We start from the raw sequence: 55719 nt of genomic DNA, 5'->3' as shown, positions 1-55719 counted from the left end.
CGCAGGGCATCCTCACCCTCCAGCCCGTCGGAGGCCTCCGCGAACATCCGGATGGTGTCCTCCACACAGCGTTCGGCCGCCGCGAGGAAGATCGCCTTCTTGCCCGGGAAGAGCCGGAAGAGATACGGCTGCGAGACACCGACCCGCTTGGCGATGGCCTCGGTCGACGTCCCGTAGTAGCCACCGCGGGCGAACTCGGTCATCGCCGCACGGACGACGCTCTCACGCCGTTCTTCTGCGCTCATCCTGGCCATGGAATCTAAGTTAGTACTCAATCACTAACCAGGCAAGCGGGGATGGCCGGAGAATGCGTAAGGGGCGCCCACCAGGGAGGACGCCCCTTGCATCACGACACACGCGTGCCGTTCACGCCAGCTGCACGACCGCCCGGGACATCCCGAGCACCTTCTGCTCGGCGCTCTTCACGGTCAGGTCCACGCGGACCTTGTTGTCGTCGAGCTTGACCGCGACCTTGCCGCTGACCTCGATCGTGGCGCCCTGGTCGTCGTTCGGCACGACGACGGGCTTGGTGAAGCGGACGCCGTACTCGACGACCGCGCCGGGGTCGCCGGTCCAGTCGGTCACGACACGGATCGCCTCGGCCATCGTGAACATGCCGTGCGCGATGACGTCCGGCAGCCCGACCTCCTTAGCGAACTTCTCGTTCCAGTGGATCGGGTTGAAGTCACCCGAGGCGCCCGCGTACTGGACGAGCGTGGCGCGGGTCACGGGGAAGCTCTGGGGCGGCAGTTCGGTGCCGACCTCGACATCGCCGTACGCGATCTTCGCCGTCATGGGTCTCAGCCCTCCCCTTCTTCGGCGTCCGCGCCACGAGCCACGAGCTTGGTCCAGGCGGTCACGACGTGCTCCCCCGCCTCGTCGTGGACCTCGCCGCGGATGTCCAGGATCTCGTTGCCCGCCATGGACTTGATGGCTTCGATGGTCGACGTGACGGCCAGCCGGTCACCGGCGCGCACCGGGCGCGTGTAGGAGAACTTCTGGTCGCCGTGCACGACGCGGCTGTAGTCCAGGCCCAGCTGCGGGTCCTTGAGGACCTGGCCGGCGGCCTTGAAGGTGATCGAGAACACGAAGGTCGGCGGGGCGATCACATCGGGGTGGCCGAGCGCCTTGGCGGCATCCGGGTCCGTGTACGCCGGGTTGGCGTCCCCCACCGCCTCCGCGAACTCACGGATCTTCTCCCGGCCCACCTCGTAGGGCTCGGTGGGCGGGTAACTCCGCCCCACGAAGGACTGGTCGAGCGCCATGGCTCGGCACCTCCTGCTGTCTGCTGCCGTTGACCTGCTGGTTCACCGGGATCGGTCGAACCGACCGGTAACCGGGGCGGAAACGACGCGAGGCCGCCCCCACGATCGGGGGCGGCCTCGCGTACGAGCCTGATTTATCGCGTCTCGCGGTGCGCGGTGTGCGCATTGCAACGCGGGCAGTGCTTCTTCATCTCAAGTCGGTCCGGGTTGTTACGCCGGTTCTTCTTGGTGATGTAGTTCCGCTCCTTGCACTCCACGCAGGCCAGCGTGATCTTCGGGCGGACGTCGGTGGCAGCCACGTGAGTGCTCCTTGACGAACGGATGGGATGGTTTAACGCATAAAAGAGTAGCCGATCGAAGGACCGACCCCGCAATCGGCTACTGTCAGTAGCGGTGACCGGACTTGAACCGGTGACACAGCGATTATGAGCCGCTTGCTCTACCGACTGAGCTACACCGCTGTGATGCGATCGGTTCCCGTCTCGCGACGGAAACCTCACACACCAGAGCCCCAATACGGAATCGAACCGTAGACCTTCTCCTTACCATGGAGACGCTCTACCGACTGAGCTATTGGGGCGAGCGATGAAGACATTACACGCTCAGCGGCCGTTCACCCAAATCCGTTTCGCGGCACCTGCCGGGGGCCGAACGGAGCACCGCGCAGGCGTCTCACGGGCCACTGCGGCACCGCGTGGGAGGGCTCCGTTCGGCCGACCACACCGGTACGACTATTGCGCTCCTGCGCGCCCGGGCCGTATCGCCACCCTAGGCTCGACTCACTCTGCGTGATCTTGCGGGCCCGGCGCACCCCCCGGCACCGTGCCCGCGGCCCGATGCGCAGCCCGAGTCTCTGGAGCGCGATGCCCGACAGTCATCCCCAGCCGCCGCACTCGTCGTCCTCGTCGGGCTCGTCCGGACCGGCCGACCCGGGTGCTCTGCTGCTGTGCGGGGCGCGGCTCACCGACGGCCGGACAGTGGACGTACGGCTGGGCGGCGGGCGCATCGAGGCGGTCGGCACGGCGGGGAGCCTGGCGGGGGACGGCACGTACGCGTGCGGCGCGCGTGTGGACCTCGGCGGCTACCTGCTTCTGCCGGCCCCGGCCGAACCGCACGCCCACGGCGACACCGCACTCTCGGCCGACGAGGGCGGACCCGTCTCCTACGAGCCCCAGGACGTCCAGCGCCGCGCCACCGAGGCCGCCCTGCTCCAACTCGGGCACGGGGCGACCGCGCTGCGGGCACATGTGCGCGTGGGCGACGTGCAAGGGCTGGGTGCGCTGGAGGCGGTCCTGCAAGCACGGCGTTCCCTGCGCGGGCTCACCGAGTTGACGACGGTGGCGATGCCACGGCTGCTGACCGGAGTGGCCGGGGCCGAGGGGCTCGCGATGCTGCGGGACGCGCTGAAGATGGGCGCGTCCGTGGTCGGCGGCTGCCCCGACCTGGACCCGGATCCGACGGGCTACGTGGAGGCGGTCCTCGAGGTCGCCTCCGAGCACGGCTGCCCCGTCGATCTGCACACCGACGCCACCGACCCGGCACGCCTGGCCCGGCTCGCCGCGATGGCCGGAGGACTGCGCCCCGGCGTGACCCTCGGTCCCTGCGGCGGCCTGGGCCGCCTGCCCGCCCAGGTGGCTTCCCGCACCGCGGACCAGCTCGCGGCGGCCGGGGTGACGGTGGTGTGCCTGCCGCAGGGCGGCTGCGGGGGCGCCGAACGACGGAGCACGGCGCCCGTACGACTGCTGCGCGCCGCGGGCGTACGCGTCGCCGCGGGGAGCGGCGCCATGAGGGATGTGTCGAACCCGGTGGGACGCGGGGACCCACTCGAGGCCGCCTACCTGCTGTCCTCACGTCACGGGCTGCGCCCCGAGGACGCGTACGACGCCGTGAGTGGGTCGGCGCGTGCGGTGCTGGGTCTGCCCGAGGTGCGGGTGGAGGCGGGCTTCCCGGCCGAGTTGCTGGCGGTGCGCGGGGACCGACTGGCGGGGGCGCTTTCGCTGGCGTACAGCCGCATCGTGGTGCACCGGGGGCGCGTGGTGGCACGGACGAGCGCGGTGCGGGAGTACTGCAACTCAGCCGTGGCCGCGGAGTTGGGGCTGCCGCGGCAGGGGCGGGGCGAGGTGTCGTGAGGGATATGGGTGCTCGCCCGGGAGTGCGCGAGCAGCTCGTGCACCGGCGCCCGCGCGTGAGGCGTGCGCCCGGCGTGGGGATGTGAGCCGTGTGCCCGTGGTGACGTGAGACGTGGCTGAAGTCGTGCGGCGAACGGGGCTGTCCGGGCGTACGGTCGAAGACATGCGCATTGTCATCGCTGGTGGTCATGGTCAGATCGCGCTGCGGCTGGAGCGCCTGCTCGCCGCGCGTGGGAACGAGGTCGCGGGGATCATCCGCAAGGCCGAACAGGGCGACGATCTGCGGGAGGCCGGCGCCGAACCCGTCGTGCTGGACCTGGAGTCGGCCTCGGTCGAGGAGGTCGCGGCACACCTACGAGGCGCGGACGCGGCGGTGTTCGCCGCCGGCGCGGGGCCGGGCAGCGGGACGAGCCGCAAGGACACGGTGGACAAGGGTGCGGCGGTCCTGTTCGCGGACGCGGCGGTCCAGGCGGGCGTACGGCGCTTCGTGGTCGTGTCGTCCATGGGCGCGGACCCGGGGCACCAGGGCGACGAGATCTTCGACGTCTACCTGCGCGCCAAGGGCGCGGCCGACGAGTACGTCCGCGGTCTGGACGCCCTGGACTGGACGATCCTGCGCCCCGGCGCCCTGACGAACGACGCCGGAACCGGCCTGGTCCGCCTGGAGGCCCACACCGGCCGCGGCCCGATCCCGCGCGACGACGTGGCCGCCGCACTCGCGGAGTTGCTCGACACCCCGGCCACGGCCGGCCTGACCCTCGAACTCATCAGCGGCTCGGCCCCGGTGTCGGTGGCGGTGAAGTCGGTGGCGGGGAACTGAAGATGGGCTCGGAGGGGGCGGAAGTTCGGGCTCCCTCCGGGCACCCGGCACGTCATGGACGGAGCGCCGGCCGCACGGCTGCGAGGCTGCGAGGCGGTACGCACGTACTGGGCGCGGCAGTTCGCGGCTGCGCATCCACTCGTGGGGAAGCTGGATCGCGCGCGGCGAGGTCGCGCACGGCTCCATCGCGTACGGCTGATTCACGCATGGTTGGTGCGCCTACGGTTGGATCGGCTGCGGCGGGACGCGGGCGGCGAGTCGGTTGATACGGGTGCGCGGACAGGCGTCCAGCATCCGCCGGCGAAGTGACGCTTGGGGCCGGTGCGGCGGAGCCGTGTGAGGCTCGGAGCAGGGCGCGCCGGTGCGGTGTGGCGCTCTACGCAGGGCACGCCGGAACCTTCGATGAGATCTGGGGGCCATCGACGGGTGCTCAGAACAGCGGAAGCTGGCCGGGGAAATCGGGCACGACATACCCGTCCAATGCGGGCTGCGCGGCACCGAGTTGCGTCGCCCGCCGCGATCCGGGGCACGACACGAGCTCCCCGTGCTCCCGCGCACCGGGTGGATCATGCCGCGCGAACCGACCGGCGACGACAGCGATCTCACGACGACACTCGGGGCAGCTTCTGCGGGGCGTGGCCATGGGGTCAGTGTGCCCCGGCCGTGACTCAGGAACGCGAAAACCCCTCCGCTCTACGTTTCCGCAGATCGGAGGGGTTTCCCCAGTGTGGCGGCGCCAGGATTCGAACCTGGGAAGGCTGAGCCGGCAGATTTACAGTCTGCTCCCTTTGGCCGCTCGGGCACACCGCCGGGGTTTGCTGCCTTTCGAACCGCTTTTCGGCGGTGCTCGCTGGCAACGACGTAAACAATACCCGATGCGGAGGGGTGCTTCGCCACCCGATTGATCGCCTCCCGGGGGACACGGGGTGGCTAGGCTTGTCCGGATGCGGTCCCGGGTTGCCCCGGGCTCGGCGGCCACCCCCACGCCCGCCGATACGCACCCCATACGCACCTCGATACAAGGAGCCACAGGACATGGCCGACTCCAGTTTCGACATCGTCTCGAAGGTCGAGCGGCAGGAGGTCGACAACGCCCTCAACCAGGCCGCCAAGGAGATCTCGCAGCGCTACGACTTCAAGGGCGTGGGTGCCTCGATCTCGTGGTCCGGTGAAAAGATCCTGCTGGAGGCGAACTCCGAGGACCGGGTGAAGGCCGTCCTCGACGTCTTCCAGTCCAAGCTGATCAAGCGCGGGATCTCGCTGAAGGCTCTGGACGCGGGCGAGCCCCAGCTCTCGGGCAAGGAGTACAAGATCTTCGCATCGATCGAGGAGGGCATCTCCCAGGAAAACGCGAAGAAGGTCGCGAAGATCATTCGCGACGAGGGTCCGAAGGGCATCAAGGCCCAGGTGCAGGGCGACGAGCTGCGAGTCAGCTCCAAGAGCCGGGACGACCTGCAGACCGTGATCGCCCTGCTGAAGGGCAAGGACTTCGACTTCGCGCTGCAGTTCGTGAACTACCGGTGAGCAACTGATCCGATGCCGACATCAGCTCGGCACCGGTGCCGGCACCGGCACCGGCACCGGCTACGGCTACGGCTACGGCTACGGCTGGGACCTCGACGCCGTACGAGGAAGGGTGGGCACCTCAGGTGCCCACCCTTCTCGCCTGCTGGCCGCGGTCCGGGGTGTGCTCGCCTCGCTCAGTTGCGAGAGTGGCCGAACAGGAGGCGGTAGGCGACCAGGAGCACCAGGGAGCCGCCGATCGCGGAGGCCCAGGTCGCGCCGTCGTAGAAGTCCTTGCTGATCGGGTGGTCCAGCCAGCGGGCCGAGATCCAGCCACCGATGAACGCGCCCGCGACGCCGATGAGCGTCGTGCCGATGAAGCCGCCCGGGTCACGGCCCGGCAGCAGAACCTTGGCGATGGCCCCGGCCAACAGCCCCAGAATGATCCAGCTGATGATCGTCATGCCGTGAACCTGCCCTTCCGCGCTGTGCCTGCACTTTCCGGGCACTGTGATTTCGGGCGCGCTTGTTCGTGCTCTGTTGATGAGCAGGACGTCACGGTGGCGCCCCTCGGTTGCAAGCGATCAGTAGGGTTCGGGCCATGACAGCGTCCAGCTCCCCGTCCCCTGAGCTGCGGCGCACCCTTGGTGTCGGCGACGCCGTCGTCATCGGACTCGGCTCGATGGTCGGGGCCGGGATCTTCGCCGCCCTCGCGCCGGCGGCACGCGCGGCCGGGTCCGGACTGCTGCTCGGGCTTGCGCTCGCGGCCGGGGTCGCCTACTGCAACGCCACGTCGTCGGCGCGACTGGCCGCCCTGTATCCGGCCTCGGGCGGCACGTATGTATACGGGCGCGAGCGGCTCGGGGAGTTCTGGGGATATCTCGCGGGCTGGTCGTTCGTGGTCGGCAAGACGGCCTCCTGTGCGGCGATGGCGCTCACCGTGGGCGCGTACGTCTGGCCGGGCCAGGCGCATGCGGTGGCGGTCGCGGCCGTGGTGGCGCTGACCGCGGTGAACTACGGCGGTGTCCAGAAGTCCGCCTGGCTGACGCGGGCGATCGTGGCAGTGGTCCTGGCTGTCCTCGCTTGTGTGGTGGTCGTGTGTCTGGGGTCCGGGCAGTCCGACGCCGGTCGCCTGGCCGTCGGAGCCTCGGGCGGTGTGGGCGGAGTGCTCCAGGCGGCGGGACTGCTGTTCTTCGCATTCGCCGGGTACGCGCGGATCGCGACCCTCGGCGAGGAGGTGCGTGACCCGGCGCGCACGATCCCCCGGGCGATTCCACTGGCCCTGGGCATCGCTCTGGCGGTGTACGTGTGTGTGTCGGTGGCTGTCCTTTCCGTGCTGGGGTCGGAGGCTCTCGGGCAGGCCGGCGCGCCGCTGGCCGATGCGGTGAGGGCAGCCGGGGTGCCGGGGCTGGTGCCTGTGGTGCGGGTGGGCGCGGCCGTCGCCGCGCTGGGCTCGCTGCTGGCTCTGATCCTGGGTGTCTCGCGGACGACGCTGGCCATGGCCCGCGACCGGCATCTGCCCGGCGTCCTGGCCGTCGTGCATCCGCGCTTCCAGGTGCCGCACCGTGCCGAACTGGCCGTGGGCGCGGTGGTCGCTGTCCTGGCCGCCACGGTGGACGTCCGAGGCGCGATCGGGTTCTCCTCCTTCGGCGTGCTGGCGTATTACGCGGTGGCCAATGCCTCGGCCTGGACTCTCGACTCGGCGGCGGCTTCGCGAGTCGTCCCGGTGGTGGGGCTCGTCGGGTGCGTGGCCCTGGCGTTCTCCCTTCCGTGGGTCTCGGTTGGTGTCGGTGCGGGTGTGCTGGCGGTGGGTGTGGTCGCGTACGGGGGCCGACGGTGGTGGGCACGGCGGTGGGGTGGCCAGGGGCGGTAGGCCGACGGTTGCGCGGCCGCTGGTTGGGGGGCGGGACTTGCGGGGCCGACGTGTGGGCGAGGGGCTACCGAACCGCGTGGCGTGACCGGTCTCTGCCAGGCGGGGGTGTTGACCGATCGCAGCCGCAGCAGACGCCGGGGCGGCAGGTCGCCGGGGCGCCTTGGCCTGCCACCTCAGTGACCGGAGACTGCCACCACGTGGCGGTGCGCGCGGCCCTTCGGTCCGCTCGGGGCTGACGTCACTCCTCTCGGTGAGAACGGCCTACTCAGCACCCTCGGAGTGCGCGCCGACCATCGCTCCACTCCACCGGTCGAGCCACTCCACCGACCGTCCGGTCCACCAGGGGACCGCCGATCCGCGTCTCCTCAGGACGCCCCGGCCGTAGCCGTGCGTATGCGGAAATCGGTCCAAGGGGCCAGCTCCAGCTCCTCGTTCATCTCCTCGTACCAGCCCGTGCCGTCGACCCAGGCGCGCAGCCAGTCCGTGAGGCTAGGGGCGTCCACGTACCAGGCTCCGTCGGCGTCGTCGGCGTTGGGTTCGAAGAGGAGGACGGTGGCCTGTGGGCTGTGGCAGTCCACGCACGCGTACATCGCGCAGCCCCAGTGGGATATCGGCAGGACACCCTCGGGCCATGGCCAGTCGGGGTCCTTACGGCCGCTCTCGCGGTTGGCGAGGTATTGGATGACGGCGGCGGGTTCTCCGGCCGGAGAGCTGTCGAGCAGGGGCAACAGGCCGTACTCCGGACCGAATCCACCGTCTCCTATACGTAGGTAGAGGTCGGCGAGCAGCGGGTGCAGGTCGAAGCCGAGAGCGGCCTCGGCACGTGCCACGGTGGCCGCGTCCACGGGCTCGGGGAGCGAAGTCCAGCCCCACGGTCGGGTGTTGCGAGCCTTGTCCGCCACCCTCGTCAGCAACTGCTCGTTCTCGGTCATGCGTTCATGATGCAAGCCGCCACTGACAATCGAGCGGGCCTGTGGATAACTCCGAGGTTGTGGAAAACCCGTGGCTATCGCTCGGCGCGGTTCGCCCGCCCCCGGCACGGTTCGCGCGCCCCCTCTCGGTTCGCCCCCCAACTCGCCCTACCCGCTGTGAGCCGCTACCAGCCCTGAGCGAACGGCTGGTCTGACGGCACGATTTCGCGGCCCAGCGGGAACAGCGACACCGGGATCAGCTTGAAGTTGGCGATGCCGAACGGGATACCGATGATCGTGATGCACAGCACGAGGCCGGTGGCGATGTGGCCGAGGGCCAGCCACCAGCCCGCGAGGACCAGCCACAGGACGTTGCCGACGCACGAGGGGGCTCCGGCGTCGCGGCGTTCGATCGTCGTGTATCCGAACGGCCACAGCGCGTAGACGCCGATGCGGAAGGCCGCGATGCCGAACGGGATACCGATGATGGTGATGCACAGCAGCAGGCCCGCGGCCAGGTAGGCGATGAACAGCCAGAAGCCGCTCAGGACGAGCCAGATGACGTTCAGGATGGTCTTCATCGGGGTCCTGCCATCTTTTGGAGTCGGGCGATACGGTCCGCCATGGGTGGGTGGGTGGAGAACATCTTGGAGAACCCCTGACCTGGGCGGAAGGGGTTTGCGATCATCATGTGACTGGCCGTCTCGATGCGGGGCTCGGGGGGCAGCGGGAGCTGCTTGGTGCCGAGTTCGAGCTTGTGCAGGGCGCTGGCGAGGGCGAGCGGGTCGCCCGTGAGCTGGGCGCCGGACGCATCCGCCTCGTACTCCCTGGAGCGGCTGATGGCCAGTTGGATGAGCGTGGCGGCGAGCGGGCCGAGGATCATGATCAGCAGGATGCCGAGGATGCCGGGGCCGTCGTCGTCATCGGAGCGGCCGATCGGGATCAGCCAGGCGAAGTTGACCAGGAACATGATCACCGAGGCCAGGGCGCCGGCGACCGACGAGATCAGGATGTCCCGGTTGTAGACGTGGCTGAGCTCGTGGCCGATGACGCCCCGCAGTTCGCGCTCGTCGAGGAGGCGAAGGATTCCTTCGGTGCAGCACACGGCCGCGTTGCGCGGGTTGCGGCCCGTCGCGAACGCGTTCGGCGCCTCTGTCGGGGAGATGTAGAGGCGGGGCATGGGCTGGCGGGCCTGGGTGGAGAGCTCGCGGACCATGCGGTACAGGGCCGGGGCCTCGAACTCGCTGACCGGGCGGGCGCGCATCGCGCGCAGCGCCAGCTTGTCGCTGTTCCAGTACGCGTACGCGTTCGTGGCCAGCGCGATCAGGACCGCAATGACGAGCCCCATCCGGCCGAAGAAACTGCCGATGACGATGATGACTGCGGACAGTCCCCCGAGGAGGACTGCGGTCCTGAGCCCGTTGTGCCGGCGGTGCACGGTACGCCCTCCAAGTGGTGCGGCAGGGGAACCCTTTGCTGGTCGATCTCCGATGCCACTGGTGCCGTGGTCTCACGTCCAGTGGACCCTTCTGTACTGGTCAACGCCAGGCGAGGGCCACGGGTTCCCTTGTGCGCAGGGCGGCGGGCGTGGGCCGTCCGGGTGAAGGCGCCGGCGCACGGCTACGCGCGCGTGGGGGTCGAGTGATCGACACGCGCGTACAGGAGGTGAGCCAGAGGCTCAGAAGAGCCCGGTGTCGGCAAAGCGCAGGATCAGCTGAGGGGCTCCGGACAGGGCGATGCCGACGACACCGGTGAGGGCCATCGCGGCCGTGAGCGGCGCAGGGAGGATGTGCCTCCCTGCCTCCCCCTCGGGCGCACGGAACAGCAGGGCCGTCCACTGGAGGTAGTAGAACAGCGCGATCACCACATTGACGGCCATGACCACGGCCAGCCAGCCCAGGCCCGCGTCGACGGCGGCGGAGAAGACCGTGACCTTGGCGAAGAGACCGATGATGCCCGGCGGGAGCCCGGCCAGGCAGAGCAGGAAGAAGGCCAGGATCAGGGCGGTCAGGGGGTTGTGGGCGTACAGGCCGCGGTAGTCGCTGATGCGGTTCAGGGACTTCGTACGGCCGACCAGGGCGGCCACTGCGAAGGCGCCGAGGTTCACGGCGGCGTACATGAGGGCGTAGGCGACGGTGGAGCCGATGGCGCGCTCGCCGTCGTCGGAGTACGCGGCGGCGGCGATCGGCACCAGGAGGTAGCCGGCCTGGCCGACGGAGGACCAGGCGAGCAGGCGTACCGCGCTGTACGCGCGCGTGGCCTGCTGGCGGAGGGCTCCGACGTTGCCGACGGTCATGGTGAGGGCGGCCAGTGCCGCGAGGGCCGGGCCCCAGACGTCGGCGTATGACGGCAGGGCGATGACCGTGACGAGGATCAGGCCGGTGAAGCCGACCGCCTTGCCGACGACCGAGAGGTAGGCGGCCACCGGTAGGGGCGCCCCTACGTAGGTGTCCGGGACCCAGAAGTGGAAGGGGACAGCGGCCGTCTTGAAGGCGAAGCCGACCAGGGTGAGGACGACTCCCGTCCGGACCAGGGTCTCGAGCTGTCCGTCGACGTTCTGGATCCGGTCGGCGATCTGCGTGAGGTAGAGGGTGCCGGTAGAGGCGTACACGAAGCTGATGCCCATGAGGCTGACCGCGGTCGCGGTGACCGAGGACAGGAAGAACTTCAGGGCCGCTTCGGAGGACTTGCGGTCACCGAAGCGGAGGCCGACCAGCGCGAAGGCCGGAAGCGAGGCGACTTCGAGCGCGACGATGAGGGTCGCCAGGTCCCGGGAGGCGGGCAGCAGGGCGGCGCCGGCGGCGGAGGAGAGCAGCAGGAACCAGTACTCCCCTTCGGGGAGTTCCTTGTCGGCGTCCTTGAGAGCGGTCACCGACAGGAGCGCCGCGAGGAGGGCGCCGCCGAGAACCAGGAACTGGATCACGAGAGTGAAGCGGTCGGCCGTATAGCTGCAAACCGCGGCGTCGCGGGTCAGGCAGAAGGTGGAGCGGTCGCCGTCCATAAGGGGCAGCAGCAGGACGATGGAGCCGGCCAAGCCTGCCACGGATGTCCAGCCGAGCAGGGCCTTCTTGTTCTCCGCAACGAACAGGTCGGCCACGAGGACCACGAGTCCGACGACCGCCGCGACGGTGGGCGGCGCGATGGCGAGCCAGTCGACTGACTGGACCACCGACTCGGCCAGGGGCTGGGCCAGGGAGCTCATCGGGTGCCTCCTGCGAGGAGCTGCTGCACGGCCGGGTCGGTCAGGCCGAGGAGGGTCTTCGGCCACAGTCCGGCGACGACGGTGAGGACGACGAGCGGGGCCCAGGCCGCGAACTCGTAACTCTGGACGTCGGCGAGCTTCGGGGCTTCCTGCGACGCGGCACCCATGCAGACGCGGCGGACCACGACAAGCAGGTACGCGGCGGTCAGCAGGGTGCCGAAGGCGCCGATCGCCATGAAGGTCAGGAAGGCCGGTCGGCTGAGCTGGGCCGCGGGCTCGAACGCGCCGAACAGCGCGAGCATCTCGCCCCAGAACCCGGCGAGGCCCGGCAGCCCGAGCGAGGCGACCGCGGCGAAGGCCAGGAGGCCGCCGAGGCGGGGCGTCTTGGCGTAGAGGGCCGCGCCGGTCTTGTCGGCGAGGGTGTCGAGGTCGGTGGTCCCCGTACGGTCCTTCAGCGCGCCGACCAGGAAGAAGAGGAGGCCGGTGATGAGGCCGTGGGCGATGTTGGCGAACAGGGCGCCGTTCACGCCGGTCGGGGTCATCGTGGCGATGCCGAGCAGGACGAAGCCCATGTGGCCGACGGAGGAGTAGGCGATCAGGCGCTTCAGGTCGCCCTTCGCGCCCCGCTTGGCCAGGGCGAGGCAGGCCAGGGACCCGTAGATGATCCCGACGACGGCGAACGCGGCGAGGTAGGGCGCGAAGTCGGCGAAGCCGTCGGGGGTGATCGGCAGGAGAATCCGGACGAACCCGTACGTTCCCATCTTCAGCAGGACGCCGGCCAGCAGAACCGAGCCGACGGTCGGGGCGGCGGTGTGGGCGTCGGGCAGCCAGCTGTGCAGGGGCCACATCGGCGTCTTGACCGCGAGCCCGATACCGATCGACAAAACGGCGATGACCTGCACGGATGCAGTCAGGGACCGGCCGTTGTCAGTGGCGAGTGCCACCATGTCGAATGTGCCCGCCTGGATTCCGATCAGGAGCAGGCCGAGCAGCATGACCACGGAGCCGAGCAGCGTGTAGAGGATGAACTTCCAGGCGGCCGCGGTCCGGCCCTCGCCGCCCCAGCGGGCGATGAGGAAGTACATCGGGATCAGGACCATCTCGAAGGCGAGGAAGAAGAGCAGCAGGTCGAGGACGGCGAAGGTGGCGAGGGTGCCGGACTCCAGGACGAGCACCAGTGCGACGAAGGCCTTCGGGGTCGGGCCCGCAGGCATCTTGAAGTACGAGTAGAGCGCGCAGAGGAAGGTCAGCAGCGCGGTCAGTACCAGAAGGGGGAGGGAGATGCCGTCGATGCCGAGGTGGATGCGCACGTCGAGTGCGGGGATCCAGCTGATGTCCGTGCTGGCCTGCATCTTCGACGGACGGTCGTGGTCGAAGCCGAGGACCAGGACGATGGCGGCGATGAGGACCACGCCGGTGACGGTGACACCGTGCCGGAGCACGGCCTGCTCGGGTGACTTCCCTTTCAGCCCGGGCGGGGCGGGCAGAAGAGCCGCGGCGGCGCCGAGGAGCGGGCCGACGACGACGAACGCCAGAAGGACCTGCATCACGGACTCGTTGATATCGATCACGCCTGCTCACGCTCCCGTGGCGACGAGGACGGCGGCGACCGCCAGGACGACGGTGCCGGCGAGCAGCGCGCTCACATAGGTCTGCACATTGCCGGTCTGGGCACGCCGTACGGCGATGCCGAGCCAGCGGGGTAGAGCACCCGCACCACGCACGTAGGTGTCGACGACCTCGCGGTCGAGGAAGCGGACGAGACTCGCGCCGCCCTGGACCGGGCGGACGAACAGGGTCCGGTACACCGCGTCGAGGTGGAAGCCGACGGCGGCATGCCGGTGCAGCGGGCCGAGCAGCAGCCGGCCCGGGTCCGCCGGGTCGGGCGCGTAGGCCACACCCCCGTACACGGGCGCGTGGCTGGCGATGGCCTCGGCCTCGACCTGGGCGGCGTCGCCCTCGGGGTGGGCCGCGACCGCACCCAGCGGGACGCGTGCCGCCACGGCCGCGAGGTGGCGCCAGGCCGCGTAGGTGACGATGCCGCCGACGAGGGCCACGCCCGTGCCGAGGACAGAGGTGGTGAGGGTCGGGGCGAGGTCGCGGCCGTCGAACCAGTCGGGGAGCACGCGGTAGGCGAGGGCGCCGACGGCGAGGGACGGGACGGCGAGCACCCACAGCACGACGGTCATCGTCAGGGGCTGCCTGCCGTGGTCGGGGGCCTCGGCGCCGTGGCCGTGGAAGGCCAGCAGCCACAGGCGCATCGCGTAGGCGGCGGTGAGCAGGGCCGTGAGCAGGGCGGTGACGAGGACGATCCAGCCCGCGGCACCGGGGGCGTGCTCGGTGTGGCCGGTGGCGACGTGCTCGGCGGCACCGAGGACGGACTCCTTGGAGAAGAACCCGCTGAACGGTGGGATCGCGGCGAGCGCCAGGAGCGCCACGGTCATCGTCCAGAAGGCGTCCGGGACGCGGTTGCGCAGGTGGGTCATGCGTGACATGGCGGCCAGCGAGTTGGTGCCGGCGGCGTGGATGATCACGCCGGCCGCGAGGAACAGCAGCGCCTTGAAAGCACCGTGGGACAGGAGGTGGAAGACGGCCGCACCGCGGTCGGCGACGGCGAGGGCGCCGGTCATGTAGCCGAGTTGACCGATCGTCGAGTAGGCGAGGACGCGCTTGATGTCGTCCTGGGCGAGCGCGGCGATACCCGAGCCGACCATCGTGACGGCGGCCATGACGGCGAGGACGATCATCGCGGCCTGGGAGGCCTCGAAGACCGGGAGGAGACGCGCGATGAAGTAGACACCGGCGGCGACCATCGTCGCGGCGTGGATCAGCGCGGAGACGGGCGTCGGACCCGCCATCGCGTCGGGGAGCCAGGTGTGCAGCGGGAACTGCGCCGACTTGCCCGCCACGCCCGCGAGGAGCAGCAGGGCGATCAGCGTCGGGTGGTCGAGTCCGCCGCTCGCGACGGTGCCGAGGATCTTCGTGATGCGGAAGGACCCGGCGTCGGTGGCCAGCGCGAACAGGCCGATGAGGAAGGGGACGTCACCGAGCTTGGTCACCAGGAACGCCTTGATGGAGGCGGCGCGTGCCTCCGGGGTCTCCCAGTAGTGGCCGACCAGGAAGTACGAGCAGATGCCCATGATCTCCCAGCCGACCAGCATCACCATCAGGTCGCCGGAGTAGACGACGAGCAGCATCGCTGAGGTGAACAGGGAGACGAGAGCGGCGTACGAGGGGTAGCGCGGGTCCTCGCGCAGGTAACCCGTGGAGTAGATCTGCACACAGGTGGCGACGACGCCGACGAGTACGGCGACGAGGGCGGCGAAGCCGTCGATGTACAGGGCGAGGTCGATCGGGACCGAGCCGGTGGGTGTCAGCTCGGTGGCGGCGTTGATCGCCTGGTCTCCGCCCTGGCGCACCGCGACCACCGCGGCGAGGACGAGGGACGTCAGCGTCGGCAGGACTGCGAGCGGGCGGACGAAGCCGGGAGCGGTGCGGCCCAGGAGCAGGCCGGCCGCGGCGCCGAGGAAGGGAAGGAGGGGGACGAGGACGGCGAGGGTGGTCGTGGTCACGCGGTGGCCTCGGCCTTCTCGGCCTGCGGGGCCGTGGAGGCGTCGCAGTCGGGGCCGTCGGTGTCGTGGCTCTCGGCGGTGTCGCGGAGCTTGTCGATGTCCGCGGTGCCGCGATTGCGGTGGACGGCGAGGACGATCGCCAGGCCGATGCCGATCTCGGCGGCGGCGATGGTGATGGTGAACAGGGTCAGCGCCTGGCCGGAGTGCAGGGTCTCCTCGGCGGTCTTGCTGAGCCAGACGTCGAAGGCGACCAGGTTGAGGTTGACGGCGTTGAGCATCAGCTCGACCGACATCAGGACCAGGATCGCGTTGCGTCGGGCGAGCACGCCGTACAGGCCGGTGCAGAAGAGGAGGGCGGAGAGTACGGCGGGATAGGCGAGGTGCATCAGCGGGCGCCTTCCTGCTCGGCCGGATCGGTTCCCTTGACCGGCTTGTTTCGCCCGGTCGGGTGATTACGGGAATCCGGGACGGATGGGGAACCACCGGTCACGGCGCGGGAGTTCACAGAGGGAGACCCCGACTCGGTCTTCGCCTTGCGGGACAGGACGATCGCGCCGACCAGGGCGGCGAGGAGGAGGACGGAGAGAGCCTCGAAGGGGAGGACCCAGTTTTGGAAGAGGCTCTCGCCGGTGGCCTTGGTGGAGCCTGCGGCAGGGCCGTCGAGGTCGATCCAGGTAGCGCGGAAGGCGTCCACGACCACCCAGATCAGGGTGGCCGCGGAGGCGACGGCCACGGTGAGGGCGGCCCAGCGGTTGCCGGAGTCGGCGTCCGGGGAGCGGCCGATGGGGGCCCTGGTGAGCATCAGACCGAACAGGAGGAGGACGACGACGGAACCGACATAGATGAGGACCTGCACCCAGGCGATGAATTCGGCGGTGAGCAGGAGGTACTCGATGGCGAGGCCGCCGAGCGTGACCACCAGCCACAGGGCGGCGTGCACCAGTTGCCGCGTGGTGACGGTGACCAGCGCGGCGCCGAAGGTGACCAGCCCCACCAGGAGGAAAACGATCTCGACGCCGGTCGGGGAGAGGAAGCCGTGGGTGTCGGCGGCCAGGTTCAGCGCGGTGGAGGTGGGGGTCACGACTCACCCTCCTGCGGCTCGGTCGCCTCGGTCGGCGCGGCCTCCGCAGCCTGCGTGGCCGCCAGCTTCTCGGCGGTCTTGCGAGCTGCGGCGATCTCCTTGGGCTCCTCCGCGCCGGGGTCGAGGGCGGGCGGGGCCGGCACGGTCCACATCCACTCACGGAGTTTGTCGCGCTCGTGGGTGAGCTCGCGGATGTCGGTCTCGGCGTACTCGAACTCCGGGGACCAGAACAGGGCGTCGAAAGGACAGACCTCAATGCAGATACCGCAGTACATGCACAGGGAGAAGTCGATGGCGAAGCGGTCGAGGACGTTGCGGCTGCGTTCGCGGCCGCCAGGGGCCGCCGCAGGGACCGTCTCCTTGTGGGAGTCGATGTAGATGCACCAGTCCGGGCACTCGCGGGCGCAGAGCATGCAGACCGTGCAGTTCTCCTCGAACAGGCCGATCACGCCACGGGTGCGGGGCGGGAGGTCGGGCTGGGTGTCCGGGTACTGCGCGGTGACGGACTTCTTCGTCATCGTGCGGAGGGTGACGGCCAGGCCCTTGGCCAGGCCACTGCCAGGAATCGATCGGCGGGGCCGCCCGGAGGGCGTCGTTGAGTGGTGGTGGTCGGGTGACGGGCGGGACATGGTTACTGGATCACCACCTTGACGATGCCGGTGAGGGCGATCTGGGCGAGGGAGAGGGGGACGAGGAGGGTCCAGGAGAGCTTCTGGAGCTGGTCCTCGCGCAGGCGGGGGTAGGTGACGCGGAGCCAGATCACGATGAAGGCGAGGAGTGCCGTCTTCAGCAGGGTCCAGACCCAGCCGAGGCCGTCGGCGCCCCAGGGTCCGTGCCAGCCGCCCAGGAAGAGAACGGTGGTCAGGCCGCACAGGACGACGATTCCGGCGTACTCGGCGAGGAGGAAGAGAGCGAAACGGAGACCGGTGTACTCGGTGTAGGCGCCGAAGATGATCTCCGAGTCGGCGACGGGCATGTCGAAGGGGGGTCGCTGCAACTCGGCCAGGCCGGCGATGAAGAAGACGATCGCGCCGACGATCTGCCAGGGCAGCCACCACCACTCGAAGGCGTCGAGGATGCCGGGGAGGGAGACGGTTCCGGCAGCCATCGCCACGGAGGCGGCGGTGAGCAGCATCGGGAGTTCGTAGGCGAGGAGCTGAGCGGCGGTGCGGAGGCCGCCGAGGAGGGAGAACTTGTTGGCGGAGGCCCAGCCGGCCATGAGTGAGCCGAGGACGCCGACGCCCATGACCGCCAGGACGAAGAAGATGCCCGCGTCGATGACCTCGCCGACCGCGCCCTCGCTGGGGCCGATGGGGATGGCGAGGAGGACGAGCAGGTACGGGAGGAGGGCAACCGCGGGGGCGAGCTGGAAGATGCGGCGGTCCGCGCCCGCCGGGACGACGTCTTCCTTCTGCGCGAACTTCACGCCGTCGGCGACGAGTTGGGCCCAGCCGTGGAAGCCGCCGGCGTACATCGGGCCGAGACGGCCCTGCATGTGGGCCATCACCTTGTGCTCGGTCTGGCCGATGAGCAGGGGGAAGGTGAGGAACACGACGAAGACGATCAGGAGTCGCAGGGTGACGTCGAGCGCGTCGTTCACTGCGGGCCTCCTGAGGGGTCTGTGCGGTTCGGGTGGTGCGGGTGGTTCGGGTTCTCGTCGGCGGCGTCTTCGGCGTCTTCGGGCGTGACTGCGGGGTCGGATGGGCCTGGCTTCGCCGGGGTCTCCGACGGTGCCTCGGCCTCGGGCTGGACCCCGGCTTCGGCCTGGGCCTCGGCTTCGGCCTGCGGCTCGGTCTGGGTCTGGGTCTGCTCCTCGGCCACGCTCTTCGGCTCGGGCTCGGGCTCGGGCTCGGGCTCGGGCCCGGGTCCGGGTCCGGGTCCGGGTCCGGTCTGCGGCTCGGCTCCGGGCCGTGGCTCGGCTGCCGGTTCGTCGAAGGCCGGGCGGGCGTGGTGCCAGGGGGCGTCCGAGCTGCGGGGGGCCGAGAGGGGCTTGGGGGTGGCCGACGGGGTGGAGGGTGTGGTGGCTTCGTCGGCCGGGTCAGCCGACGCCCCATCCGTTGCAGCCGCCTTGGACGCAGCCGCACCGGAAGCAGCTGCATCCGACGCCGCCTCGCGGGATGCCCCCATCTCGGAAGGGGTCCGCTGGCTTGCCGAGCCCTCGCCCGCGCTCCGCGTGCGGCGCGATGTGGTCGACGTGCCGGACGTGGTCGCCGGCGTCCCGGTGTCCGCCGGAGACCCGTCGGCCTCCGGCGAGTTCTCGGAATCCGTAGCGGCCGCCTCGCCGGCCGACGCCTCGGCTCCCGAAGCCGTCTCCTGCTGAGCCGTAGTGGGCGTCTCCCTGCTCGCATCCTGCTGACTGACCGACCCTTCGGCTGCCGTGCGCGCACGCCGCGCCGGACCCGTCGCGGGCGCTGCACCAGCCGAGGGTTCCGTCTGGCTGGCCGAGCCCTCCGCGGCCGTACGGGAACGCCGCGCTGCAGGAGCCCCACCCGCAGCCGGGGCCGCCGCCTGGCTGGCCGAACCCTCCGCCGCCGTACGCGACCGCCGCGCCGCACCCGCAGCAGGAGCGCCCGTCGGAGTCTCACCCGCAGCCGGCGTCTCCGCCTGGCTCGCCGAGCCCTCCGCCGCCGTGCGTGCGCGTCGGACCGGTCGCTCGCCCGCTGCGCGGGTCGGCCGTTCTCCGGGTGTGCGTGCGGCGCCGCGGGCCGGGCGGGCCGGGGCAGGGGGGAGTTGGCCCTTCAGGGGGCCCCATTCGTTCGGGTCGGGGACGCCTGGGGGCAGCATTTGGCGGCGTTTGGGGCCGCCGTGTTCGGACTCGCCGGGTTCCTTGGCGCCGGGCCAGGCCTTGGCGACGCGGGCGGCCAGGACGAAGTCCTTGCGGAGGGGGTGGCCCTCGAAGTTCTCCGGGAGGAGCAGGTGGTCGAGGGCGGGGTGGTCGGTGAACGCGACGCCGAACATTTCGTGCGTCTCACGCTCGTGCCAGGCCGCGCCCGCGTAGACGCCGATCGCGGAGGGCAGGGTCGGTGCCTCGTGCGGGACTGTCGTGCGGACCAGCAGGCGCCGTACCGGAGAGAGGGCGGCGACGTGAGCGGCGACGCGGAAGCCCGTGCCGGGTTCGTCGACGGCGCTCAGCCAGTCGAAGTAGGTGCAGCCCAGCTCGTCGCGGGCCGCTTCGAGTGCCGGGATCCAGGATGTCGGGGGGACGTCGACCGTCAGGACCTCGTAGGACTCCTCGGCCGTGGCCTCCGGGCCGAAGAGGTCCTCGACGGGGGCGGGCAGCCAGCCGATCGTCGTCATCGGTCGGCCTCCCCCGTGCCGTCGGCACCCGTTCCGCCGCCGGGCGCCCCCGGCCCGCGCACCAGCCCACTCTGCAACGCCGCCGTGGACGGCCGGGCCGTGCCGGCGCCGTACCGCTCCCCCAGCGACTCCCGCGCGATCTTCTCCTGGAGCTTCAGGATGCCCTGGAGCAGTGCCTCGGGGCGCGGCGGGCAGCCGGGGACGTACACGTCCACCGGGATGATCTGGTCCACGCCCTTGGTGACGGAGTAGGAGTCCCAGTACGGGCCGCCGCAGTTCGAGCAGGCGCCGAAGGAGATGACGTACTTCGGCTCGGGCATCTGTTCGTACAGGCGCTTCACGGCCGGGGCCATCTTGTCCGTGACCGTGCCCGAGACGACCATGAGGTCGGCCTGCCGGGGGCCGGGCGCGAAGGGGATCACGCCGAGGCGGATGAAGTCGTGGCGGGCCATCGACGCGGCGATGAACTCGATCGCACAGCAGGCGAGCCCGAAGTTGAAGACCCAGAGCGAGTAGCGGCGGCCCCAGTTCAGGATCACCTTCATCGGCTCGGGGGCGAGGCGGGCCAAGGCGCCCAGCCGCTTCGGCTCCGGGAGCAGAACGGGCTCCGGCGAATCCACTTCCGCGCGCTCCGGCGAGTTCACTTCTGGCGTCACGTCCATGCCAGGACGCCCTTCTTGTATGCGTAGAGCAGGCCCACGGCCAGGAAGCCGAGGAAGATGAACATCTCGACGAGGGTGGTCGCGCCGTAGCCCGGGTCGGCGAACACCGTCGCCCAGGGGAACAGGAAGATCGAGTCGATGGCGAAGATCACGTAGAGGAAGGCGTAGACGTAGTAGCGGACCTGGGTGTGGGCCCAGCCCTCGCCGACGGGGTCGACGCCGCACTCGTACGTCAGGAGCTTCTCGGGCGTGGGGACCACGGGGCGCAGCAGTCGGCCCGCCCCGAAGGCGACGGCGACGAACAGCACGCCGATGACGGCAAGCAGTCCGACGACCGAGTAGGACTGGAAGTAGTCCGCCGAGACGACGACGTAATGCACATCCGCCGCGACGACGACGGTCTGTTCCGACACGTCCGCCCCTCGCTCCCTGACCTCGTTGCCTACCAGTGTCCTGCGACCTGTGTTCTCGTGAACACCGCTGTTCGACGATCTGTACGCACGGGAGTCTAGGCCCTGCTAAAGACAGCGTAAGCAGCCCGTCACACGTTGAGATCTCGTCGAGACTCGCCCCAGGACGCCGCACGTCCGCCGTCGGGATACGGCGGCCGATCCCCGGCCGGTCGCGAGGTTCGGGGCGGGGGTGGGGATTTCCCCCGGAACACCGCGGCGGTCCGCCTCATGGCGCGGCGGCGCACCGCGCGGCACGCTAGCCCATATGACCGAAAGCCCCAGCCCTTCGTGGGACGCCTCCCGGCGTTCCGAGGGTGACCAGCCGCCGCTGCCGCCCGCCCGTTTCGCCTACGACCGGCACACCTGGAAGGAGATCGCGCACCTCCTGGCGAACCTTCCGATGTCGCTGCTCGGCTTCGTCTACGTCGTGACAGTGCTGTTCACCGGCGCCTTGCTGACGCTGACGGTGATCGGGTTCCCGCTGCTCGCCGCCGGCCTGCTGGGCGCGCGGCAGTTGGGCAAGCTGGAGCGCTCCCGCGCGCGTGCGTTGCTCGGGTTGCAGGTGGACGAGCCGAGTCGGCTGCCGTTGCGCGGCGGCAAGGACGGCTTCTTCCCACAGCTGTGGCTGGCGCTGAAGGACCCCGTCGGCTGGCGCACGATCCTGTACGACTTCATCCGCCTGCCCTGGGGCGTCCTCACCTTCGCCATCACGCTGACCTCACTGTTCGTGCTGTGGCCGGTGCTGCCGTTCATCGCGCGGGGCCTGGCGAACGCGGACCGGGCGATGGTGCGCAGCCTGCTGTCGCCCTCCGACGAGCTGGAGCGCCGTATCGCCGAACTGGAGTCGGACCGGGGGGTCGTGGTGGACACGGCCGCGGCCGATCTGCGGCGCATCGAGCGCGACCTGCACGACGGCGCGCAGGCCCGTCTGGTCAACCTGGCCATGGGGCTGGGGCTGGCCAAGGAGAAGCTGCTGGAGGATCCCGACGGGGCGGCCTCGATGGTCGCGGAGGCGCACGGCGAGGTGAAACTGGCGCTTCAGGAGCTACGGGATCTCGCCCGCGGCATCCATCCGGCCGTCCTCACCGACCGCGGCCTGGATGCCGCCCTTTCGGCGGTCGCGTCGCGCTGCACGGTGCCGGTGAAGGTGACCGTCGACCTGCTGTCCAGACCGGCCGCGGCCATCGAGGGCATCGCTTACTTCACCGTCTCCGAACTGCTGCAGAACGTCAGCAAGCACAGCGGCGCGAAGTCGGCGTCGGTCGAGGTGTGGCGTTCGGACGAGCGGCTGCTCATCCAGGTGGGGGACGACGGCCGCGGGGGCGCCCGCCTCGACGGCGGCACGGGCATGCGCGGTCTCGCCGACCGGCTGGACGCCGTGGACGGCCTGTTCGTCATCGAGTCACCCCGGGGCGGCCCTACGACCGTGACGGCTGAGCTGCCCTGGCGCGACCGCGTTCCCGGGCAGGAGTAGCGCAGGGGTAGGGAAAACCCCCCGTTCAAGACGCCGACGGCCTCCATGGTCCGTGGACCTGCGGCGCAGCAGGGTTGGAGATACGACGGCACAGCCCCGGGGCGGGGCTGACGGGACGAGGAGAACGGACGACGCCGATGGCCACGGAGTACGGACAGGGCTACGGGCACGGGCTCGGTTACCCCGAGCACGGCCTTCCCGAGCAGGGTGGCGAGCGACGGCACCGGCTGCCGGCCGGGCTGCGGGCGCCGTTCGAGGCACGCAGCTGGCGCGAGTTCGGGTACGTGCTGCTGAGCCTGCCGATCAGCATCCTGCTGTTCGTGTACGCGATCACGATGGTGTCGCTGGGAGCGGGCCTGCTGGTGACGTTCCTCGGCATCCCCGTGCTGGCGGCGGGGCTCGCCGGCTGCCGGGCCTTCGGGGCGCTGGAGCGGGCACGCGCGCGTGCGTTGCTGCACCTGGAGGTGGCCGACCCGGAGCCGCTGCGGATGCGCCGGCGCGGGTTCATGGCGTGGATGGGCGCCGTACTGAAGAGCGGGACGTCGTGGCGGAGCGTGCTGTACGCCGTGCTGCACTTCCCGTGGGCGGTGTTCTCCTTCGTCGTCGCCGTGAACGTCTGGGCGTACGGCTGGGCGCTGCTGACGTATCCGCTGTGGTTCTGGGTGTTCCCGATGTGGGCCGGCCAGGACGGCCTTCAGGTGTACGGCGACGAGACGCACCAGTTCTACCTCGACAACCCCTTCGAGATCACGGTCACCGCGCTGGTGGGCCTGCTGTTCACACTGGCCACGCCGTGGATCGTGCGGGCGCTGACGCAGGTGGACCGGCTGCTGGTGCACGGCCTGCTCGGCCCGTCGCGGCTGGCCACGCGCGTGGTGGAGCTGGAGTCGGACCGCGGCGTCGTCGTCGATACGGCCGCTGCGGACCTGCGGCGCATCGAGCGCGACCTGCACGACGGCGCCCAGGCCCGCCTGGTGGCTCTGGCCATGGATCTGGGTCTGGCGAAGGAGAAGCTGACGGAGGACCCGCAGGCGGCGGCGCGGATGGTCGACGAGGCGCACGGCGAGGTGAAGACGGCGCTTCAGGAGCTGCGGGATCTGGCCCGCGGGATCCATCCGGCGGTCCTGACCGACCGGGGGCTGGACGCGGCCCTGTCGGCGGTGGCCTCGCGGTGCACGGTGCCGGTGGAGGTCCAGGTGGATCTGGAGGAGCGGCCGGTGCCGGCGATCGAGGGGATCGCCTACTTCACGGTGTCGGAGCTGCTGCAGAACATCAGCAAGCATGCGCGGGCCACATGGGCGGCCGTGGATGTGTGGCGGGTGGAGAACCGGCTGATGCTGCAGGTCGTGGACAACGGGATCGGCGGCGCCGACATATCCGCGGGATCGGGGCTCGCCGGGCTGGCGGAGCGGCTTGACGCGGTGGACGGGATTCTGGTGGTGGACTCGCCGGTCGGTGGGCCTACGCGGGTCACGGCGGAGCTTCCCTGGCGGACCGTGTAGCCGCATCTGTAAGCCCACTGTGTAGTTCGACGTAAGCCCACTGTGTTAGTTCGACAAATGTCATCGGCCTGGAGCGGACCTCGTCCGCCTCCAGGCCATCGTCACGCCCCCACGGCCCTTCTTCGGCCCCGGCTCTTCGGCCCCCGGCTCTCCGTCTCTTGCAGGCGAGCGCTCCCCGAGCACGCGCCCCCAAAGACGCCTCCTTTGTCCTCAAGCGATCCCAACCGGCTCGGGCAGGTTATCCACAGGCCCGGTGACGGAGAGCAGATCGCGGGATACTGAGGTCGCGAGGACGACAGGGCCGGGGCACGCTCGGCCGAATGCCGAGGCACGGGGGGCCGGGGATCGTGGAGGACAGGGTGCGGGTGGTCATCGCCGAGGATTCGGTGCTGCTCAGGGAGGGGCTGACCCGGCTGTTGACCGACCGGGGGCACGAGGTCGTGGCCGGCGTCGGGGACGGCGAAGCGTTGATCAAGACCATCACGGAGCTGGACACACAGGGCGAGCTGCCGGACGTGGTGGTGGCGGACGTCAGAATGCCGCCGACGCACACCGACGAAGGCGTGCGGGCGGCCGTGCAGCTGCGCAGGACGCACCCCGGACTCGGGGTACTCGTACTGTCGCAGTACGTGGAGGAGCGGTACGCCACGGAACTGCTGGCCGGTTCCAGCCGTGGAGTCGGCTATCTGCTCAAGGACCGCGTGGCGGAGGTTCGGGAGTTCGTGGACGCCGTCGTGCGGGTGGCCCAAGGGGGTACGGCCCTCGACCCGGAGGTCGTCGCCCAGCTGCTGGGCCGCAGTCGTAAGCAGGACGTGCTGGCGGGGCTCACCCCGCGGGAGCGGGAGGTCCTGGGGCTGATGGCGGAGGGGCGGACCAACTCCGCGATCGCCCGGCAGCTGGTGGTGAGCGACGGCGCCGTCGAGAAGCACGTCAGCAACATCTTCCTCAAGCTCGGGCTGAACCAGAGTGACGGAGATCACCGACGCGTTCTCGCGGTCCTCACCTATCTGAACTCCTGACGGACTGACACCGTGTCAGTCAAATAGGCAACCTCTCGCGCGGCACCCACCGAACAGACCGGCCGACAAGCACGGAAGCGGCAACCGAACGAAGAACGGGGAGCGTCTTCAAAAGAAGCGCCGGGGGGCGCGTAAATCATGACAAGTCAGGGTGGCGAACCAGCGCAAACCGACGTCCGTCATGCGAATGGCCCAGGGAGGGCGACCTTTGCGGACGTAGGGTTGATCCTGGGAAGGCTTGCGGGAAGGCCAGCGCAGACAGCCGCCTCGAAGGAGGTCCAGTTCAGTGACCAGCCAGGTCAGTAGCCCAGCGGAGCAGGCCGACGAAGCCGTCGTGGGAGAGCAGCGCAAACCGGCAGGGACGAAGGACGTCCGCCGGCTGGACCGGGTGATCATTCGTTTCGCGGGGGACTCGGGCGACGGTATGCAGCTCACCGGCGACCGTTTCACCTCGGAAACGGCGTCCTTCGGCAACGACCTGTCGACGTTGCCGAACTTCCCGGCCGAGATCCGCGCTCCCGCCGGCACTCTGCCGGGCGTGTCCTCCTTTCAGCTGCACTTCGCCGACCACGACATCCTGACCCCGGGCGACGCGCCGAACGTGCTGGTCGCGATGAACCCGGCGGCCCTGAAGGCCAACATCGGCGATCTTCCGCGGGGCGCGGAGATCATCGTCAACACGGACGAGTTCACCAAGCGGGCGATGCAGAAGGTGGGCTATGACACCAGCCCCCTGGAGGACGGCTCGCTCGACGGTTACAGCCTCCATCCGGTGCCGCTGACCACGCTGACGGTCGAGGCGCTCAAGGAGTTCGACCTCACCCGCAAGGAGGCCGAGCGCAGCAAGAACATGTTCGCGTTGGGCCTGCTGAGCTGGATGTACCACCGGCCGACGGAGGGCACCGAGAAGTTCCTGACGTCGAAGTTCGCCAAGAAGCCACACATCGCGGCGGCGAACATCGCGGCCTTCCACGCGGGCTGGAACTTCGGGGAGACGACCGAGGACTTCGCCGTCTCCTACGAGATCGCGCCGGCGACGACGGCCTTCCCGGTCGGCACCTACCGCAACATCTCGGGGAACCTCGCCCTGTCCTACGGGCTGATCGCCGCGTCCCGCCAGGCGGATCTTCCGCTCTACCTGGGCTCGTATCCGATCACCCCGGCCTCGGACATCCTGCACGAGCTGAGCCGGCACAAGAACTTCGGTGTGCGTACCTTCCAGGCCGAGGACGAGATCGCGGGCATCGGTGCGGCGCTGGGTGCGGCCTTCGGCGGTTCGCTGGCGGTGACCACGACGTCCGGCCCCGGTGTGGCGCTGAAGTCGGAGACGATCGGGCTGGCGGTGTCGCTGGAGCTGCCGCTGCTGGTGATCGACATCCAGCGCGGCGGGCCCTCGACGGGGCTGCCGACCAAGACCGAGCAGGCGGACCTACTGCAGGCGATGTTCGGCCGCAACGGCGAGGCACCGATCCCGATCGTCGCCCCGTGCACCCCGGCCGACTGCTTCGACGCGGCCCTGGAGGCGGCGCGGATCGCGTTGACGTACCGCACTCCGGTGATGCTGCTGTCGGACGGCTATCTCGCCAACGGCTCGGAGCCCTGGCGGATCCCGGAGCTGGAGGAGCTGCCGGATCTGACCGTGCAGTTCGCGCAGGGCCCGAACCACACCCTGGAGGACGGCAGCGAGGTCTTCTGGCCGTACAAACGCGACCCGCAGACCCTCGCCCGGCCGTGGGCGATCCCGGGCACGCCGGGCCTGGAGCACCGGATCGGCGGCATCGAGAAGGAAGACGGCACGGGCAACATCTCCTACGCCCCGGCCAACCACGAGTTCATGGTCCGCACCCGCCAGGCCAAGATCGACGGCATCGAGGTGCCCGACCTGGAGGTCGACGACCCGCACGAGGCGAAGACGCTGGTGCTGGGCTGGGGATCGACGTACGGCCCGATCACGGCCGCGGTCCGCCGGCTGCGCACCGCCGGTGAGTCGATCGCACAGGCTCATCTGCGCCATCTGAACCCGTTCCCGCGCAACCTGGGCGTGGTACTCGGACGCTACGAGAAGGTGGTGATCCCCGAGATGAACCTCGGCCAGCTCGCCACTCTGGTCCGGGCGAGGTACCTGGTGGATGCCCACTCGTACAACCAGGTCAACGGCATGCCGTTCAAGGCGGAACAGCTCGCCAAGGCTCTCAAGGAGGCCATCGATGCCTGAGACGTCCACGGAAGGCACGGGCACGATCGAGGCACTTTCGCTGATCCCCAAGGCCGAGGCCCGCCAGTCCATGAAGGACTTCAAGTCCGATCAGGAAGTGCGCTGGTGCCCCGGTTGCGGTGACTACGCGATCCTCGCCGCGGTCCAGGGCTTCATGCCGGAGCTGGGTCTGGCCAAGGAAAACATCGTCTTCGTGTCGGGCATCGGCTGTTCGTCGCGCTTCCCGTACTACATGAACACGTACGGCATGCACTCCATCCACGGCCGCGCCCCCGCGATCGCGACCGGGCTGGCCACGTCGCGCCGGGACCTGAGCGTGTGGGTGGTGACGGGCGACGGTGACGCGCTGTCGATCGGCGGCAACCATCTGATCCACGCCCTGCGCCGCAACGTCAACCTCAAGATCCTGCTGTTCAACAACCGGATCTACGGTTTGACGAAGGGCCAGTACTCCCCGACCTCCGAGGTCGGCAAGATCACCAAGTCGACGCCGATGGGCTCGCTGGACGCGCCCTTCAATCCGGTGTCCCTGGCCATCGGCGCGGAGGCGTCCTTCGTGGCGCGGACGGTCGACTCCGACCGCAAGCACCTCACCCAGGTGCTGCGCGAGGCGGCCGCCCACCGGGGTACGGCGCTGATCGAGATCTACCAGAACTGCAACATCTTCAACGACGGCGCCTTCGAGGTCCTCAAGGACAAGCAGCAGGCCGAGGAGGCCGTGATCCGGCTGGAGCACGGGCAGCCGATCCGCTTCGGCACCGATGGCGCCCGCGGCGTCGTCCGGGACCCGCAGACAGGCGACCTGAAGGTCGTCACCGTGACCGCGGAGAACGAGTCGCAGGTCCTGATCCACGACGCCCACTGCGCATCCCCGACCACGGCCTTCGCCCTGTCCCGCCTGGCCGACCCGGACACCCTGCACCACACCCCGATCGGCGTGCTGCGCTCGGTGGAGCGTCCGGTGTACGACACGCAGATGGCGGACCAGCTGGACACGGCGATCGAGCAGAACGGCAAGGGGGATCTGGCCGCGCTGCTGGCGGGTGGGGACACCTGGACGGTGGTGGGCTGACCGGTCCGGCACGTTCGAGGAGAGTCGAGGGCCTGGATGTCGTACGGCATCCGGGCCCTCGGTCGTTCCGGCCGGGTCCTGCCGGGGCCCGGGTCCTGCCGACTCCTGGGTCCTGCCGTTCAGAAGCCGCTCCAGGCGCCCGCTCAAGGAGCCTCTAGGAGCCGCTCTTACGCGCGTCGTACGCGTCCCGCGCCTTCTCCACGTCTTCCATCCGGTCCTTGGTCCACAGCGCCAGTCCGCGCACTTGTTCCGCCGCCTCGCGGCCCAGGTCGGTCAGGGAGTAGTCGACCCGCGGAGGGATCACCGGCTGGGCGTCCCGATTGACCAGGCCGTCCCGTTCCAGGGTCTGGAGGGTCTGGGTCAGCATCTTCTCGCTGACCCGGCCGATCGCCCGGCGCAGTTCGCTGAAGCGGTAGGGGCGCTCCATCAGTTCGATCAGGACGAGGACGCCCCAGCGGCTGGTGACGTGCTCCAGGACCAGGCGGTAGGGGCACATCTGCTCGCCGATGTCGTACTTCCCCGTGGTCGCGCTCGTCGTCATGCTCGCCATGTCACTTACTGCCATACCAGTACCTTACTTTGAAGTGGGTACTTTCGTCGAGTTAGTGCACCTCCTAGGGTTAGTGCCAACGCACCCCACAAGGAGTTCTGATCATGAGCATCGTCGTCACCGGAGCCACCGGACACCTCGGCCGCCACGTCGTGGAGCAGTTGCTGGAGAAGGTTCCGGCCGACCAGGTCACCGCTGTCGTACGCAGTCCCGAGAAGGCCGCCGACTTCGCCGAGCGCGGCGTGAAGATCGCCGTCGCCGACTACAACGCGCCCGAGACCTTCGACGGACTGTTGGCTTCCGGCGACAAGGTGCTGCTCATATCCGGCAGCGAGGTGGGCAGCGACCGCGTCGGCCAGCACAAGGTCGTCATCGACGCCGCAAAGGCAGCCGGTGTCGCCCTGCTCGCCTACACCAGCGCCCCCGGCAGCCTCACGGCCGCCCTCGCCGACGACCACCGCGGCACCGAGAAGGTCCTCCTGGAGTCCGGGCTGCCGTACGCGCTGCTGCGCAACGGCTGGTACCACGAGAACTACACCGAGAACCTCGCCCCGGTCCTGCAGTACAACGCCGTCACCCACGCCGCCGGCGAGGGCCGCGTCTCCTCCGCCTCCCGCGCCGACTACGCGGCCGCCGCCGTCGCCGTACTGACCGGCGAGGGGCACGAGAACCAGACGTACGAGCTGGGCGGCGACGTCGCCTGGAGCCTCTCCGAGTACGCCGCCGAACTGAGCCGGCAGACCGGCAAGGAGATCGCCGACAACCGCGTCTCCGCCGACGCCCTGGTCGGCATCCTGACCGGCGCGGGGGTGCCCGAGCCGTTCGCCGTGATCCTGGCGGGCGTGGACGCCTCCATCGAGAAGGGCGAGCTGGTCGTCGGCAGCGGGGACCTGTCCCGGCTGGCCGGCCGTCCGACCACGCCGCTGGCCGAGGCGATCGCGGCCGGACTCAAGGCCTGAGATCCCATGAACCGACTCCCCCGGTTCTTCCTGGGCGCGTCACCCTCGCCTGTCATGACCGTATGGCGATACGGGCATGACAGGCGGGGGCATTCGGCGTTACCTTCGTGCAGACCGTCGTATGGGCGCGGTCCGGTGTGTGCGCGAAGGAGGGGCCGTGAGCGGGATGTCGCAGGGAGAGCGGCGTATAGGACTGCTGAACGGCTTCGCCGCGTATGGGATGTGGGGGCTCGTTCCCCTCTTCTGGCCTCTGCTGAAGCCCGCCGGCGCGGACGAGATCCTCGCGCACCGGATGGCCTGGTCCCTTGTCTTCGTGGCGGTCGCGCTGGTCTTCGTGCGGCGCTGGGCCTGGGCGGGTGAGCTGATACGGCAGCCGCGGCGGCTGGCGCTCGTCACCGTTGCCGCGGCCGTGATCACCGTCAACTGGGGCGTCTACATCTGGTCCGTGAACTCGGGACACGTGGTCGAGGCGTCCCTCGGGTACTTCATCAATCCGCTCGTCACCATCGCGATGGGCGTGCTGCTGCTGAAGGAGCGGCTGCGGCCGGTGCAGTGGACGGCGGTGGGGGTCGGCCTCGCGGCCGTGATCGTGCTGACCGTCGGGTACGGGCGGCCGCCGTGGATCTCCCTCGTCCTCGCCTTCTCCTTCGCCACGTACGGGCTGGTGAAGAAGAAGGTCAACCTCGGCGGCGTCGAGTCGCTGGCCGCGGAGACCGCGATCCAGTTCCTGCCTGCCGTGGGGTATCTGGCGTGGCTGGCGGCGCACGGGGAGTCGACGTTCACCTCGGAGGGGCCCGGGCATGTGGCCCTGCTGGCGGCCACCGGTGTCGTGACCGCCCTGCCGCTCGTCTGCTTCGGCGCGGCCGCGATACGCGTGCCACTCTCGACGCTGGGGCTGCTGCAGTACCTGGCGCCGGTCTTCCAGTTCCTGCTCGGCATCCTGTACTTCCATGAGGCGATGCCTGCCGAGCGGTGGGCCGGGTTCGCGCTGGTGTGGCTGGCGTTGACCTTGCTGACGGCCGATGCGTGGCGCTCCGCGCACCGGGGCAGGGTGGCCCGGCTCAGCGTGCCGCGGGTGGAGAAGCCGGCGTCCGCCGCGGTGGACGCCTGAAGCACCGGCAGACACCGGACGGACCGACACTGGCCACACCGGCAGACACCGGACGAACCGAAACTGCCCACACCGGCGGACACCAGACGGGCTGAGACTGCCCCGCCCCGGCGATTCTCATTGCGGCCTCCTCCCTCACCCCATATGAGTGGTCGCATGACACAGGCACCGAAATCCACCTCCGCGCCCGCCCCCCTCCACTGGAAGCTCGTCGTCGACAGCGCCAACCCCCAGTCCCAGGCCGACTTCTGGGCCGCCGCGCTGCACTACGAGGTCGAGGACAACGGCGCGTTCATCGAGCGGCTGCTGGAGCTCGGCGTGCTGCCGCGGGAGGACGTCGTCGAGTTCCACGCGCGTCTCGCCTTCCGGGACCTGGTGGCCGTACGGCATCCGGACGACCCGTACGACAAGGACAGCGGAACCGGGCTGGGGCGGCGGGTGCTGTTCCAGCGCGTGCCGGAGGCGAAGTCCGTCAAGAACCGGCTCCATCTCGATCTGCACGCGGCGGCCGGGGAGCGCGAGAGCGAGGTCCAGCGGCTGCAGAGGCTGGGGGCGAGTGTGCTGCGGCACGTGAAGGAGCCGGGCGGGGAATGGGCGGTGATGGCGGATCCGGAGGGGAACGAGTTCTGCGTGCAGTGAGGCATGCCGGGACCCTCAAACCCCCTCCAGGCCCCGAACTTCCTGCGCCGGCAGCCCTCTTGACGGAGAGTCAGGCTTAGCTCCACGATCCAGGCACCCCATTCACTGTGGCTCCCCTGTGGCCACCCCACAGGGAGCCCCCTGGAATTCGGAGCCCCCCACATGAAGCTCTCCGTCTCCGGGCGCGCGATGACGGCCGGTACCGTCGCGGCCGTCCTGCTGCTGACCGGCGGATCCATAGCCGGCGCGGCACCCGCGCCCTCCGTCGCCGCCGCGCCCGACATACCCGTGGCGAGCGTGAAGGCCCACCTCACCCAGCTCCAGTCCATAGCCGCCGCCAACGGCGGCAACCGCGCCCACGGCCGCCCCGGCTACAAGGCGTCCCTCGACTACGTGAAGGCCAAACTGGACGCGGCCGGGTACACCACGGCCATCCAGCAGTTCACGTCCGGCGGCCGTACCGGCTACAACCTGATCGCCGACTGGCCCGGCGGCGACACCAACCAGGTCGTCATGGCCGGCTCGCACCTCGACAGCGTCTCCTCCGGCCCCGGCATCAACGACAACGGCTCCGGCTCCGCGGCGGTCCTGGAGACCGCGCTCGCCGTGTCGCGGGCCGGCTATCAGCCCACCAAGCATCTGCGGTTCGCCTGGTGGGGCGCGGAGGAGCTGGGGCTCGTCGGCTCCCGCTACTACGTCAACAACCTCTCCTCCGCCAACCGCGCCAAGATCAGCGGCTATCTGAACTTCGACATGATCGGCTCGCCGAACGCCGGCTACTTCGTCTACGACGACGACCCCGCGATCGAGAAGACCTTCAAGGACTACTACGCCGGCCTCGGCGTCGCGACCGAGATCGAGACCGAGGGCGACGGCCGCTCCGACCACGCGCCGTTCAAGAGCGCGGGCGTGCCGGTGGGCGGGCTGTTCACGGGGGCCAGCCGTACGAAGACCGCGGCGCAGGCGGCCAAGTGGGGCGGTACGTCGGGACAGTCCTTCGACCGCTGCTACCACTCGTCCTGCGACAACACGTCCAACATCAACGACACCGCCCTGAACCGCAACAGCGACGCCGTCGCGTACGCGGTGTGGGAGCTGTCGGAGTAAGGCACCGGATCTTCGGCCTCGAGATCCTCAACCGGTGGGCGGTTCGGCCGACTTGGCGGCCCGGGCGGTGAGGCGGTCCATGCGGGCGTGGGCCGCCTCCAGTTCCTCGGCCTCCTCGGCGGCCGGGCCGCCCTCCGCCATGAGCTCGTCCCACAGTGCGAGCAGGTCCCGGCCGAGGGCAAGGCCCAGCGCCGGGTCCCGTACCGCCCGCCAGGCCGTGGCCGCGCCGTGGAGGCTGCCGTACGCCGCCTCCGCGTCGCGGGTGCGGTGATGCGTCCGGGCGACGTCCAGGGCGAGGGCGAAGGCACGCTCCGGCTCGCCCGCCAGGTACGCGATGTACGCGGCGAGTTCACGCATCCCGAGTACCTCGGGGTGCTCCAGCCCCAGCACCGCCGACGCCTGGGCCACCGTCCGCTCCGCGAGCGCCGTCGCCTCCGTCGTCCGCCCCTCCTTCACGGCCTCGTTGACCTGCGCCATCTGCTGCGCGAAGGGAGCGGCGTCGGCGGTCGTGGCCGGGGGCGCGTCCCCGAGGACGGCTTCGGCCACGGCGTCGAACCCGCGGGGCGGGGTGGGCTTGGGGTCGAGCTCAGGGGTGGGGTCGGGGACGAGGCCGGGGTCGGGGACCCGGGCGGGGGTGGCGGCGGGAGCAGGGGACGAGGCCGGAACAGGGGGCGGCGCGGGCAGGTTCGTCGGCTCCGGCCACGCGTCCATGGACGGCGGTGGGCCGAACTCCCCCAGCGGCGGGGGGACCGTGCCGGGTACGGCGTCCTCCACCGGCTCGGGCAGCGCGCGCAGCCGGAACGTGGGCGAGGCCTCCGGCTCCGGGCCCGGCAGCGGTCGTAGGACATGCGTGGGCCTGTCCCGATAAGGAACCTGATCCGAGGGGAGCTGCAAGGGCCGCGGGGCGGGCGGCGCGGGCTGTGCTGCCGGGGGCGTGGGTGGGGCGAGTGGGGCGGGCGGGTCCGCGGGGGGCCGTACGGCTTCTGCCGGCGCCGGAGACTCGCTCGGCGTCGCCGGAGGTGTCCGTACGGGCTCGTCGGTGAAGTGGCTGGATCCGTCCGCTTCCACCCGCAGCGGCACGACGTACCCGATCCGCTCGTCGTGGATCGTGGCGTGCACGGAATGACCGGCGGCGACGGCGATGCGCTGGAGGTGGGTCAGAACCGTGTGCTGGATCTCCTCACCGGGAACCGCGGTGACGGGTACGCCGCCGATCGACGCACCGCCCGCGCCCGGACCGCCGACGGGGACGCGTACGTCGATCGGCGCGACCACGGGGGCCGCCGCGGCGCGTTTCTGTTCCCGCTTCATCGCGCGGCTCAGTCGAGACATCGCTTCCCTCACTCGCATGTGTCGGGGGTGTCACCGACAGCACGTTCGGGCTCCATGGTGCTCCCTCCCGCCGTCGGGTACCGCTTCCCCGGCATCAACATCCGGTCGTACAGGTCGGACACGTCGTGCACGTACTTCGGACACGTCGTACCCGTACTGTCGAGTCTCTCCGGTACCGCCCGGCGCGGGCGTCACCGGGTCGTCACAGACTCGTTCCAGGAGCTTGTGCCACGTCACAGCGTTCTCATGCCTGGCGCCAAGATCAATCGCGTGGGAGGGAGGAGTACGGGCATGCGGACTGACATGCACGTGCAGCAGGGGCGGCCCGAGCCGGGGCCGGAGATCTGGATCCGCGGACCGGTGGCCCTGCCCGAGGAGCCCTCGTCCTCCCCCGCCGCCGTCACGCCACGACGCTTCTCCTGGGTCGGCGTGCACGGCGGAGCGGGTGCCTCCACGCTCGCCGCGGTCTACGGCGGCCATGACTGCGGACGTGACTGGCCCGGCCCGGCCGATCCCCCGTCGGTACTGCTCGTGGCCCGTACGCACGCGGCCGGGCTGGCCGCAGCCCTGGGCGCCCTCGAGGTCTTCCGACGCGGGGAGGCTCCGCACGGGCTCGATCTCGACGCCGTCGTCCTGGTCGCGGACGCGCCGGGCCGGCTGCCGCGACCGCTCGCCGAGCGCGTCAAGGTGATCGAGTCGGTCATCGACGTGTACCGGGTGCCGTGGGTGGCTACCTGGCGGCTCGGCGAACTGAGCGGGCAGGCGCCACGGGAGGCGGCGGCGCTGGCTCGGTTGACGGGGCGCTCTCGCTGAGGCGGACTGTTCGGGTGGGCGGTTCAGGTCGGCGGTTCGGGTCAGCGGTTCACGTGGGCGGTTCGGGTCAGCGGTTCACTGGGCGGTTCGGGTCGGCTGAGCGTAGGGCCTTGCGAAGGCCTCGCGGAGAATCACCCCCATGACGCCCGCACCCGGCCCAGCCCCTGACCCCGCGCCCATACCCACGCCCACCCTCGGCCCCGACCCCGGCTGTGGCCCCACCCCCGCCGCCCTGTCGGCCGTGGAGATCGCCTCGGCCGTACGCTCGCGCACCCTCCGCGCCGTCGACGTGGTCGCGGAGGCCCTCGACCGGATCGAGCGGGCCGACCCCGTTCTGTCCGCCTTCGTCGAAGTGTGGGGCGACGAGGCGCTCCGGCGGGCCGGTGAGGTGGACGCGCGGGTCGATGCGGGTGAGCGACTGCCGTTGGCCGGGGTGCCGATCGGGGTGAAGGGGCGGCGGGGGCTGCGGACAGCTGGGCCCCTGCTCGCGGCGGGGTGTGTGCCGGTCGGTGCGACGTCCGTTCCGGGGCCCGGAACCCCCTGGCAGACCTGGGGACTTGGCCGGTACGGCCGTACCGCCAACCCCTGGCGCCACGACCGTACGCCGGGCGGCTCCTCGGCCGGGTCCGCGGCGGCGGTGGCGGCGGGCCTGGTGCCGCTCGCGACCGGGAGCGACGGGGCCGGGTCGGTGCGGATTCCGGCGGCATGGTGCGGGGTCATCGGATTCAAGGCCGGCAACGGGCGGCTGCCGTCGACCGATCGCACGGGGCTGATGGCGCCGGGAGTGCTCGCGCGGTGTACGGCGGATGTGGCGGCGTACTGGCGTGTGGTGTCGGGGGCAGAGGCGGCCTCGGACGGGCCACCCGCTTCCAGTGGGTACGGCAGCCTGGCCGGGCCAGCCCGTGCCGGGCTCCATGCCGGCCTCGCCGGGCCCCCCGGATCCGGGCCCTACGGCAGCCTCGCCGGACCACCCGACCACGCCCCGCACGACAGCCTCGCGGGACCACCCGATCCCGCCCCGCACGACAGGCCGACCGACCGGCCCGAGGTTCCGACCGCCGTGTGGTCCTCCGACCTCGGCTTCGACTCCCCCGACCCGGACGTCGTCGCCGTGGCCCACGCCGCGGCCGTACGGCTGGCCGAAGCCGGCGTGATACGGCTCATCCGCCCACCCGCTCCGCTCCGCCTCGACGACCCCGCCCCGGCATGGCTCGCCCTACGCTCCCCAGCCGCCGCCCACGCCCCCGCCGACCCCGGCACCGTCCGGATCCGGGCCGCCAACGACAACCGCCTGGTCGGCCTCTTCACCGAGGCCCGGCTACTCCTGACCCCGACCGCACCCACCCCGCCGCACGGCCACGACGGTCCCGGCGACCGGTACTCCACCGCGCTCACCTGGGCGTTCAACCTGAGCGGGCATCCGGCGATCAGCATCCCGGCGGGATTCGGGCCGGACGGGTGTCCGGTCGGACTCCAGTTGGTGGCGGCGCATGGCGAGGAGTCGCTGTTGCTCGCGGCGGCAGGGATGGCCGAGAGCCATGTCGGACCTTGGCCGATCGCCGACACCATCTAAATGCGTATGCATATAATGCACATGCCTTAGTTGCCGTACGTCGACCATGGCCTGATGACGGGCCGACCGTTTGGGGGACCCATGACCCGCCGTTTCCTGTTCGTCCTCGGCAGCAGCCGCCCGGACGGCAACACCGAGCTGCTGGCCCGCCGCGCCGCCGAGCAGCTGCCCGAGGGTGTTGAACAGCAGTGGATCGACCTGGCCGCACACCCGCTGCCCGACTTCGAGGACCTGCGGCACGACAGCGACCATGTCCGCCCCACGCAGGGGAACGTGGCACTGCTGCTCGACGCCACCCTCGCCGCCACCGACATCGTGATCGCCTCGCCCCTGTACTGGTACTCGGTGTCCGCCCACGTCAAGCGCTACCTCGACTACTGGTCGGGCTGGCTGCGCACCCCCGGGATCGACTTCAAGGCGACCATGGGCGGGCGCACCCTGTGGGGCGTCACCGCGCTCGCGCACGAGGAGCAGGAGGTTGCCGACCCGCTGGCCGGGACGCTGAGCAACTCCGCCGCGTACATGCGGATGCGCTTCGGCGGGGTGCTGCTCGGCAACGGCAGCAAGCCCGGGGACGTGGTGAACGACGCCGAGGCCCTGGCCCGCGCGAAGACCTTCTTCGCGCAGGAGGCGCCGCTCGCACGCTTCCCGTACGAAACGGAGTGACTGCCGCCGAAACGGCGTGACTCCTACGCGGTGACGTCCTTCGCCGTGAACCTCGCCCACGCCGCCGAGCCGAACACCGCCGCGTACAGCGCCTGGATCCCCAGGTTCTTGACCAGGTCGTCCCAGTAGACGGGTTCGCGCATGAGGTCGGCGAAGGACAGCCAGTAGTGGGAGAAGAAGTACGGCTGGATCGCGTGCAGCTGGGGGATCTGGTCGAGGATCTGGACGGTGATCAGCAGGCCGACGGTCGTCGCCATCGCCGCGATGCCGCTGTTGGTCAGCGTCGAGACGAACAGCCCGAGCGCCGCCACGCCTATCAGGGACGCGGCGACCACCAGGGCGATCAGCAGGGCGCGGCCCAACCCCTCCGCGAAGCTGATCCGTGTGCCTGAGATCGTCGTCAGGTCGCCCAGCGGGAAGAGCAACGCGCCGACCGTGAGTGCCGAGACGGCAACCACGAGGGTGGCCACCAGGCAGAAGGCCATCGTGGTGGCGTACTTGGTCAGGAGCAGGCGGGTACGGCCGGCTGGGGCGACCAGGAGATAGCGGAGGGTGCCCGCGTTCGCCTCGCCGGCTATCGCGTCGCCCGCGATGACGCCGATCGCCATGGGCAGGAAGAACGGGAGCGTCGCGGCCAGCGCGGTGAAGACCAGGAACAGGCCGTTGTTGGTGATCTGCGAGATGAACGCCGGACCGCCGCCCTGCGGGCCACCGCCCGTCGACCCATCGCCGCTCGTCTCGATCTTCACGGCGATCCCGACCAGGATCGGCACGGCTGCCAGGACGGCGAGCAGCGCGAGGGTGCGCCAGCGCCGGAACGTGATGAGCAGTTCGCTGCGGAGGAGACCGAAGGTCCACAGCGGACTGACCTTGCGGGCGCCCGCGATCTCGCCGCCCGGCCGCATGTTCTCCCCGCCCTGCAGGGTCGCTTCAGCCTGCGACATCGAACCCCTCCCCCGTGAGCGCCACGAACGCGTCCTCCAGGGAGGCCCGTTCGACGCCGAAGCCCCGGACGCGGACTCCGGCCGACACCAACGCCGCGTTGACGTCCGCGAGATCATGGTCCGGAGGTTCTGCGGTCACCCGGTCGTCGGTGATGACGACGTCACCGGCCCCCAGCTCCTTAAGCACCCGGGCGGCGTCGCCGGGGTCGGGAGTGGTCACGACGAGCCGCCCGCGCGTGCCGGCCGCCAGCTCCGCGACCGCGCCCTGGGTGATCAGCCTGCCCTGGGCCATCACGGCCGCGTGCGTGCAGACCTGCTCGATCTCGTCGAGGAGGTGGGAGGAGAGGAAGACGGTCGTGCCGTCGGACGCCAACTCCCGGATCAGGGAACGGATTTCACGCATGCCCTGCGGATCGAGGCCGTTGGTCGGTTCGTCGAGGACGAGGAGTCTGCGGCGCTGGAGCAGCGCGGCCGCGAGGCCCAGCCGCTGCTTCATCCCGAGCGAGTACGCCTTGGCCTTCTTGCCGGACGCGGCCGCGAGGCCCACCCGGTCCAGCGCAGCCGCGACACGCGCGCGCCGGGTGCGCGGATCGGCGGTCGGGTCGGCGGCGTCGTACCGGATGAGGTTGTCGCGGCCGGAGAGGAAGCCGTACAGGGCGGGTCCCTCGATGAGGGCTCCGACGTGCGGCAGCACCGCGCGCGCGGATCGGGGCATGGGCTGCCCGAGCACGCGCGCGGTACCGGAGGTGGGCTGGATGAGGCCCATCAGCATGCGGATGGTGGTGGTCTTGCCCGAGCCGTTCGGGCCGAGGAAGCCGAAGACGCTGCCCGCCGGGACGGTCAGATCGAGACCGTCCACGGCGAGCTGCCCGCCGCGGTAGCGCTTGGTGAGCGCGCGGGTGGCGATCACCGTGCCGACGTTGTCGACCGGGGCCGAGGGGTCGGTTCGACCGGCCTGACCGACCGGACCGATCGGGTCGGCGTGACCGGACCGGCCGACTCGATCCGTCCGGACCGCCCGATCCACCTGGCCGGCCTTGTCGACCTCGTCGCCCTCCGCGGCGGGCAGTTCCTCCATGGGCTCCCTCGGCTCCCTCGGCTCCCTCGGCTTTTCTGGCACCTTTTTGCGTGGCGCGTGACGCGCGGTGGCGCAGGTACGCCGCCGACGCCGCGCCGGCTGGGGCCTACTTCCCCGAGTCGGCCGCCTTCACGAGCGCGTCCTTGTCCACCGCGCCCACGTAGACCTTGCCGTCGTCCGTGATCAGGGCATTGATCAGGCGGGTCTTGAAGACCGTGCCCGAGCCGAACTTGCCGGTGACCTTGTCGCCCAGGGAGTCGAGGAAGCCGCCCATGTCGCCGCCGACCTCGGCGCCGGAGGGAACGCCCTCGCCGCCGTTGTCGAAAACGGCCACGGAGTTCCAGCCCTCGCCGATGATCTCGGGACCCTCGTCGGAGGCCTTGCCGAGCTTGCCCTCGGACTTCAGGCCGCCGAGTTCCTTGTCGAGCTCCTTGCGCAGCTCGTCCTCGGACTTGGGGCCGCCGTGCTCCCGGGCCTTGCCTTCCAGCTCGCCCTCCTCGGTGACCTTCGCACCCTTGGGCGGGGTGAAGTCGAAGGTCGAGGCGGCCGGCTTGGCGAAGCTGACCTGGGTGAAGCCGGCGTCGATCACTGCCGCGCCGCCGCTCGACGGGGTCAGCGTGAACTTCAGCGGCATGCCCGTCTTGGCGTCCACGGCCACGGTGATCGCACCGACCGTGGTCCCGGACTGCTTCGGCTTGATGAGCAGCCGGTACGCGTCCCGGCCCGCGACATGTGCGGTGCCGTCGACGGTGACGGACGTGGTGTCGTCGACCGACTTGAGCGCCTCCTCGGCGAAGTCCTTGGGCGTGGCCGGAGCGTCTTCCTTCCCGTGCCCGTCCTTCGACTCCTCGGCGGTGCCGTGGAAGACCTCGTTCGACTTGCTGTCGTAGCCCCAGATGTCCTTGCCGTTGTGGATGAGGCTGTACTCGGAGGCGTTCTCCAGGAGGGAGAGCTTCTGCCTGTCCTCGCCGTCGAGGGCGACGCGCAGGGTGTGCGTGCCGGACGCCAGCTCGGTGAGCTTGGCGGTCGGGTCGGCGGACGATCCGCCGTCCGAGCCCGACGCCATGGCGCCGGAGGCGAAGCTGGACTCCAGCCCGCCGAGATCCGGCAGCCCCAGGTCGGTGCTGATCTTCACGGTGCCGGACAGCTGCTGTACGTCCGACTGGGCGATCTTCTCGATGAGTTGCTCTGCGGTGATCTTCGGCAGGTCCGGGTCGCCGGAGTCGGCGAGCGCCGGGACGAGCCCGATGGTCGCCGCCGCGACGCCCACGACCGCGACCGGGACGACGTACCGCGCGGCCTTGCGCCGCCCCGCGCGGTGGTCGTCGACCTCCGCTGCGGTCGTACTGTCGTCGGATTCGTACGGTGCCATGTCTGCCTTACCTCCGTCGTCGGCGGCGGCTGTCCTACTCGTTCGTCGCCCGCGAGTCTTTCGACCCCGCACTGCTCCACCCCTGTGCCGCCATTCTCACCCGAATCGGTGAGGAGTGGTGTTGTCCGTGGTGTCCATCTGACCAAATCGGCCGCGGAGATACGTCAACCTTCGGAGCCAACTCCGTGTACACCTCCGGTATGACGCACGAAGGCGGCGCCTCCCCCGACCCGTAGGGGTCGGCGTGGAAGACGCCGCCGTGCGTGCCGCGCCTGGCGCGCAGGATCAGCCGTTGATGAACACGTAGTCCGCCTGGTACGGCACCCCGACGATCGCGCCGGGTGTGCAGGAGCCGGCCGGGGCGACGCCGCCGACGGTGTTCAGCCGCAGGATCTCGGCGGTGTCGGCGAGGAGGCCACGGTGCTTGCCGGACTGGCCGGCCTTCAGGTCCAGCTCGGGGATGTTCCCGTCGCCGTTGGGCGTCTTGGAGATGACGGCCCCCGTCACCGCGCTGCCGTCCCGCGCGATCCACTGCGGCGTACCGGAGTTGGGGGCGACGAAGGAGTGCGCGATACGGCCGCCGAGTACGGCACTGACGTCCCGCTGGGCGAAGGCGTACCCACCGCCCTCGGCCGGCTTGCACTCGTAGATCTGCTTGCCCTTGATGACGGATGCCTGGAAGTTGTCGAGCGCGTCGCGGAAGTCGAACTTGGCGACGGTGACCTTGTGGAGCTGGCCCCGGACGGCGCCGCCCGGGAACTCGGCGGTGTGGAGGTTGGCGTAGAAGGAACTCGGGTCGGTCTTGAGGGCGTTGAGAAGGGCGCGGTCCTTCACGGTGACGGTGCCGGTGAGGCTGTGACCGTTGCTCTTGCCGTCGCTCTCGCCCTTGCCCTTGCCCTTGCCGAGCAGGCCACCGAAGTCGACCTTGATGCCGCCGTTGGTGCCCTTGGCGCCCTGGTGGATGTGGAGGGCGGTCGGCTTGCCGGTGCCGCGCCAGGCGACGGCGACGGACACCTTGTCGCCCTTGACCTTCACGAACTGCACAGCGGCACCGTCCTTGTCCCCGACGGCGGGGCCACCCGCCACGGGCACCTCGTTCGCCCCCCGAAGACTGGCGGCGAGGACCGTGCCCCCGGTGCCGCCGGTCCCACTGCGGCTCACGATCCCCTGCGCTTCGCCTCCGGTGTGACCCGCGTGGTCGGCGCGGGCACCTCCGGCGGCGAAGGCGGGAATCCCCGCGGCGGCGACCCCACCGGCGGCAGCCACCGCGACAGCGGTGACGATCAGGCTCTTACGGCGCTTCGAGAACGTCGCGTTCATGCCCATGATTCTGTTTTCTCCCCGTAATGCAGCTGACGCCCCCTGCGTCAGCTTCTGGGCATTCATACGGAGCGGATCTCACTTTGGACTCAGTCCAAGAAAGTGACGTGCGTCACAGCCCTAGTTGATGCCGGTCCAGGCGATTCAGCCCGTCCGGCGTTTGAGGACGAGGCCGTTCAGGCCGACAGCGGGGGGCCTGGGGGCGGCAGCATCCAGACACCGGGGTCGAAGGGGCCGCGCCCCTTCAATGACGGGACTGGTAAGGGCGGCAGGGGCGGGAAACCTACCCGGCCCGATGCACCACCGCATCGCACAACTCCATCAACGCAGCCTTGGCCCCGATGTCCGCCAACGGCGCCAACGCAGCCCGCGCATCCTCCGCATACCGCACCGTGTCCCGCCGAGCCTGCTCCAACGCAGGATGCTCCCGCAGCGCGGCCAACGCCTCCGCATGCCGCGCATCGTCCGTCAGATCGGAGTCCAGCAGCTCGCACAGGGCGACATCCTCCGCCAGCCCCAACCGCTCGGCCCGCTCCCGCAACCGCAGCACGGGCAGCGTGGGAATCCCTTCCCGGAGATCCGTCCCCGGCGTCTTCCCGGACTCGTGGGAGTCACTCGCGATGTCCAGCACGTCGTCCGCGAGCTGGAAGGCGACCCCCAGCCGCTCCCCGTACTGGGTGAGCACATCGACCACCGTCTCGTCGGCGCCCGACATCATCGCCCCGAACCGGCACGACACCGCGACCAGCGACCCGGTCTTGCCGCTCAGCACGTCCAGGTAGTGCTCCACCGGATCGCGCCCGTCCTGCGGCCCCGCCGTCTCCAGGATCTGTCCGGTGACCAGCCGCTCGAACGCCTCGGCCTGCACCCGCACCGCCTCGGGTCCGAGGTCGGCGAGAGTGTGCGAGGCGCGCGCGAAGAGGAAGTCGCCGGTCAGTACGGCAACCGAGTTCCCCCAGCGGGTGTTCGCGCTGTCGACGCCCCGCCGCACCGCGGCCTCGTCCATCACGTCGTCGTGGTACAGCGTCGCCAGATGGGTCAGTTCCACCACGACCGCCGACGGCACGATCCCCGGCGCGTACCGGTCCCCGAACTGGGCAGCGAGCATCACGAGCAACGGCCGGAATCGCTTTCCACCCGCCCGCACCAGATGCTGGGCGGCTTCCGTGATGAAGGGGACCTCACTCTTGGTGGCTTCGAGCAATCCCTCCTCGACAGCCGCCAATCCGGCCTGGACATCGGCTTCCAGAGCCTGGTCCCGCACGCTCAGCCCGAACGGCCCGACGACGGTCACGAGGGGTCTCCTGTCTGCTGGTGTCTACTGGCGGTTACACGGTTTGTCGATAGGTCGCTGCCATCACTCAAGTCAGCGTATCCGGTCACGTTTCGATCACCGATGCCGCCCACCCGTCCACCACGGGCGGTATCGGATCACGACCGGTATGTTTTTGATCACCTGATAAGGCGGGATATCCATCCCCTTATAGGGAAGTAGCGGCCCGTGTCTCGAACCGACGGCGGCATCGAGCCCTAGAGCGGACCCCCGCCCCGCGGCGACCATGCCTTCCTCGGCCAGCCGAAAGACCTCCTCACCCTCTCCGGTCCTGAGGTCTGGGAACGCTTCTCGTTCCTCGGTATGCAGGCCATCCTCGTCCTGTACTTCGCCGACACGGTCACCTACGGCGGTATGGGCATGTCGGCCGGAACCGCGGCCTCCGTCTCCGCCGCGTACGGCATCCTCGTCCATCTGGTCTCGGTCGCCGGCGGGTGGCTCGCCGACCGTGTCCTCGGCTCGTACCGGGCGGTGCTGTGGGGCGGCGTCCTCATCGCCTGCGGCCATTACGCCATGGCGGTGCCGACCGCCGACATGACCTGGGTGGGCCTCCGCCTGATCAGCGCCGGCACGGGGCTCCTCAAGCCCAACGTCGCCACCATGGTCGGCAGGCTCTACCCCACCGACGACGACCGCCGTGACGCCGGCTTCGCGCTCTACTACATGGCGATCAACATCGGCGCATTCGCGGGCCCGCTCGTCACCGGCCGGCTCGGCGGCCACAAGGGCTGGCACTGGGGCTTCTCGGCTGCCGCGATCGGCATGACGCTCGGCCTGGTCCAGTACGTCACCGGTCGCCGTCACCTGGCCGGACGGAAGCACGCCGCCGAATTCGCGCCGGTCCCGGACACCATGCGCCGGACGGTCCGTCTGATCGTCACCGGCCTGGTCGTCACCGGCCTGGTCGTCACCGGCCTGGTCGTCACCGCGGCGGTCGCCGTCCTGTTCGCTGCCGCCGGCCGGCTCACCATGGACCGCTTCGTCGACCTGCTCACGCTCGTCTCGGTGATCGCCCCGGCCGTCCACTTCGCGGTGATGTTCTCCAGCCCGCGCGTGACCCCCGAGGAACGCGGTCGTCTGCGCCCCTACATCGTCCTGATCCTTGCCTCGACGGTCGTCTTCAACTTCATCCTCTTCGAGGCGTACTCGACGATGATCCTGCCGGCCTCGACGAAGGCCGAGACGACGATCCTCGGCTTCGACTTCCCTGCCGGCTGGTACGCATCCGCCCTCGGCGCCTTCGAGGTCGCGCTGGCCCCTGTCGTGGCCGCGCTGTGGGTCCGCATGGGGCGCCGCCAGCCGCACGCGCCCAACAAGATCGCGATCGGGGTCGTCCTCGGCGGTCTGTCCTTCCTGCTGATGGTGCTGCCGACCGCCGGGCACTCCTCCGACGACCACCTCATGTCCGTCTGGTGGATCGTGGGTTCGTACCTGCTCCTCGGCCTCGGCGACGTCCTCCTGGAGACCTCCGGCATGTCGGCCACGACCAAGCTCGCCCCGGCCGCGTTCGCCGGTCAGACCATGTCCCTCTGGTTCTCGTCCCTCGCCCTGGCCAACGGCGTCCTGGCCCAGACGGTGAAGCTCTACGACGACGTCTCCAAGCCCGCCTACTTCGGCCTCAACGGCGCGATCGCGGTGGCCGCGGGGCTCGCCGTGATGGCCGCGGCACGCTGGCTTCGCCGCACGATGCACCCGGTGCACTGACCTGACGGGGATACCGCTCATGCACATCCGTACGTCCTTCCCCCACGAGACGACTCACCACGACCTCCTCATCCCGCTCCCGGACGGGACCCTGCTGTACGCGCGCGTGTGGCGCCCCCCCCCGACGGACGAGCCCGTACCGGCGCTCCTCGAGTACCTGCCGTACCGCCTGACCGACTGAACCGCACCCCGCGACCACCAGCGCCACCCCTGGTACCCCGGCCACGGCTACGCCTCCGTGCGCGTCGACATCCGCGGGCACGGCAACAGCGAGGGCCTGCCCACCGACGAGTACTCGGAGACGGAGCTCGCCGACGGGGTCGAGGACGTCAACTGGCTGGCGGCCCAGCCCTGGTGCAACGGCCGGGTCGGCATGTTCGGCATCTCCTGGGGCGGCTTCAACTCCCTCCAGATCGCGACCCTCGGGCCCGAACCGCTCAAGGCGATCATCACGGTCTGCTCCGCGGACGATCGCTATGACAACGACGTGCACTACATGGGAGGTTCCGTCCTCGCCGTCGACATGCACGCCTGGGCCTCGACGATGCCGGCCTTCGTCGCCCGCCCGCCGGATCCGCTGTATGCCGGGGACGCCTGGCGGGAGATGTGGCTGGAGGCCCTCGAACCGTTCCTGCACACCTGGCTCGGCCACCAGACGCGCGCGCGACGACCATTGGCGCCACGGCAGCGTCTGCGAGGACTACGGCGCGATCGACGCCGCCGTCCTGGCGGTGGGCGGCTGGCACGACCCGTACCGCGACACCGTCGTGCGCCTCGTCGAGCACCTGCCGGCGGATCGCGTGCGCGGCCTGATCGGCCCCTGGTCGCACCAGTACCGCGACCCCGGCCTGCCGCCGGGACCGGCGATCGGCTTCCTCCAGGAGACGCTGCGCTGGTGGGACCACTGGCTGAAGGACGAGGACACGGGCGTCATGGCCGAGCCCCTGCGGCGCTCGTACGTCAGTGACTCGCACCGCCCGGCCACGGTGTACCCCACGCTGCCCGGCCGCTGGGTCGGCGAGCCCGCCTGGCCCTCTCCGCACGTGCGCGCGGTGACGTACGCCTTCCGGGGCGCCCCCGTCCTCGTCCGCTCCCCCACGCACACCGGCATCGGCGCCGGCCGCTTCTTCCCCTTCGGCAACGACGCCGACCTGCCGCCGGACCAGCGGGAGCAGGACGCCCGGTCCGCCTGCTTCGAGTTCGAAGTGGGCGAGGAGACCTGGGTGTTGGGGCGGCCGAAGGTGCGACTGCGGCTGACGTCGGAGGTGCCGCGCGGGCAGGTCGTCGCCCGGCTCCGCGACGTGGCACCGGACGGCTCCTCGACCCTGGTCACGCGGGGCGTGCTGAACATGTCGGCGCGCCACGGCCGGGACCGCACGGTGCCGTGGGAGCCGGGCGCGACCGAGGACGTGACCTTCGGGCTGAACGGCATCGGCCATGCCTTCCCGCCCGGCCACCGCATCCGCCTGGCCGTCTCCTCCGCGTACTGGCCTGGATCTGGCCCCAGCCCGACTCGGCGGCGGGCTTCGGCCTGGAACCGTCGGGAAGCTCGCTGGAACTTCCGATACGCGCACCTGCGTTGGACGAATCGACGGACGGTACGGCGATCGCCTTCGAGGAACCGGAGCAGGCGGAGCCGCTCGGCGTGAACTCCCCCATCACGCTGGACGAGCCGCGCCCCGAGCGCCTCGTCGTGCGGGACGTGACCAAGGGCGAGTGGCGCCTGGAGGTCGACCCCCGGTACGGCGTCACGCGCGTGTACCCCGACGGCCTGGAGTTCACCGAGGACGCGCTGGAGACGTACACGATCAACGAGTGGGACCCCCTGTCGGCCCGCACCCGCTCGGACTGGTCGATCCGCCTGCACCGCCCGGAGCTGGGGTGGGACGCAACCGTGCTGCACGGAGGGCGAAGAGGTACTTTTCCACCGGACATGGGAGAAACGGACTCCACGGACAGCCAGTTAAAGGCGAGTTGGACCCATTGCCCGATTTGCCGCTCTTGTGGATGCCAGTGAATTGGGTCACTTACGCCCATTCATGGAACCGTCTCCCCGCACCCGCGTCCCCCTTGCCCCCAGAGCAAGTTGAGGCTTGGCAACCGCAAAGGATCAAGCGCCCCATTCGCACCAGACCATGGTCAACCGGCCAACAGGTGACCACGGCACTTGTTCCGGGCATGTGCTCTCGCATACGTTCCCGCTCAGTCGGGCGGACGCCTAATCCTGCCGCCGCCCGCGTCATCCACCCACGCAACTCACTCACGCACGGCAGGAGCGGGGGACCCAGGTAAGTCGCTGGACCGGACGCCTTGATGGCGCGCCGGACCGGCTCGGGGTGAAGTCGCGCCGCCGCAGGGCGGCGCGGCCGGGCATCTCCCGCCCGAACCCGACAGCTCACCTCGCAGGCGCCGGAGAGGAACAGCGCCATGCCCCGAGGCAAGCACCGCCGCCCCCGCACCAACCCGCTCACCCGGCACGTCATCGCAGCCGGCACCGGCACCGCCGCCCTCGCCATCCCGCTCCTGAGCGCGACCACCGCGAGCGCCGCACAGCCGACCCAGTCCCCCACCGTCGCGCAGGCCGCTCCCCAGGCCGCCGTGAAGGCCAAGACCGTCGCGTACACCACGAAGAAGGGCGACACGCTCTACGGCATCGCCGACCGGTACGACGCACAGGGCGGCTGGAAGCAGCTCTACAAGGACAACCGCAAGGCCGTCGGCGACGACCCCCGCCTGATCCACCCGGGCCTCGACCTGGAGGTCCGGGCGACGAAGAAGGCGAGCTCGCCGGGCAAGTCGGCCGACAAGGCGTCCGCGCCCGCCAATAAGTCCAACGTCGCCAAGGCCACCCAGTCGTCCGTGAAGACGTACCCGAACAACCTGGACGGCTGGATCCGCAACGCTCTGGACATCATGGCGCAAAACGGAATCCCGGGCTCTTACGAGGGCATTCACCGCAACATCATGCGCGAGTCGTCCGGCAACCCCCAGGCCATCAACAACTGGGACTCCAACGCCGTCGCGGGCACCCCGTCCAAGGGCCTCCTGCAGGTCATCGACCCGACCTTCGCGTCGTACCACGTGCCGGGGACGGTGTACGACCCCTACGACCCGGTCGCGAACATCACGGCCGCGTGCAACTACGCGGCCGCGCGTTACGGCTCGATCGACAACGTGAACGGTCCCTACTAGGCCCGGGCGCGGGGGCCCGGCCGCCGACGACATGCCCTACTGGGCGAAGTCGGCCAGGCTCCCCGCGAACAGCCTCTCGAGGACGACGGCGATGCCGTCGTCCTCGTTCGAGAGGGTGATCTCGTCGGCGACCGCCTTGAGTTCGGGATGCGCGTTGGCCATCGCCACCCCGCGGGCGGCCCAGTCGAACATCGGGATGTCGTTGGGCATGTCCCCGAAGGCGATCGTCTCGCGCGCGCCGAGACCGAGATGCTCGGCGGCAAGCGCGAGACCGGTCGCCTTCGTGATGCCGCATGGCTGGAGTTCGACGGTCCCGGGCCCCGACATGGTGACCGTCGCGAGGGAGCCGACCACCGACCGCGCCGTCGCCGCCAACTCGTCGTCGGACAGGGTGGGATGGCGCAGCAGCACCTTGCTGATCGGCTCGCACCACAGGTCGTCGCGGTGCCGGACGCGTACGGCGGGCAGGGTGGGGTGCGGCATCAGGTACCCGGGCTCGATGAGCGTGAGCCCGTCCACGCCGTCCTGGTCGACGGCCGCGTACACCTGCCCCACCTCGGCCTCGATCTTGCCGAGCGCGGTCTCCGCCAACTCCCGGTCCAGGGTGATGGACCACAGCAGACAGTCCGCTCCGGCGTCGTACAACTGCGCACCCTGTCCGCACACCGCGAGCCCCCGGCTGCCCAGGACGTCGAGGAGCGGGCGCACTCTGGGCGCCGGCCGCCCCGTCACGACGAGGTGCTGCGCACCGGCCGCCGCCGCCTGTGCGAGCGCGTCGAGGGAACGGTCGGAGAGCGTGTCGTCGCCTCGGAGCAGCGTCCCGTCCAGGTCAGTGGCGATGAGTGAATATGCGATGGGTCGGGCCATGATCAGAGAATACGGACAGGAGGCCCCATCGACTCGACTCGAACCGGACGGCTGCTGTGTTCACATGCGTTGACACCTGTTCCGGTTCCAGTTCTGACTCCGCTCGGGCAACTTCCTTTTGCTTGTGGCGATTTCACCCCGACGTGGTGCCTGCGGACTCCTGGACGGCACCGACCCCCCTCCTGTCGATGTGGCCGAGCGCGGCGACCTGCTGATTCGCCGGCCCTCCGCGACGCGAGTTCTGCACTGCCCAAGACCCTCGCCTCACCCGTAACGTGTGGCCCGACCACATGGCACGGAGCGTATGAGAGTGAGGCAGCACCCCATGCCCCCCTTCGATCTCCCCGAGGGCGACCCCTTCGGCACGCACAACCTTCCGTACGGCGTCTTCTCCCTTCCCGGCTCGGACTCCGCGCGACGGGTCGGCGTCCGGCTCGGCGACCACGTCCTCGACGCGGGCAAGGCGGCCTACGCACTCGGCTCGCCGTACGCCCCGCTGCTCGCCCAGGACTCCCTGAATCCGCTGCTCGCCGCGGGCCACACCACGTGGTCGGACGTACGGCGCGCACTGACGGCGTGGGTGACGGTGCCGGCGCACCAGGAGGCCATCGCGGACCTCCTCCACCCGCTGTCCTCAGTCACCCTGCACCTCCCCTTCGAGGTCGCGGACTACGTCGACTTCTACGCCTCCGAGAACCACGCCCGGAACGTCGGCCAGATCTTCCGCCCCGACGCCGAGGACTCCCTCACCCCCAACTGGAAGCACCTGCCGATCGGTTACCACGGCCGCTCCGGCACGGTCGTGGTTTCCGGCACGGACGTCGTACGACCGTCCGGCCAGCGCAAGGCCCCCGCCGATCCGGAGCCGGTCTTCGGCCCGTCGGTCCGCCTCGACATCGAGGCCGAGGTCGGCTTCGTGGTCGGCACACCCTCGGAGATGGGCAGGCCGGTGGCGCTGGGCGACTTCCGTGAGCACGTCTTCGGCCTGTGCCTGCTCAACGACTGGTCGGCACGCGACGTCCAGGCCTGGGAGTACGTCCCCCTCGGCCCGTTCCTCGGCAAGTCCTTCGCCACGTCGGTGTCGGCGTGGATCACCCCGCTGGACGCGCTGGAGGAGGCGCGGGTGGCACCGCCAGAGCGGACGCACCCCCTGCTGCCGTACCTGGACGACTCCGGCCCCGACGCCGAGCCCGGCGGCTACGACCTGCGTATCTCCGTGGCCATCAACGGCCACGTCGTCTCCGAGCCCCCCTTCTCCACCATGTACTGGACGGCCGCCCAGCAGCTGGCCCACATGACCGTGAACGGCGCCTCCCTGCGCACCGGCGACCTGTACGGCTCGGGCACGGTGAGCGGCCCGACGGAGCGCGAGCGAGGCTCACTGCTGGAGCTGACCTGGAACGGCCGGGACCCTCTCGAACTCCCGGACGGCAAGCGGGCGTTCCTGGAGGACGGCGATGTGGTGACCCTGTCCGCCTGGGCCCCGGGCCCCGGTGGGGTCCGGGTCGGACTCGGGGAGGTGACGGGGCGGGTCGTGGCGTCGTGATGGGACGGGGCGGGGCGCAGTGACGCCGGGCATTCGGCGAGTCCTTCCCCCTGACTCCTGCGATGGTCACCGTCATACTGGCTGGCGGTGGGAACCGAGCCGCAACCGGTGTTCGTGACCCACCGCCCCGTACTGCCGCCCCCGCACCATCCCTGACCAGGATCCGGAGCCCTTGGCATGACCGTCTGCCTGCTCCTGTTGAGCATCGTCGCCCTGACGGCCGCCGTACCCGTCCCCCAGGCACTGACCCGGGCCTCCTGGCCCGAACGGGAACCGGTGGACGCGCTCTGGGTGTGGCAGTGCCTGGTCGCCACCGTCCTGCTGTGCTGCCTGACGGCCCTGGCGCTGGGCACCGCCGCGGTCTTCGGCACGGTACGCGCCCAGCTCTTCGCTCCGGCACCGCCGTCGGTGACCGAGGCGTACGACCTCTCGGCCGCGCCCGCCTGGTCGGTGGCCTTCACCCTGCTGCTGGCCGGCGGTGCCGCCTGGACGACCGCGATGCTGGCCCGCGAACTCGTCGAGGCCCGTCGGCGGCGCGGCCAGGCCAGGGCCCATCTGCTCGAACGCGCCCCCGACCTGCCGGCCGGCCTGGGCTCGGCGCGGGGCCCGCTGCTGGTGCTGGAGGACGAGTACCCCGACGCCTGGTGGATGCCCGGCAGCCCGCCCCAGCTGATCGTCACCACGGGCGCCCTGCACCGCCTGACCGACCACCAGCTCGACGCCGTCCTCACCCACGAGCGTGGCCACGCCCGGGCCCACCACGACTGGCTGCTGCACCTCTCGACCGCGCTTGCCACCGGATTCCCCCACATCCCGTTGTTCGCCCACTTCTGCGACCAGACCCACCGCCTGGTCGAACTGGCCGCCGACGACACGGCCTCCCGCCGCTGCGGTCACCTGACGACGGCGCTGGCCCTGATCGAGCTCAACCAGCACCGAGGCGTCCTGTCCTGCGCGTCCACCAACCGCCTCCTGGGCGAACGCGTCAACCGCCTCCTCCAGCCGCCCCCACGCCTGGGCCGCCGCAACCGGGCCCTCACCACGACGCTGGCAGCGCTGGTACCGCTGCTCCCGCTCCTGATCACGTTCGCTCCGGGGCTGACGGCGTTGAGCTGACCGTCGTCGCCGACGAGCGCCCGCACGCGCGGGTGGCTCTTCCTAGGCCCAGTCCTCCGGCTCCGGCTCCGGCTCCGGCTCCATCTCGGGCCAGTCGTCCGCCCCGTCATGGGCGCCAGGCCCAGGGTTAACCTCGGTCGCCGCCCCCGCACCGGACTCGCCACGCATGGAGTTCAGCACCTCGAGCACGCCCTCCCCGTACGTGGCCAGCTTCTTCTCACCGACACCGCCGACGCTCCCGAGCTCACGCACGGACCCGGGCCACACCGTCACGATCTCCCGCAACGTCGCGTCATGGAAGATCACATAGGCCGGAACCCCCTGCTCCCGAGCCTGCTCGGCACGCCAGGCCCGCAGCGCCTCGAAGGCCGGCTGCAGTGCCTCCGGCAGCTCGACCACCGCGGCCTTCGCCTTGCGCTCTCGCCCGGACCCGGCGGACCCCGACGCCGACCGCGAGGTCACCGGCTTCTTCGGCTCCTTCCGCAGCGGCACCTCCCGCTCCCGCCGCAGCACCGTCCCGCTAGCCTCCGTGAGCACGAGCGTGCCGTACTCGCCCTCGACCGCGAGCAGCCCCTGCGCCAGCAACTGTCTGACGACGCCCCGCCATTCGCCCTCGCCGAGCTCCTCGCCGATACCGAACACGGACAACTGGTCGTGATCGAACTGGATCACCTTGCCGGTGCGCCGCCCCAGCAGGATGTCGACGATCTGCAGCGCCCCGAACTTCTGTCCCCGCTCACGCTGCAGCCGCACCACGGTCGACAGCACCTTCTGCGCCGCGACGGTGCCGTCCCAGGTCTCCGGCGGGGTCAGGCAGGTGTCGCAGTTGCCGCAGCCCGTCGGATCGGGGTCCTGGCCGAAGTAGGCGAGCAGCTGAGCCCGTCGGCACTGCGCGGTTTCGCACAGCGCCAGCATCGCGTCCAGGTGGGAGGCCGCCCGGCGCCGGAACGCCTCGTCGCCCTCGCCCAACTGGATCAGCTTGCGCTGCTGAATGACGTCGTTGAGGCCGTAGGCCATCCAGGCCGTGGAGGGGAGTCCGTCGCGGCCGGCGCGGCCCGTCTCCTGGTAGTAGCCCTCGACCGACTTGGGCAGGTCGAGGTGGGCGACGAACCGGACGTCCGGCTTGTCGATGCCCATCCCGAAGGCGATGGTCGCCACCACGACCAGCCCCTCCTCCCGCAGGAACCGGGACTGGTGCGCCGCGCGCGTGCCCGCGTCCAGGCCTGCGTGGTAGGGCACCGCCTCGATGCCGTTGCGGCTCAGGAACTCGGCCGTCGCCTCCACGGACTTCCGCGACAGGCAGTACACGATGCCGGCGTCACCGGCGTGTTCCTCGCGCAGGAAGCTCAGCAACTGCTTCTTCGGGTCTGCCTTCGGCACGATCCGGTACTGGATGTTGGGCCGGTCGAAGCTCGCCACGAAGTGCCGGGCACTCGGCATGTCCAGCCGCTGGGTGATCTCCTGGTGCGTGGCGTGCGTGGCCGTCGCCGTGAGCGCGATGCGCGGGACGTCCGGCCAGCGCTCGCCCAGCAGCGACAGGGCCAGATAGTCCGGGCGGAAGTCATGCCCCCACTGGGACACACAGTGCGCCTCGTCGATCGCGAACACGGCGATCTTGCCGCGCGACAGCAGATCCAGCGTCGACTCGACCCGCAGCCGCTCCGGCGCCAGGTAGAGCAGGTCCAGCTCGCCCGCGAGGAACTCCGCCTCCACCACGCGCCGCTCGTCGAAGTCCTGCGTGGAGTTGATGAACCCGGCGCGCACGCCGAGCGCCCGCAGCGCGTCCACCTGGTCCTGCATCAGGGCGATGAGGGGCGAGACGACGATGCCGGTACCCGGTCTGACCAGGGACGGGATCTGGTAGCACAGCGACTTCCCGCCGCCGGTCGGCATGAGCACCACGGCGTCGCCGCCGGCCACCACGTGCTCGATGACGGCTTCCTGCTCGCCGCGGAAGGCCTCGTACCCGAAGACCCTCTGCAGTGCGGCGAGCACCTCGCCGTCACCGGCCTGTGCCACCTCGCTCAACCCTGGCATCTCGCTGATCCCGCCCGTCGCACCCATCGCCATGTCCCCCGTACGTCGACCCTCGACCACTGCCTCCACGATAGGGGCCGCCACCGACAGCGCCGGAGTTATCCACAGGCTCACCGTTCACCCGTCCGTGAGCGGGCGATAGCTTTGAGCTATCGGCACGGCAGGCCCTGCCTCCTCTCGGGTCCACCACCCCGCTGGCCGACCAGCACGGTTCCCACCCCAGCACGGTGGCCCGGCATCCCCCCGAGGGAAGCCGGGCCACCACGGTGCAAACGTGCGCCAGGGTCAGCGCACGAACACCCCCGCATTGCCGGCCAGATCCAGGAAGTACTGCGGCGCCACACCCAGTACCAGCGTGACCGCCACGCCCACCCCGATCGCCGTCATCGTGAGCGGCGACGGAACGGCCACCGTCGGCCCCTCCGGGTTCGGCTCGCTGAAGAACATCAGGACGATGACGCGGATGTAGAAGAACGCCGCGATCGCGGACGAGATCACACCGACCACGACCAGCGGGCCCGCCCCGCCCTCCGCCGCCGCCTTGAACACGGCGAACTTCCCGGCGAAGCCCGAGGTCAGCGGGATACCGGCGAAGGCCAGCAGGAACACCGCGAAGACGGCGGCGACCATGGGTGAACGACGGCCCAGACCGGCCCACTTGGACAGATGCGTCGCCTCGCCGCCGGCGTCGCGCACCAGCGTCACCACCGCGAACGCCCCGATCGTCACGAACGAGTAGGCGCCCAGGTAGAACAGGACGGACGACACCCCGTCCGGCGTGGTCGCGATGACCCCCGCGAGGATGAAGCCCGCGTGCGCGATCGACGAGTACGCCAGCAGCCGCTTGATGTCGGTCTGCGTGATCGCAACGATCGCACCGCCCAGCATGGTGACGATCGCGACGGCCCACATGACCGGCCGCCAGTCCCAGCGCAGGCCGGGCAGCACGACGTAGAGGATGCGGAGCAGCGCACCGAACGCCGCCACCTTCGTCGCCGCCGCCATGAACCCGGTCACCGGCGTCGGCGCGCCCTGGTAGACGTCGGGCGTCCACATGTGGAACGGCACCGCACCCACCTTGAACAGCAGGCCCATGACGATCATCGCGGCGCCGACGAGCAGCAGCGCGTCGTTGCCCATCGTGTCCGCGAGCGCCGGGGTGACGTCCGGGACCGTACCGTCGACGACCTGCGCGATCGTCGCGTACGACACGGAACCCGCGTACCCGTACAGCAGCGCGATGCCGAACAGGGTGAACGCGGACGCGAAGGCGCCCAGCAGGAAGTACTTGACCGCGGCTTCCTGCGACATGAGCCGCTTGCGGCGGGCCAGCGCGCACATCAGGTACAGCGGGAGCGAGAAGACCTCCAGCGCGATGAAGAGCGTCAGCAGGTCGTTGGCCGCCGGGAAGATCAGCATGCCCGCGACCGCGAACATCAGCAGCGGGAACACCTCGGTGGTGGTGAACCCGGCCTTCACCGCGGCCTTCTCGCTGTCGCTGCCCGGCACGGACGCGGCCTGTGCGGCGAAGGAGTCGACCCGGTTGCCGTGTGCCTCCGGGTCGAGCCGCCGCTCGGCGAAGGTGAACAGGCCGACCAGGCCCGCCAGCAGGATCGTGCCCTGCAGGAAGAGGGCCGGTCCGTCGACGGCGATCGCGCCCATCGCGGCGATGCCCGCCTTGGTCGTGGCGTATCCGCCGGCCGCCAGCGCCACGACAGCGGCGAAGGCGGCGACGAGCGCCACGACGCAGACGAACACCTGCGCGTAGTAGCGGGACTTGCGCGGGACCACCGCCTCGATCAGCACCCCGAGGATCGCCGCTCCGACGATGATCAAGGTGGGCGACAATTGTCCGTATTCGATCTTCGGTGCGTCGATCTTCGAGATCGGATCGGCCGCGGTTGTCCACAGGCTGTGGACGGCTGATGCGCTCACTTGGCCGCCTCCACCTCGGGCTGGGGGTCCTTCTTCTGTACGTCGGACATGGTCTGCTTGACCGCCGGGTTGACGATGTCCGTGAGGGGCTTCGGGTAGACGCCCAGGAAGATCAGCAGTGCGACCAGCGGGGCGACGACCACGAGTTCACGCACTCTGAGGTCGGGCATCGCGGAGACCTCCGCCTTCACCGGGCCCGTCATCGTCCGCTGGTAGAGGACGAGCGTGTAGAGCGCGGCGAGCACGATGCCGAAGGTGGCGATGATGCCGATCACCGGGTAGCGCGTGAATGTGCCGACCAGGACCAGGAATTCACTGACGAAGGGCGCAAGGCCCGGCAGCGACAGGGTCGCCAGGCTGCCGATCAGGAAGGTGCCGGCGAGCACCGGGGCGACCTTCTGCACACCGCCGTAGTCGGCGATGAGCCGGGAACCCCGCCGTGAGATCAGGAATCCGGCCACCAGCATCAACGCGGC

The 55719-nt window shown here is 70.3% G+C and carries 49 protein-coding genes, 3 tRNA genes, 2 pseudogenes and 1 riboswitch (2 of these 55 cut by a window edge); of the genes and pseudogenes, 21 read left to right on the top strand and 33 right to left on the bottom strand.

Translation table 11 applies throughout. The features are described 5' to 3' along the window. From ACWGDB_RS19150 to ACWGDB_RS19125, 6 genes are all read right to left on the bottom strand, one after another. Nucleotides 1-254, bottom strand: partial view of a TetR/AcrR family transcriptional regulator gene (locus ACWGDB_RS19150; protein WP_453823486.1) — the beginning only. The gene continues 313 nt to the left of window position 1, outside the view; 254 of the gene's 567 nt are visible here — the first part of the coding sequence; its start codon is at nt 252-254; its stop codon lies off the left edge, out of view. 112 nt (nt 255-366) lie between these two features. Next, nucleotides 367-795: a MaoC family dehydratase gene (locus ACWGDB_RS19145; RefSeq protein WP_383610003.1), complete on the bottom strand. Its 429-nt coding sequence runs from the start codon at nt 793-795 to the stop codon at nt 367-369. A gap of 5 nt (nt 796-800) precedes the next feature. Further along, nucleotides 801-1265, bottom strand: coding sequence for an FAS1-like dehydratase domain-containing protein (locus ACWGDB_RS19140; RefSeq protein WP_383610006.1), 465 nt, complete (start codon nt 1263-1265; stop codon nt 801-803). A gap of 134 nt (nt 1266-1399) precedes the next feature. Beyond that, nucleotides 1400-1564 (bottom strand): 50S ribosomal protein L33, encoded by a 165-nt coding sequence (rpmG, locus tag ACWGDB_RS19135; RefSeq protein ID WP_003948671.1) that lies wholly within the window; start codon nt 1562-1564, stop codon nt 1400-1402. Between the two features lie 89 nt (nt 1565-1653). Next, nucleotides 1654-1726 (bottom strand) — tRNA-Met (locus ACWGDB_RS19130). Between the two features lie 46 nt (nt 1727-1772). After that, nucleotides 1773-1845, bottom strand: a tRNA-Thr gene (locus tag ACWGDB_RS19125). Nucleotides 1846-2128: 283 nt separating this feature from the next. On the opposite strand from ACWGDB_RS19125, the gene ACWGDB_RS19120 reads away from it, so the two are divergent. After that, nucleotides 2129-3394, top strand: coding sequence for an amidohydrolase family protein (locus ACWGDB_RS19120; protein ID WP_453823485.1), 1266 nt, complete (start codon nt 2129-2131; stop codon nt 3392-3394). Nucleotides 3395-3557: 163 nt separating this feature from the next. Further along, nucleotides 3558-4214 carry an SDR family oxidoreductase gene (locus ACWGDB_RS19115; protein ID WP_427840394.1) on the top strand — a complete coding sequence of 219 codons (657 nt, stop codon included), beginning with the start codon at nt 3558-3560 and terminating at the stop codon, nt 4212-4214. A gap of 430 nt (nt 4215-4644) precedes the next feature. Here the strand turns inward: ACWGDB_RS19115 and ACWGDB_RS19110 are convergent, their stop codons facing one another. Then, a complete protein-coding gene (locus ACWGDB_RS19110; protein WP_453823484.1) occupies nt 4645-4857 on the bottom strand; it encodes a hypothetical protein in 213 nt (70 codons plus the stop codon). An 85-nt stretch (nt 4858-4942) separates the two neighbouring features. Next, nucleotides 4943-5024: transfer RNA gene (locus tag ACWGDB_RS19105), tRNA-Tyr, on the bottom strand. 225 nt (nt 5025-5249) lie between these two features. On the opposite strand from ACWGDB_RS19105, the gene ACWGDB_RS19100 reads away from it, so the two are divergent. Further along, the gene (locus ACWGDB_RS19100) at nt 5250-5738 is read left to right on the top strand and encodes a YajQ family cyclic di-GMP-binding protein (RefSeq protein WP_453823483.1); all 489 of its coding nucleotides are present in this window, start codon (nt 5250-5252) and stop codon (nt 5736-5738) included. Nucleotides 5739-5914: 176 nt separating this feature from the next. Here the strand turns inward: ACWGDB_RS19100 and ACWGDB_RS19095 are convergent, their stop codons facing one another. Next, nucleotides 5915-6181 (bottom strand): GlsB/YeaQ/YmgE family stress response membrane protein, encoded by a 267-nt coding sequence (locus tag ACWGDB_RS19095; RefSeq protein ID WP_427840405.1) that lies wholly within the window; start codon nt 6179-6181, stop codon nt 5915-5917. Nucleotides 6182-6318: 137 nt separating this feature from the next. Here ACWGDB_RS19095 and ACWGDB_RS19090 point away from each other — a divergent pair, with 137 nt between their 5' ends. Further along, nucleotides 6319-7590, top strand: coding sequence for an APC family permease (locus ACWGDB_RS19090; protein WP_453823482.1), 1272 nt, complete (start codon nt 6319-6321; stop codon nt 7588-7590). A gap of 365 nt (nt 7591-7955) precedes the next feature. Here the strand turns inward: ACWGDB_RS19090 and ACWGDB_RS19085 are convergent, their stop codons facing one another. The 13 genes from ACWGDB_RS19085 to ACWGDB_RS19025 form a co-directional block, all read right to left on the bottom strand. Next, entirely contained in the window at nt 7956-8522 is a 567-nt protein-coding gene (locus ACWGDB_RS19085) for an SMI1/KNR4 family protein (protein WP_453823481.1), read from the bottom strand. A gap of 164 nt (nt 8523-8686) precedes the next feature. Next, on the bottom strand, nt 8687-9082 hold the full coding sequence (locus ACWGDB_RS19080) for a YccF domain-containing protein (RefSeq protein ID WP_369272815.1): 396 nt from the start codon (nt 9080-9082) through the stop codon (nt 8687-8689). Next, nucleotides 9079-9939 carry a zinc metalloprotease HtpX gene (gene htpX, locus ACWGDB_RS19075; protein WP_328424705.1) on the bottom strand — a complete coding sequence of 287 codons (861 nt, stop codon included), beginning with the start codon at nt 9937-9939 and terminating at the stop codon, nt 9079-9081. The genes ACWGDB_RS19080 and htpX overlap by 4 nt, the downstream gene beginning before the upstream one ends. Nucleotides 9940-10179: 240 nt before the next feature. Next, a complete protein-coding gene (locus tag ACWGDB_RS19070) occupies nt 10180-11703 on the bottom strand; it encodes an NADH-quinone oxidoreductase subunit N (protein WP_453823480.1) in 1524 nt (507 codons plus the stop codon). After that, entirely contained in the window at nt 11700-13274 is a 1575-nt protein-coding gene (locus tag ACWGDB_RS19065) for a complex I subunit 4 family protein (RefSeq protein ID WP_453823479.1), read from the bottom strand. Before ACWGDB_RS19065 ends, ACWGDB_RS19070 begins: the two co-directional genes overlap by 4 nt. Before the next feature lie 6 nt (nt 13275-13280). Next, on the bottom strand, nt 13281-15275 hold the full coding sequence (locus ACWGDB_RS19060) for an NADH-quinone oxidoreductase subunit 5 family protein (RefSeq protein WP_453823478.1): 1995 nt from the start codon (nt 15273-15275) through the stop codon (nt 13281-13283). Next, nucleotides 15272-15661, bottom strand: a complete 390-nt coding sequence (gene nuoK, locus ACWGDB_RS19055; RefSeq protein ID WP_453823477.1) for an NADH-quinone oxidoreductase subunit NuoK — start codon at nt 15659-15661, stop codon at nt 15272-15274. The genes ACWGDB_RS19060 and nuoK overlap by 4 nt, the downstream gene beginning before the upstream one ends. After that, the gene (locus ACWGDB_RS19050) at nt 15661-16356 is read right to left on the bottom strand and encodes an NADH-quinone oxidoreductase subunit J family protein (RefSeq protein ID WP_453823476.1); all 696 of its coding nucleotides are present in this window, start codon (nt 16354-16356) and stop codon (nt 15661-15663) included. Before ACWGDB_RS19050 ends, nuoK begins: the two co-directional genes overlap by 1 nt. Next, nucleotides 16353-16874, bottom strand: coding sequence for a 4Fe-4S binding protein (locus ACWGDB_RS19045; protein WP_451170474.1), 522 nt, complete (start codon nt 16872-16874; stop codon nt 16353-16355). The genes ACWGDB_RS19050 and ACWGDB_RS19045 overlap by 4 nt, the downstream gene beginning before the upstream one ends. Before the next feature lie 113 nt (nt 16875-16987). Further along, complete coding sequence (locus ACWGDB_RS19040; protein WP_453823475.1) at nt 16988-17956, bottom strand: complex I subunit 1/NuoH family protein; 969 nt, start codon at nt 17954-17956, stop codon at nt 16988-16990. Then, nucleotides 17953-19653, bottom strand: a complete 1701-nt coding sequence (locus ACWGDB_RS19035) for an NADH-quinone oxidoreductase subunit C (RefSeq protein WP_453823474.1) — start codon at nt 19651-19653, stop codon at nt 17953-17955. Before ACWGDB_RS19035 ends, ACWGDB_RS19040 begins: the two co-directional genes overlap by 4 nt. Further along, a complete protein-coding gene (locus ACWGDB_RS19030) occupies nt 19650-20315 on the bottom strand; it encodes an NADH-quinone oxidoreductase subunit B (RefSeq protein WP_453823473.1) in 666 nt (221 codons plus the stop codon). The genes ACWGDB_RS19035 and ACWGDB_RS19030 overlap by 4 nt, the downstream gene beginning before the upstream one ends. Beyond that, nucleotides 20306-20728: an NADH-quinone oxidoreductase subunit A gene (locus ACWGDB_RS19025; RefSeq protein ID WP_328424719.1), complete on the bottom strand. Its 423-nt coding sequence runs from the start codon at nt 20726-20728 to the stop codon at nt 20306-20308. The genes ACWGDB_RS19030 and ACWGDB_RS19025 overlap by 10 nt, the downstream gene beginning before the upstream one ends. A 304-nt stretch (nt 20729-21032) precedes the next feature. Here ACWGDB_RS19025 and ACWGDB_RS19020 point away from each other — a divergent pair, with 304 nt between their 5' ends. The 5 genes from ACWGDB_RS19020 to ACWGDB_RS19000 all read left to right on the top strand — a co-directional run bounded on the left by ACWGDB_RS19020 (nt 21033) and on the right by ACWGDB_RS19000 (nt 28049). Beyond that, nucleotides 21033-22241: a sensor histidine kinase gene (locus ACWGDB_RS19020; protein WP_453823472.1), complete on the top strand. Its 1209-nt coding sequence runs from the start codon at nt 21033-21035 to the stop codon at nt 22239-22241. A gap of 137 nt (nt 22242-22378) precedes the next feature. Next, on the top strand, nt 22379-23743 hold the full coding sequence (locus tag ACWGDB_RS19015; RefSeq protein WP_453823471.1) for a sensor histidine kinase: 1365 nt from the start codon (nt 22379-22381) through the stop codon (nt 23741-23743). A 347-nt stretch (nt 23744-24090) separates the two neighbouring features. Further along, nucleotides 24091-24762, top strand: a complete 672-nt coding sequence (locus tag ACWGDB_RS19010) for a LuxR C-terminal-related transcriptional regulator (RefSeq protein WP_453823514.1) — start codon at nt 24091-24093, stop codon at nt 24760-24762. 286 nt (nt 24763-25048) lie between these two features. After that, nucleotides 25049-26977, top strand: coding sequence for a 2-oxoacid:acceptor oxidoreductase subunit alpha (locus ACWGDB_RS19005; RefSeq protein ID WP_453823470.1), 1929 nt, complete (start codon nt 25049-25051; stop codon nt 26975-26977). Next, complete coding sequence (locus tag ACWGDB_RS19000) at nt 26970-28049, top strand: 2-oxoacid:ferredoxin oxidoreductase subunit beta (RefSeq protein ID WP_453823469.1); 1080 nt, start codon at nt 26970-26972, stop codon at nt 28047-28049. The genes ACWGDB_RS19005 and ACWGDB_RS19000 overlap by 8 nt, the downstream gene beginning before the upstream one ends. Nucleotides 28050-28203: 154 nt before the next feature. Here ACWGDB_RS19000 and ACWGDB_RS18995 read toward each other — a convergent pair whose 3' ends face one another. Continuing rightward, nucleotides 28204-28614: a winged helix-turn-helix transcriptional regulator gene (locus ACWGDB_RS18995; protein WP_453823468.1), complete on the bottom strand. Its 411-nt coding sequence runs from the start codon at nt 28612-28614 to the stop codon at nt 28204-28206. Between the two features lie 89 nt (nt 28615-28703). On the opposite strand from ACWGDB_RS18995, the gene ACWGDB_RS18990 reads away from it, so the two are divergent. The 4 genes from ACWGDB_RS18990 to ACWGDB_RS18975 all read left to right on the top strand — a co-directional run bounded on the left by ACWGDB_RS18990 (nt 28704) and on the right by ACWGDB_RS18975 (nt 32415). After that, a complete protein-coding gene (locus ACWGDB_RS18990; protein WP_453823467.1) occupies nt 28704-29558 on the top strand; it encodes an SDR family oxidoreductase in 855 nt (284 codons plus the stop codon). A gap of 166 nt (nt 29559-29724) precedes the next feature. Further along, the gene (rarD, locus tag ACWGDB_RS18985) at nt 29725-30669 is read left to right on the top strand and encodes an EamA family transporter RarD (protein WP_453823513.1); all 945 of its coding nucleotides are present in this window, start codon (nt 29725-29727) and stop codon (nt 30667-30669) included. Nucleotides 30670-30825: 156 nt separating this feature from the next. Further along, the gene (locus ACWGDB_RS18980; protein ID WP_453823466.1) at nt 30826-31308 is read left to right on the top strand and encodes a VOC family protein; all 483 of its coding nucleotides are present in this window, start codon (nt 30826-30828) and stop codon (nt 31306-31308) included. 162 nt (nt 31309-31470) lie between these two features. After that, complete coding sequence (locus tag ACWGDB_RS18975; RefSeq protein ID WP_453823465.1) at nt 31471-32415, top strand: M28 family metallopeptidase; 945 nt, start codon at nt 31471-31473, stop codon at nt 32413-32415. Nucleotides 32416-32442: 27 nt separating this feature from the next. Here the strand turns inward: ACWGDB_RS18975 and ACWGDB_RS18970 are convergent, their stop codons facing one another. Further along, nucleotides 32443-33747 carry a tetratricopeptide repeat protein gene (locus tag ACWGDB_RS18970; RefSeq protein WP_453823464.1) on the bottom strand — a complete coding sequence of 435 codons (1305 nt, stop codon included), beginning with the start codon at nt 33745-33747 and terminating at the stop codon, nt 32443-32445. Nucleotides 33748-34038: 291 nt separating this feature from the next. Here ACWGDB_RS18970 and ACWGDB_RS18965 point away from each other — a divergent pair, with 291 nt between their 5' ends. From ACWGDB_RS18965 to ACWGDB_RS18955, 3 genes are all read left to right on the top strand, one after another. Then, complete coding sequence (locus ACWGDB_RS18965; protein ID WP_453823463.1) at nt 34039-34560, top strand: DUF6668 family protein; 522 nt, start codon at nt 34039-34041, stop codon at nt 34558-34560. Between the two features lie 139 nt (nt 34561-34699). Beyond that, the gene (locus tag ACWGDB_RS18960) at nt 34700-36133 is read left to right on the top strand and encodes an amidase (RefSeq protein ID WP_453823462.1); all 1434 of its coding nucleotides are present in this window, start codon (nt 34700-34702) and stop codon (nt 36131-36133) included. 81 nt (nt 36134-36214) lie between these two features. Beyond that, nucleotides 36215-36799, top strand: coding sequence for a flavodoxin family protein (locus ACWGDB_RS18955; RefSeq protein ID WP_453823461.1), 585 nt, complete (start codon nt 36215-36217; stop codon nt 36797-36799). A gap of 23 nt (nt 36800-36822) precedes the next feature. Here ACWGDB_RS18955 and ACWGDB_RS18950 read toward each other — a convergent pair whose 3' ends face one another. The 5 genes from ACWGDB_RS18950 to ACWGDB_RS18930 form a co-directional block, all read right to left on the bottom strand. After that, the gene (locus ACWGDB_RS18950) at nt 36823-37743 is read right to left on the bottom strand and encodes an ABC transporter permease (protein ID WP_453823460.1); all 921 of its coding nucleotides are present in this window, start codon (nt 37741-37743) and stop codon (nt 36823-36825) included. Continuing rightward, nucleotides 37730-38821 carry an ABC transporter ATP-binding protein gene (locus tag ACWGDB_RS18945; RefSeq protein ID WP_453823459.1) on the bottom strand — a complete coding sequence of 364 codons (1092 nt, stop codon included), beginning with the start codon at nt 38819-38821 and terminating at the stop codon, nt 37730-37732. Before ACWGDB_RS18945 ends, ACWGDB_RS18950 begins: the two co-directional genes overlap by 14 nt. Nucleotides 38822-38927: 106 nt before the next feature. After that, nucleotides 38928-40193 carry a LolA family protein gene (locus tag ACWGDB_RS18940; protein WP_453823458.1) on the bottom strand — a complete coding sequence of 422 codons (1266 nt, stop codon included), beginning with the start codon at nt 40191-40193 and terminating at the stop codon, nt 38928-38930. A gap of 285 nt (nt 40194-40478) precedes the next feature. Beyond that, complete coding sequence (locus tag ACWGDB_RS18935; protein ID WP_453823457.1) at nt 40479-41513, bottom strand: CHRD domain-containing protein; 1035 nt, start codon at nt 41511-41513, stop codon at nt 40479-40481. A gap of 283 nt (nt 41514-41796) precedes the next feature. Next, a complete protein-coding gene (locus tag ACWGDB_RS18930) occupies nt 41797-42807 on the bottom strand; it encodes a polyprenyl synthetase family protein (protein WP_383610112.1) in 1011 nt (336 codons plus the stop codon). Nucleotides 42808-43053: 246 nt separating this feature from the next. Here ACWGDB_RS18930 and ACWGDB_RS18925 point away from each other — a divergent pair. The 3 genes and pseudogenes from ACWGDB_RS18925 to ACWGDB_RS18915 form a co-directional block, all read left to right on the top strand. Continuing rightward, nucleotides 43054-44550 (top strand): annotated as a pseudogene (locus ACWGDB_RS18925) (peptide MFS transporter); the annotation flags it as partial. Nucleotides 44551-44569: 19 nt separating this feature from the next. Next, a pseudogene (locus ACWGDB_RS18920) lies at nt 44570-46517 on the top strand (CocE/NonD family hydrolase). Between the two features lie 280 nt (nt 46518-46797). After that, a riboswitch (cyclic di-AMP (ydaO/yuaA leader) is annotated at nt 46798-46972 on the top strand. 5 nt (nt 46973-46977) lie between these two features. Continuing rightward, nucleotides 46978-47742: a transglycosylase SLT domain-containing protein gene (locus ACWGDB_RS18915; RefSeq protein ID WP_453823456.1), complete on the top strand. Its 765-nt coding sequence runs from the start codon at nt 46978-46980 to the stop codon at nt 47740-47742. 36 nt (nt 47743-47778) lie between these two features. On the opposite strand, the gene ACWGDB_RS18910 is transcribed toward ACWGDB_RS18915, so the two are convergent. Continuing rightward, nucleotides 47779-48609, bottom strand: a complete 831-nt coding sequence (locus tag ACWGDB_RS18910) for an HAD family hydrolase (protein ID WP_328424764.1) — start codon at nt 48607-48609, stop codon at nt 47779-47781. 325 nt (nt 48610-48934) lie between these two features. Between ACWGDB_RS18910 and fahA the strand changes: the two genes are divergently transcribed. Both fahA and ACWGDB_RS18900 read left to right on the top strand, forming a co-directional pair. Next, nucleotides 48935-50155 (top strand): fumarylacetoacetase, encoded by a 1221-nt coding sequence (gene fahA / locus ACWGDB_RS18905; protein ID WP_453823455.1) that lies wholly within the window; start codon nt 48935-48937, stop codon nt 50153-50155. A gap of 177 nt (nt 50156-50332) precedes the next feature. Then, nucleotides 50333-51271, top strand: coding sequence for a M56 family metallopeptidase (locus ACWGDB_RS18900; protein WP_453823454.1), 939 nt, complete (start codon nt 50333-50335; stop codon nt 51269-51271). 42 nt (nt 51272-51313) lie between these two features. On the opposite strand, the gene recQ is transcribed toward ACWGDB_RS18900, so the two are convergent. The 3 genes from recQ to ACWGDB_RS18885 form a co-directional block, all read right to left on the bottom strand. Beyond that, complete coding sequence (gene recQ / locus ACWGDB_RS18895; protein WP_453823512.1) at nt 51314-53335, bottom strand: DNA helicase RecQ; 2022 nt, start codon at nt 53333-53335, stop codon at nt 51314-51316. A 258-nt stretch (nt 53336-53593) separates the two neighbouring features. Further along, the gene (nuoN, locus tag ACWGDB_RS18890; protein WP_453823453.1) at nt 53594-55243 is read right to left on the bottom strand and encodes an NADH-quinone oxidoreductase subunit NuoN; all 1650 of its coding nucleotides are present in this window, start codon (nt 55241-55243) and stop codon (nt 53594-53596) included. Next, on the bottom strand, nt 55240-55719 hold the end of the coding sequence (locus tag ACWGDB_RS18885; protein WP_453823452.1) for an NADH-quinone oxidoreductase subunit M. 1092 nt of this gene lie beyond the right edge of the window; 480 of the gene's 1572 nt are visible here — the last part of the coding sequence; its start codon lies beyond the right edge, outside the window; the stop codon is at nt 55240-55242. The genes nuoN and ACWGDB_RS18885 overlap by 4 nt, the downstream gene beginning before the upstream one ends.

It is taken from the genome of Streptomyces sp. NPDC055013 (genome assembly GCF_053608645.1).
This window is presented reverse-complemented; position numbering and strand designations above follow the sequence as displayed.

What these genes read in the sequence shown, in the direction of transcription:
- ACWGDB_RS19145 (WP_383610003.1), bottom strand. Translation starts at nt 795, where the DNA reads ATGACGGCGAAGATCGCGTACGGCGATGTCGAGGTCGGCACCGAACTG.
- ACWGDB_RS19140 (WP_383610006.1), bottom strand. Translation starts at nt 1,265, where the DNA reads ATGGCGCTCGACCAGTCCTTCGTGGGGCGGAGTTACCCGCCCACCGAG.
- ACWGDB_RS19120 (WP_453823485.1), top strand. Translation starts at nt 2,129, where the DNA reads ATGCCCGACAGTCATCCCCAGCCGCCGCACTCGTCGTCCTCGTCGGGC.
- ACWGDB_RS19115 (WP_427840394.1), top strand. Translation starts at nt 3,558, where the DNA reads ATGCGCATTGTCATCGCTGGTGGTCATGGTCAGATCGCGCTGCGGCTG.
- ACWGDB_RS19110 (WP_453823484.1), bottom strand. Translation starts at nt 4,857, where the DNA reads ATGGCCACGCCCCGCAGAAGCTGCCCCGAGTGTCGTCGTGAGATCGCT.
- ACWGDB_RS19100 (WP_453823483.1), top strand. Translation starts at nt 5,250, where the DNA reads ATGGCCGACTCCAGTTTCGACATCGTCTCGAAGGTCGAGCGGCAGGAG.
- ACWGDB_RS19095 (WP_427840405.1), bottom strand. Translation starts at nt 6,181, where the DNA reads ATGACGATCATCAGCTGGATCATTCTGGGGCTGTTGGCCGGGGCCATC.
- ACWGDB_RS19090 (WP_453823482.1), top strand. Translation starts at nt 6,319, where the DNA reads ATGACAGCGTCCAGCTCCCCGTCCCCTGAGCTGCGGCGCACCCTTGGT.
- ACWGDB_RS19085 (WP_453823481.1), bottom strand. Translation starts at nt 8,522, where the DNA reads ATGACCGAGAACGAGCAGTTGCTGACGAGGGTGGCGGACAAGGCTCGC.
- ACWGDB_RS19080 (WP_369272815.1), bottom strand. Translation starts at nt 9,082, where the DNA reads ATGAAGACCATCCTGAACGTCATCTGGCTCGTCCTGAGCGGCTTCTGG.
- ACWGDB_RS19070 (WP_453823480.1), bottom strand. Translation starts at nt 11,703, where the DNA reads ATGAGCTCCCTGGCCCAGCCCCTGGCCGAGTCGGTGGTCCAGTCAGTC.
- nuoK (WP_453823477.1), bottom strand. Translation starts at nt 15,661, where the DNA reads ATGCACCTCGCCTATCCCGCCGTACTCTCCGCCCTCCTCTTCTGCACC.
- ACWGDB_RS19045 (WP_451170474.1), bottom strand. Translation starts at nt 16,874, where the DNA reads ATGACGAAGAAGTCCGTCACCGCGCAGTACCCGGACACCCAGCCCGAC.
- ACWGDB_RS19035 (WP_453823474.1), bottom strand. Translation starts at nt 19,653, where the DNA reads ATGACGACGATCGGCTGGCTGCCCGCCCCCGTCGAGGACCTCTTCGGC.
- ACWGDB_RS19030 (WP_453823473.1), bottom strand. Translation starts at nt 20,315, where the DNA reads ATGGACGTGACGCCAGAAGTGAACTCGCCGGAGCGCGCGGAAGTGGAT.
- ACWGDB_RS19020 (WP_453823472.1), top strand. Translation starts at nt 21,033, where the DNA reads ATGACCGAAAGCCCCAGCCCTTCGTGGGACGCCTCCCGGCGTTCCGAG.
- ACWGDB_RS19015 (WP_453823471.1), top strand. Translation starts at nt 22,379, where the DNA reads ATGGCCACGGAGTACGGACAGGGCTACGGGCACGGGCTCGGTTACCCC.
- ACWGDB_RS19000 (WP_453823469.1), top strand. Translation starts at nt 26,970, where the DNA reads ATGCCTGAGACGTCCACGGAAGGCACGGGCACGATCGAGGCACTTTCG.
- ACWGDB_RS18995 (WP_453823468.1), bottom strand. Translation starts at nt 28,614, where the DNA reads ATGGCAGTAAGTGACATGGCGAGCATGACGACGAGCGCGACCACGGGG.
- ACWGDB_RS18990 (WP_453823467.1), top strand. Translation starts at nt 28,704, where the DNA reads ATGAGCATCGTCGTCACCGGAGCCACCGGACACCTCGGCCGCCACGTC.
- rarD (WP_453823513.1), top strand. Translation starts at nt 29,725, where the DNA reads ATGTCGCAGGGAGAGCGGCGTATAGGACTGCTGAACGGCTTCGCCGCG.
- ACWGDB_RS18980 (WP_453823466.1), top strand. Translation starts at nt 30,826, where the DNA reads ATGACACAGGCACCGAAATCCACCTCCGCGCCCGCCCCCCTCCACTGG.
- ACWGDB_RS18975 (WP_453823465.1), top strand. Translation starts at nt 31,471, where the DNA reads ATGAAGCTCTCCGTCTCCGGGCGCGCGATGACGGCCGGTACCGTCGCG.
- ACWGDB_RS18970 (WP_453823464.1), bottom strand. Translation starts at nt 33,747, where the DNA reads ATGTCTCGACTGAGCCGCGCGATGAAGCGGGAACAGAAACGCGCCGCG.
- ACWGDB_RS18965 (WP_453823463.1), top strand. Translation starts at nt 34,039, where the DNA reads ATGCGGACTGACATGCACGTGCAGCAGGGGCGGCCCGAGCCGGGGCCG.
- ACWGDB_RS18960 (WP_453823462.1), top strand. Translation starts at nt 34,700, where the DNA reads ATGACGCCCGCACCCGGCCCAGCCCCTGACCCCGCGCCCATACCCACG.
- ACWGDB_RS18955 (WP_453823461.1), top strand. Translation starts at nt 36,215, where the DNA reads ATGACCCGCCGTTTCCTGTTCGTCCTCGGCAGCAGCCGCCCGGACGGC.
- ACWGDB_RS18950 (WP_453823460.1), bottom strand. Translation starts at nt 37,743, where the DNA reads ATGTCGCAGGCTGAAGCGACCCTGCAGGGCGGGGAGAACATGCGGCCG.
- ACWGDB_RS18945 (WP_453823459.1), bottom strand. Translation starts at nt 38,821, where the DNA reads ATGGAGGAACTGCCCGCCGCGGAGGGCGACGAGGTCGACAAGGCCGGC.
- ACWGDB_RS18940 (WP_453823458.1), bottom strand. Translation starts at nt 40,193, where the DNA reads ATGGCACCGTACGAATCCGACGACAGTACGACCGCAGCGGAGGTCGAC.
- ACWGDB_RS18935 (WP_453823457.1), bottom strand. Translation starts at nt 41,513, where the DNA reads ATGAACGCGACGTTCTCGAAGCGCCGTAAGAGCCTGATCGTCACCGCT.
- ACWGDB_RS18915 (WP_453823456.1), top strand. Translation starts at nt 46,978, where the DNA reads ATGCCCCGAGGCAAGCACCGCCGCCCCCGCACCAACCCGCTCACCCGG.
- ACWGDB_RS18910 (WP_328424764.1), bottom strand. Translation starts at nt 48,609, where the DNA reads ATGGCCCGACCCATCGCATATTCACTCATCGCCACTGACCTGGACGGG.
- fahA (WP_453823455.1), top strand. Translation starts at nt 48,935, where the DNA reads ATGCCCCCCTTCGATCTCCCCGAGGGCGACCCCTTCGGCACGCACAAC.
- ACWGDB_RS18900 (WP_453823454.1), top strand. Translation starts at nt 50,333, where the DNA reads ATGACCGTCTGCCTGCTCCTGTTGAGCATCGTCGCCCTGACGGCCGCC.
- recQ (WP_453823512.1), bottom strand. Translation starts at nt 53,335, where the DNA reads ATGGGTGCGACGGGCGGGATCAGCGAGATGCCAGGGTTGAGCGAGGTG.